Annotated in this window: 54 protein-coding genes and 4 pseudogenes (2 of these 58 only partly in view); 26 read left to right on the forward strand and 32 right to left on the reverse strand. The window is 67.1% G+C overall.

Annotated features, from left to right (window positions below; genetic code table 11):
- The 6 genes from GSQ95_RS00845 to GSQ95_RS00870 all read left to right on the forward strand — a co-directional run.
- Positions 1-268, forward strand: the final stretch of a protein-coding gene (locus tag GSQ95_RS00845; protein ID WP_158893096.1) for an AraC family transcriptional regulator. Its footprint begins 524 nt before the window's first position; the window shows 268 of its 792 coding nt (coding positions 525-792); its start codon lies off the left edge, out of view; it ends in the stop codon at positions 266-268.
- Positions 265-1,185, forward strand: coding sequence for a dihydrodipicolinate synthase family protein (locus GSQ95_RS00850; RefSeq protein ID WP_158893098.1), 921 nt, complete (start codon positions 265-267; stop codon positions 1,183-1,185). The genes GSQ95_RS00845 and GSQ95_RS00850 overlap by 4 nt, the downstream gene beginning before the upstream one ends.
- A 457-nt stretch (positions 1,186-1,642) precedes the next feature.
- Positions 1,643-2,137 (forward strand): 5-(carboxyamino)imidazole ribonucleotide mutase, encoded by a 495-nt coding sequence (purE, locus tag GSQ95_RS00855; RefSeq protein ID WP_158893100.1) that lies wholly within the window; start codon positions 1,643-1,645, stop codon positions 2,135-2,137.
- Positions 2,134-3,216 (forward strand): 5-(carboxyamino)imidazole ribonucleotide synthase, encoded by a 1,083-nt coding sequence (locus tag GSQ95_RS00860; protein ID WP_158893102.1) that lies wholly within the window; start codon positions 2,134-2,136, stop codon positions 3,214-3,216. The genes purE and GSQ95_RS00860 overlap by 4 nt, the downstream gene beginning before the upstream one ends.
- A gap of 125 nt (positions 3,217-3,341) precedes the next feature.
- Positions 3,342-3,590, forward strand: a complete 249-nt coding sequence (locus tag GSQ95_RS00865; RefSeq protein WP_007160058.1) for a GlsB/YeaQ/YmgE family stress response membrane protein — start codon at positions 3,342-3,344, stop codon at positions 3,588-3,590.
- Positions 3,591-3,762: 172 nt separating this feature from the next.
- Complete coding sequence (locus tag GSQ95_RS00870; RefSeq protein ID WP_158893104.1) at positions 3,763-4,311, forward strand: DUF3299 domain-containing protein; 549 nt, start codon at positions 3,763-3,765, stop codon at positions 4,309-4,311.
- A 187-nt stretch (positions 4,312-4,498) separates the two neighbouring features.
- On the opposite strand, the gene GSQ95_RS00875 is transcribed toward GSQ95_RS00870, so the two are convergent.
- The 8 genes from GSQ95_RS00875 to GSQ95_RS00910 form a co-directional block, all read right to left on the reverse strand.
- On the reverse strand, positions 4,499-5,611 hold the full coding sequence (locus GSQ95_RS00875) for a response regulator (RefSeq protein ID WP_158893106.1): 1,113 nt from the start codon (positions 5,609-5,611) through the stop codon (positions 4,499-4,501).
- Positions 5,604-7,361, reverse strand: a complete 1,758-nt coding sequence (locus GSQ95_RS00880) for an ATP-binding protein (RefSeq protein ID WP_158893108.1) — start codon at positions 7,359-7,361, stop codon at positions 5,604-5,606. Before GSQ95_RS00880 ends, GSQ95_RS00875 begins: the two co-directional genes overlap by 8 nt.
- Entirely contained in the window at positions 7,354-8,334 is a 981-nt protein-coding gene (locus GSQ95_RS00885; RefSeq protein WP_158893110.1) for a SpoIIE family protein phosphatase, read from the reverse strand. The genes GSQ95_RS00880 and GSQ95_RS00885 overlap by 8 nt, the downstream gene beginning before the upstream one ends.
- A complete protein-coding gene (locus tag GSQ95_RS00890) occupies positions 8,331-8,684 on the reverse strand; it encodes an ATP-binding protein (RefSeq protein ID WP_133860267.1) in 354 nt (117 codons plus the stop codon). Before GSQ95_RS00890 ends, GSQ95_RS00885 begins: the two co-directional genes overlap by 4 nt.
- A 4-nt stretch (positions 8,685-8,688) precedes the next feature.
- Positions 8,689-9,114, reverse strand: coding sequence for an STAS domain-containing protein (locus GSQ95_RS00895; protein ID WP_158893112.1), 426 nt, complete (start codon positions 9,112-9,114; stop codon positions 8,689-8,691).
- Positions 9,115-9,124: 10 nt separating this feature from the next.
- Positions 9,125-9,964 (reverse strand): STAS domain-containing protein, encoded by an 840-nt coding sequence (locus GSQ95_RS00900; protein WP_158893114.1) that lies wholly within the window; start codon positions 9,962-9,964, stop codon positions 9,125-9,127.
- Between the two features lie 111 nt (positions 9,965-10,075).
- Positions 10,076-10,339 (reverse strand): PepSY domain-containing protein, encoded by a 264-nt coding sequence (locus GSQ95_RS00905; RefSeq protein ID WP_059313049.1) that lies wholly within the window; start codon positions 10,337-10,339, stop codon positions 10,076-10,078.
- 75 nt (positions 10,340-10,414) lie between these two features.
- On the reverse strand, positions 10,415-11,380 hold the full coding sequence (locus GSQ95_RS00910; RefSeq protein ID WP_158893116.1) for a CHAD domain-containing protein: 966 nt from the start codon (positions 11,378-11,380) through the stop codon (positions 10,415-10,417).
- Between the two features lie 196 nt (positions 11,381-11,576).
- On the opposite strand from GSQ95_RS00910, the gene pap reads away from it, so the two are divergent.
- Positions 11,577-13,061 carry a polyphosphate:AMP phosphotransferase gene (gene pap / locus GSQ95_RS00915; RefSeq protein ID WP_158893118.1) on the forward strand — a complete coding sequence of 495 codons (1,485 nt, stop codon included), beginning with the start codon at positions 11,577-11,579 and terminating at the stop codon, positions 13,059-13,061.
- 413 nt (positions 13,062-13,474) lie between these two features.
- Here pap and GSQ95_RS00920 read toward each other — a convergent pair whose 3' ends face one another.
- A complete protein-coding gene (locus GSQ95_RS00920) occupies positions 13,475-13,684 on the reverse strand; it encodes a cold-shock protein (RefSeq protein WP_007160189.1) in 210 nt (69 codons plus the stop codon).
- Between the two features lie 268 nt (positions 13,685-13,952).
- Between GSQ95_RS00920 and GSQ95_RS00925 the strand changes: the two genes are divergently transcribed.
- Both GSQ95_RS00925 and GSQ95_RS00930 read left to right on the forward strand, forming a co-directional pair.
- The gene (locus GSQ95_RS00925; RefSeq protein ID WP_158893120.1) at positions 13,953-17,423 is read left to right on the forward strand and encodes an acyl-[ACP]--phospholipid O-acyltransferase; all 3,471 of its coding nucleotides are present in this window, start codon (positions 13,953-13,955) and stop codon (positions 17,421-17,423) included.
- Positions 17,424-17,517: 94 nt separating this feature from the next.
- Positions 17,518-19,149 (forward strand): methyl-accepting chemotaxis protein, encoded by a 1,632-nt coding sequence (locus GSQ95_RS00930; protein WP_178118423.1) that lies wholly within the window; start codon positions 17,518-17,520, stop codon positions 19,147-19,149.
- Positions 19,150-19,161: 12 nt separating this feature from the next.
- Here the strand turns inward: GSQ95_RS00930 and GSQ95_RS00935 are convergent, their stop codons facing one another.
- The 6 genes and pseudogenes from GSQ95_RS00935 to GSQ95_RS00960 form a co-directional block, all read right to left on the reverse strand.
- Entirely contained in the window at positions 19,162-20,571 is a 1,410-nt protein-coding gene (locus GSQ95_RS00935; protein ID WP_158973727.1) for an MFS transporter, read from the reverse strand.
- Positions 20,572-20,717: 146 nt separating this feature from the next.
- The gene (locus GSQ95_RS00940; RefSeq protein WP_158890055.1) at positions 20,718-21,668 is read right to left on the reverse strand and encodes a sugar-binding transcriptional regulator; all 951 of its coding nucleotides are present in this window, start codon (positions 21,666-21,668) and stop codon (positions 20,718-20,720) included.
- Between the two features lie 321 nt (positions 21,669-21,989).
- Positions 21,990-22,790: an SDR family oxidoreductase gene (locus tag GSQ95_RS00945; RefSeq protein ID WP_158890053.1), complete on the reverse strand. Its 801-nt coding sequence runs from the start codon at positions 22,788-22,790 to the stop codon at positions 21,990-21,992.
- 185 nt (positions 22,791-22,975) lie between these two features.
- Positions 22,976-23,739 (reverse strand): annotated as a pseudogene (locus GSQ95_RS00950) (SDR family oxidoreductase).
- 14 nt (positions 23,740-23,753) lie between these two features.
- Positions 23,754-25,259 (reverse strand): sugar ABC transporter ATP-binding protein, encoded by a 1,506-nt coding sequence (locus GSQ95_RS00955; protein WP_158890051.1) that lies wholly within the window; start codon positions 25,257-25,259, stop codon positions 23,754-23,756.
- A 100-nt stretch (positions 25,260-25,359) separates the two neighbouring features.
- Positions 25,360-26,322 carry a sugar ABC transporter substrate-binding protein gene (locus GSQ95_RS00960; protein ID WP_256664446.1) on the reverse strand — a complete coding sequence of 321 codons (963 nt, stop codon included), beginning with the start codon at positions 26,320-26,322 and terminating at the stop codon, positions 25,360-25,362.
- On the opposite strand from GSQ95_RS00960, the pseudogene GSQ95_RS00965 reads away from it, so the two are divergent.
- The 3 genes and pseudogenes from GSQ95_RS00965 to GSQ95_RS00975 form a co-directional block, all read left to right on the forward strand.
- Positions 26,242-26,862, forward strand: a pseudogene (locus tag GSQ95_RS00965) (transketolase); the annotation flags it as partial. The gene GSQ95_RS00960 and the pseudogene GSQ95_RS00965 overlap by 81 nt on opposite strands.
- Complete coding sequence (locus GSQ95_RS00970; RefSeq protein ID WP_158890049.1) at positions 26,852-27,808, forward strand: transketolase family protein; 957 nt, start codon at positions 26,852-26,854, stop codon at positions 27,806-27,808. The pseudogene GSQ95_RS00965 and the gene GSQ95_RS00970, both read left to right, overlap by 11 nt.
- A 40-nt stretch (positions 27,809-27,848) precedes the next feature.
- Entirely contained in the window at positions 27,849-29,321 is a 1,473-nt protein-coding gene (locus tag GSQ95_RS00975) for an FGGY family carbohydrate kinase (RefSeq protein ID WP_158890047.1), read from the forward strand.
- A 307-nt stretch (positions 29,322-29,628) separates the two neighbouring features.
- Here the strand turns inward: GSQ95_RS00975 and GSQ95_RS00980 are convergent, their stop codons facing one another.
- Together GSQ95_RS00980 and algB are read right to left on the reverse strand one after the other, a co-directional pair.
- Positions 29,629-31,419, reverse strand: a complete 1,791-nt coding sequence (locus GSQ95_RS00980; RefSeq protein WP_158890045.1) for an ATP-binding protein — start codon at positions 31,417-31,419, stop codon at positions 29,629-29,631.
- On the reverse strand, positions 31,416-32,765 hold the full coding sequence (algB, locus tag GSQ95_RS00985; RefSeq protein WP_133860284.1) for a sigma-54-dependent response regulator transcription factor AlgB: 1,350 nt from the start codon (positions 32,763-32,765) through the stop codon (positions 31,416-31,418). Before algB ends, GSQ95_RS00980 begins: the two co-directional genes overlap by 4 nt.
- A 441-nt stretch (positions 32,766-33,206) precedes the next feature.
- Between algB and GSQ95_RS00990 the strand changes: the two genes are divergently transcribed.
- From GSQ95_RS00990 to GSQ95_RS00995, 3 genes are all read left to right on the forward strand, one after another.
- Complete coding sequence (locus GSQ95_RS00990) at positions 33,207-33,461, forward strand: hypothetical protein (RefSeq protein WP_007160204.1); 255 nt, start codon at positions 33,207-33,209, stop codon at positions 33,459-33,461.
- A gap of 10 nt (positions 33,462-33,471) precedes the next feature.
- The gene (locus tag GSQ95_RS26075; RefSeq protein WP_178118362.1) at positions 33,472-33,642 is read left to right on the forward strand and encodes a hypothetical protein; all 171 of its coding nucleotides are present in this window, start codon (positions 33,472-33,474) and stop codon (positions 33,640-33,642) included.
- 80 nt (positions 33,643-33,722) lie between these two features.
- A complete protein-coding gene (locus GSQ95_RS00995) occupies positions 33,723-33,884 on the forward strand; it encodes a DUF1328 domain-containing protein (protein ID WP_007160206.1) in 162 nt (53 codons plus the stop codon).
- Between the two features lie 316 nt (positions 33,885-34,200).
- Here the strand turns inward: GSQ95_RS00995 and GSQ95_RS01000 are convergent, their stop codons facing one another.
- The 4 genes from GSQ95_RS01000 to GSQ95_RS01015 are packed head-to-tail and all read right to left on the reverse strand — an operon-like array spanning position 34,201 to position 38,956.
- Entirely contained in the window at positions 34,201-35,100 is a 900-nt protein-coding gene (locus GSQ95_RS01000) for an HlyD family secretion protein (protein WP_158890043.1), read from the reverse strand.
- A gap of 10 nt (positions 35,101-35,110) precedes the next feature.
- Complete coding sequence (locus GSQ95_RS01005; protein ID WP_007160208.1) at positions 35,111-35,311, reverse strand: DUF1656 domain-containing protein; 201 nt, start codon at positions 35,309-35,311, stop codon at positions 35,111-35,113.
- Complete coding sequence (locus GSQ95_RS01010) at positions 35,301-37,457, reverse strand: FUSC family protein (RefSeq protein ID WP_158890041.1); 2,157 nt, start codon at positions 37,455-37,457, stop codon at positions 35,301-35,303. Before GSQ95_RS01010 ends, GSQ95_RS01005 begins: the two co-directional genes overlap by 11 nt.
- On the reverse strand, positions 37,454-38,956 hold the full coding sequence (locus GSQ95_RS01015; RefSeq protein WP_256664441.1) for an efflux transporter outer membrane subunit: 1,503 nt from the start codon (positions 38,954-38,956) through the stop codon (positions 37,454-37,456). Before GSQ95_RS01015 ends, GSQ95_RS01010 begins: the two co-directional genes overlap by 4 nt.
- A gap of 256 nt (positions 38,957-39,212) precedes the next feature.
- Between GSQ95_RS01015 and GSQ95_RS01020 the strand changes: the two genes are divergently transcribed.
- Positions 39,213-40,166 (forward strand): LysR family transcriptional regulator, encoded by a 954-nt coding sequence (locus GSQ95_RS01020; RefSeq protein ID WP_158890039.1) that lies wholly within the window; start codon positions 39,213-39,215, stop codon positions 40,164-40,166.
- A 243-nt stretch (positions 40,167-40,409) separates the two neighbouring features.
- Positions 40,410-41,399 carry a DMT family transporter gene (locus GSQ95_RS01025; RefSeq protein WP_158890037.1) on the forward strand — a complete coding sequence of 330 codons (990 nt, stop codon included), beginning with the start codon at positions 40,410-40,412 and terminating at the stop codon, positions 41,397-41,399.
- Here GSQ95_RS01025 and ubiA read toward each other — a convergent pair.
- The 3 genes and pseudogenes from ubiA to GSQ95_RS01040 form a co-directional block, all read right to left on the reverse strand.
- On the reverse strand, positions 41,384-42,331 hold the full coding sequence (gene ubiA / locus GSQ95_RS01030) for a 4-hydroxybenzoate octaprenyltransferase (RefSeq protein ID WP_256664442.1): 948 nt from the start codon (positions 42,329-42,331) through the stop codon (positions 41,384-41,386). The two genes, GSQ95_RS01025 and ubiA, sit on opposite strands and share 16 nt — an antisense overlap.
- A gap of 30 nt (positions 42,332-42,361) precedes the next feature.
- A complete protein-coding gene (locus GSQ95_RS01035; RefSeq protein WP_158890035.1) occupies positions 42,362-42,964 on the reverse strand; it encodes a chorismate lyase in 603 nt (200 codons plus the stop codon).
- A pseudogene (locus GSQ95_RS01040) lies at positions 42,948-43,516 on the reverse strand (DUF2780 domain-containing protein). The gene GSQ95_RS01035 and the pseudogene GSQ95_RS01040 overlap by 17 nt, the downstream one beginning before the upstream one ends.
- Before the next feature lie 127 nt (positions 43,517-43,643).
- On the opposite strand from GSQ95_RS01040, the gene GSQ95_RS01045 reads away from it, so the two are divergent.
- Complete coding sequence (locus tag GSQ95_RS01045; protein ID WP_158890033.1) at positions 43,644-44,873, forward strand: nucleoside recognition domain-containing protein; 1,230 nt, start codon at positions 43,644-43,646, stop codon at positions 44,871-44,873.
- On the opposite strand, the gene GSQ95_RS01050 is transcribed toward GSQ95_RS01045, so the two are convergent.
- Complete coding sequence (locus GSQ95_RS01050) at positions 44,855-45,523, reverse strand: hypothetical protein (protein ID WP_158890031.1); 669 nt, start codon at positions 45,521-45,523, stop codon at positions 44,855-44,857. The two genes, GSQ95_RS01045 and GSQ95_RS01050, sit on opposite strands and share 19 nt — an antisense overlap.
- A 146-nt stretch (positions 45,524-45,669) precedes the next feature.
- Between GSQ95_RS01050 and GSQ95_RS01055 the strand changes: the two genes are divergently transcribed.
- Together GSQ95_RS01055 and GSQ95_RS26080 are read left to right on the forward strand one after the other, a co-directional pair.
- Positions 45,670-45,900 (forward strand): DUF1161 domain-containing protein, encoded by a 231-nt coding sequence (locus GSQ95_RS01055; protein WP_158890029.1) that lies wholly within the window; start codon positions 45,670-45,672, stop codon positions 45,898-45,900.
- A 103-nt stretch (positions 45,901-46,003) separates the two neighbouring features.
- Positions 46,004-46,180 (forward strand): hypothetical protein, encoded by a 177-nt coding sequence (locus tag GSQ95_RS26080; RefSeq protein WP_166655878.1) that lies wholly within the window; start codon positions 46,004-46,006, stop codon positions 46,178-46,180.
- 43 nt (positions 46,181-46,223) lie between these two features.
- Here GSQ95_RS26080 and GSQ95_RS01060 read toward each other — a convergent pair whose 3' ends face one another.
- The gene (locus GSQ95_RS01060) at positions 46,224-46,658 is read right to left on the reverse strand and encodes a hypothetical protein (RefSeq protein ID WP_158890027.1); all 435 of its coding nucleotides are present in this window, start codon (positions 46,656-46,658) and stop codon (positions 46,224-46,226) included.
- A 34-nt stretch (positions 46,659-46,692) separates the two neighbouring features.
- Positions 46,693-47,115 (reverse strand): hypothetical protein, encoded by a 423-nt coding sequence (locus tag GSQ95_RS01065; protein ID WP_133860296.1) that lies wholly within the window; start codon positions 47,113-47,115, stop codon positions 46,693-46,695.
- Between GSQ95_RS01065 and GSQ95_RS01070 the strand changes: the two genes are divergently transcribed.
- The gene (locus GSQ95_RS01070) at positions 47,114-48,235 is read left to right on the forward strand and encodes an aminopeptidase (protein ID WP_158890025.1); all 1,122 of its coding nucleotides are present in this window, start codon (positions 47,114-47,116) and stop codon (positions 48,233-48,235) included. The two genes, GSQ95_RS01065 and GSQ95_RS01070, sit on opposite strands and share 2 nt — an antisense overlap.
- On the opposite strand, the gene GSQ95_RS01075 is transcribed toward GSQ95_RS01070, so the two are convergent.
- Both GSQ95_RS01075 and GSQ95_RS01080 read right to left on the reverse strand, forming a co-directional pair.
- Complete coding sequence (locus GSQ95_RS01075; RefSeq protein WP_158890023.1) at positions 48,232-49,578, reverse strand: MFS transporter; 1,347 nt, start codon at positions 49,576-49,578, stop codon at positions 48,232-48,234. The genes GSQ95_RS01070 and GSQ95_RS01075 overlap by 4 nt on opposite strands.
- Positions 49,575-50,369, reverse strand: a complete 795-nt coding sequence (locus GSQ95_RS01080; protein WP_158890021.1) for a siderophore-interacting protein — start codon at positions 50,367-50,369, stop codon at positions 49,575-49,577. The genes GSQ95_RS01075 and GSQ95_RS01080 overlap by 4 nt, the downstream gene beginning before the upstream one ends.
- 54 nt (positions 50,370-50,423) lie before the next feature.
- Here GSQ95_RS01080 and GSQ95_RS01085 point away from each other — a divergent pair, with 54 nt between their 5' ends.
- The 3 genes from GSQ95_RS01085 to GSQ95_RS01095 all read left to right on the forward strand — a co-directional run bounded on the left by GSQ95_RS01085 (position 50,424) and on the right by GSQ95_RS01095 (position 51,571).
- Positions 50,424-50,840 (forward strand): MarR family winged helix-turn-helix transcriptional regulator, encoded by a 417-nt coding sequence (locus GSQ95_RS01085; protein WP_158890020.1) that lies wholly within the window; start codon positions 50,424-50,426, stop codon positions 50,838-50,840.
- Positions 50,841-50,905: 65 nt separating this feature from the next.
- The gene (locus tag GSQ95_RS01090; protein ID WP_158890018.1) at positions 50,906-51,139 is read left to right on the forward strand and encodes a hypothetical protein; all 234 of its coding nucleotides are present in this window, start codon (positions 50,906-50,908) and stop codon (positions 51,137-51,139) included.
- 159 nt (positions 51,140-51,298) lie between these two features.
- Positions 51,299-51,571 carry a cupin domain-containing protein gene (locus tag GSQ95_RS01095; RefSeq protein WP_158890016.1) on the forward strand — a complete coding sequence of 91 codons (273 nt, stop codon included), beginning with the start codon at positions 51,299-51,301 and terminating at the stop codon, positions 51,569-51,571.
- Here GSQ95_RS01095 and GSQ95_RS26370 read toward each other — a convergent pair.
- Positions 51,568-51,696 carry a hypothetical protein gene (locus tag GSQ95_RS26370; RefSeq protein WP_256664443.1) on the reverse strand — a complete coding sequence of 43 codons (129 nt, stop codon included), beginning with the start codon at positions 51,694-51,696 and terminating at the stop codon, positions 51,568-51,570. The genes GSQ95_RS01095 and GSQ95_RS26370 overlap by 4 nt on opposite strands.
- 116 nt (positions 51,697-51,812) lie before the next feature.
- Positions 51,813-52,241: an OsmC family protein gene (locus tag GSQ95_RS01100; protein ID WP_158890014.1), complete on the reverse strand. Its 429-nt coding sequence runs from the start codon at positions 52,239-52,241 to the stop codon at positions 51,813-51,815.
- A 119-nt stretch (positions 52,242-52,360) separates the two neighbouring features.
- Between GSQ95_RS01100 and GSQ95_RS01105 the strand changes: the two genes are divergently transcribed.
- Complete coding sequence (locus tag GSQ95_RS01105; protein WP_158890012.1) at positions 52,361-53,341, forward strand: aldo/keto reductase; 981 nt, start codon at positions 52,361-52,363, stop codon at positions 53,339-53,341.
- A 66-nt stretch (positions 53,342-53,407) separates the two neighbouring features.
- Here the strand turns inward: GSQ95_RS01105 and GSQ95_RS01110 are convergent.
- Positions 53,408-54,015: pseudogene (locus tag GSQ95_RS01110) on the reverse strand (NAD(P)H-dependent oxidoreductase).
- A 110-nt stretch (positions 54,016-54,125) separates the two neighbouring features.
- Here GSQ95_RS01110 and GSQ95_RS01115 point away from each other — a divergent pair.
- Positions 54,126-54,463 carry the 5' end (the start) of a LysR family transcriptional regulator gene (locus tag GSQ95_RS01115; RefSeq protein WP_158890010.1) on the forward strand. Its footprint extends 565 nt past the window's final position, so 338 of the gene's 903 nt are visible here — the first part of the coding sequence; it begins with the start codon at positions 54,126-54,128; the stop codon falls past the right edge of the window.

Here is a 54,463-nt window from a genome sequence, read left to right on the forward strand (position 1 = left end):
GCGGGTGGGCCTGTCGGTCTCCCAGCTCGAACGCCAGTGCAAGCGCATCCTGCGCCTCACGCCCCAGCAATTGCTGCACAAGGCCCGGCTCGATGCCGCCTCGCGCCTGCTGGCCCGCGACCTGCCCGTCACCGAAGTGGCCCTGGCCTGTGGCTACACCGACCACAGCGCCTTCAGCCGTCAGTTCCGCCGTCTCACCGGCCTGTCGCCCCGGCAATACCGCGACTCTCTCAAGCCCCGTTCCCGTCTGGAGGAAACCCCCGCATGAGCACTCCCCGCGTCAACTGGAGCGGCGTCTTTCCCGCCGTCACCACCCAATTCAACGACGACTTCTCGGTCAACCTGGAGAAGACCCATGGCGTGATCAGCAACCTGGTGCGCGATGGCGTCTCCGGTCTGGTGATGTGCGGCACCGTGGGCGAGAACACCTCCCTGACCCTGGAAGAAAAGATCGCCCTGGTGGAGGTCGCCAAGGACGCCGCCGGCGGTCGCGTACCGGTGATCTGCGGCGTGGCCGAATTCACCAGCCTCAATGCCACCCGCACCGCCCAGGCGGTGGGGCGCGCCGGCGCCGACGGCATCATGCTCATGCCGGCGCTGGTCTACTCGGCCAAGCCCCACGAGACCGCTGCCCACTTCCGCAGCGTGGCCAGCGCCCTCGACCTGCCGCTGATGGTCTACAACAACCCGCCCATCTATAAGAACGATGTCACCCCGGACATCCTCATCTCCCTGGCCGACGTCGACAACATCGTCTGCTTCAAGGATTCCTCCGGCGACACCCGTCGCTTCATCGACGTGCGCAACGAGGTGGGCGACCGCTTCGTGCTCTTCGCCGGTCTCGACGACGTGGTGCTGGAAAGCATCGCCGTGGGCGCCGAGGGCTGGGTCTCGGGCATGTCCAACATCTTCCCCACCGAAGGCGAAACCATCTTCCGCCTGGCCAAGGCCGGTCGCTTCGCCGACGCCATGCCACTCTACGAGTGGTTCATGCCGCTGCTGCACCTGGACGCCCGTCCGGACCTGGTGCAGTGCATCAAGCTCTGCGAAGAACTCGCCGGCCGCGGTAGCGCCCTGACCCGCCCGCCGCGCCTGGCCCTGCCCGACGCGGACCGCGCCTTCGTCGAACGGCTGATGGCCAAGGCCCTGGAAACCCGGCCGCAACTGCCGGATGTGGGGATCTGAGGCTGGGCTTATCGCGGCCATGGTGGTTCGCCGCTGCGACCGCTCTGCCTTGATCGCGGCCATGCCGGTGCGCCGTAGCGACCGCTCCTACAGTCGCGTCTGAACCTGTAGGAGCGGCCCATGGCCGCGATAAACACAAGGCTTCAGCGTGACTTGTCGCCGCAGGGAACCGGAACACCCGAGCTCTCAAGCTACGCCGATCCGCCCCCTCTCCCGCTTGCGGGAGAGGGCTGGGGTGAGGGCGCTCTCCAGGGCGATCCCACCCGAATCACCCAGCCCTCTGGCCCGTACCTTTCACCTCACACCAGCCCCCATCCCAAGGGCGCCATGGCCTGTCCTGCAAGCGACAGGCGATAGCCGGCGCAGGAGCACGCTCCGCCCCGCTTTCGTCTATACTGTCCCGCTCATTTCCCAAGCCACGTCCACCGCGTGGCTTCTTCATTTCAGAGGCACGACGATGAGCGCACTCGTAGGCGTGATCATGGGCTCCAAGTCCGACTGGTCCACCCTGAGCCACACCGCCGACATGCTGGACAAGCTGGGCATTCCCCACGAAGCGAAGGTGGTCTCCGCCCACCGTACCCCCGACCTGCTGTTCCAGTACGCCGAAGAGGCTGCCGGGCGCGGTATCGAGGTGATCATCGCCGGCGCTGGTGGCGCCGCCCACCTGCCGGGCATGTGCGCCGCCAAGACCCACCTGCCGGTGCTCGGCGTGCCGGTGCAGTCCTCCATGCTCTCGGGCGTCGACTCCCTGCTGTCCATCGTGCAGATGCCCGCCGGTGTGCCGGTCGCCACCCTGGCCATCGGCAAGGCCGGCGCCATCAACGCCGCGCTGCTGTCCGCCAGCATCCTCGGCGGCAAGCATCCCGAGTACCACGAGCGGCTCAACGCCTTCCGCGACGAGCAGACCCGCACCGTGCTGGACAATCCCGATCCGAGGGAGCAGGCATGAAGATCGGCGTCATCGGTGGCGGCCAGCTGGGCCGCATGCTCGCCCTGGCCGGCACGCCGCTGGGCATGAAGTTCGCCTTTCTCGATCCGGCGCCGGATGCCTGCGCCGCCGCCCTGGGCGAACACCTGCGCGCCGACTACGGCGACCCGGACCACCTGCGCCAGCTGGCCGACGAGGTCGATCTGGTGACCTTCGAATTCGAGAGCGTCCCGGCCGAGACCGTGGCCTTCCTCGCGCAATTCGTGCCGGTCTATCCGTCCGCCGAAGCCCTGCGCATCGCTCGGGATCGCCTGTTCGAGAAGTCGATGTTCCGCGACCTGGGCATCCCCACGCCGGCGTTCGCCGACATCCTCTCCCAGGCCGACCTGGATGCCGCCGTGGCCCGTATCGGCCTGCCGGCGGTACTCAAGACCCGCACCCTGGGGTACGACGGCAAGGGCCAGAAGGTCCTGCGCCAGCCGGAAGACGTCACCGGCGCCTTCGCTGAACTGGGCAGCGTCCCCCTGCTGCTGGAAGGCTTCGTGCCCTTCACCGGCGAGGTCTCCCTGGTGACCGTGCGCGGGCGTGATGGCGAGGTGGCCTGCTATCCGCTGGTGCACAACACCCACGAGAGCGGCATCCTGCGGCTGTCGGTGGCCAGTTCCGACCATCCGCTGCAGGCCCTGGCCGAAGACTATGCCCGCCGCGTGCTGGAACAGCTCGATTACGTCGGCGTGCTGGCCTTCGAATTCTTCGAGGTCGAGGGTGGCCTCAAGGCCAACGAGATCGCCCCGCGCGTGCACAACTCTGGGCACTGGACCATCGAAGGCGCCGAGTGCAGCCAGTTCGAGAACCACCTGCGTGCCGTGGCCGGCCTGCCGCTGGGCTCCACCGCCAAGGTCGGCGAGAGCGCCATGGTCAACTTCATCGGCTCGGTACCGCCGGTGGCCGCCGTCACCGCCCTGGAAGACTGCCACCTGCACCACTACGGCAAGGCCTTCAAGGCCGGGCGCAAGGTCGGTCACGCCACCCTGCGCAGCGCCGATGCCGCAACCCTGCAGACCCGCATCGCTGCCTTGGAAGCCCTGATCCAGGACTGATGCCCAACGGCTTCCGCACAGGGAAGCCGTTTTTCCCTGAACCTCGAAGGATCACCGGTGGTCGGAGAGTACAACGACGCCTGCTGACCGGCGTCTTACCAGCACTTAAACAGGGGATTCTTCACATGGGCATCATCGCAACCATCATCATCGGTCTCATCGTCGGCCTGGTTGCCCGCTTTCTCAAGCCGGGCGACGACAGCATGGGCTGGATCATGACCATCATCCTGGGCATCGTCGGCTCCGTGGTCGCCACCTACCTGGGCCAGGCACTGGGCATCTACCGTGCCGGTGAAGGCGCAGGCTTCATTGGTGCCGTGGTCGGCGCCATCATCGTGCTGTTCATCTACGGCATGGTGACCAAGCGTCGCTAAGACGCCGTCAGGCTTCGCCACGGCGAGACCTGTCAGCTTAGCTTTTCCGCCCCCGGAGTCGAGCATCGACCCGGGGGCTTTTTTATGGGACAGGCTTCTGGGACACATCCGGAGACTGGACCCCGCGGCTTCGTCACCGCACACTCGGACTTTTGCGTCCGACCCGCCGACCATGCCCAGACTGCTCATCACCCTGCTGCTCGCCAGCCTGCCGTTGCTGACCCACGCCGCCAAGGGCGAACCGCCGGAAACCAACTGGCTCGACCTGCTCACCGCAGAGGATCGTCACGCCCTGGAAACCATGCCCGAGATCAGCCACAACAGCCCCGAGGCCCCTGGTGGCTTCGGCTCCCCCGGCGGACTCAAGCAGAAGGACAGTCGCCTGCCCGAGGTGATGCACTCCACCCGCACCGTGGCCGCCCTGAACGGTAGGAACGTGCGCCTGGGAGGGTTTCCGGTGCCGCTGGAGACCGACGCCAAGGGCAATTTCCGCGAATTCTTCCTGGTGCCCTATCCGGGCGCCTGCATCCACGTCCCGCCGCCGCCGCCCAACCAGATCGTGCTGGTGCGCTACCCCAAGGGCGTGCCGCTTCCCGACATCTACGAGCCCTACTGGGTCATCGGCATCCTGCACACCGAGGCGGTCGACAACGCCCTGGCCGAGGCGTCCTACACCCTGGACGCCAGCAAGGTCCGCAAGGTCGAAGAAAGCGATCTCTAACGATCGTAGGTTGGGCTAAGACAGCTCCACCGTCGCAGCCCAACAGCCAGAGGTGGCACCGTAGCGTGGACAACGGCGCAGCCTTGTCCACGTCTCCGAGGCCCTCGTCTTACCCCAGTGGAAAACGCTGCGCGGTTTTCCACGCTACCGGCGCCAGGATTATCACGGCGCGCTACCCTGAAAGTCGCTAAGCCAGCCGCAGCGGCAGGTGCAGGGTGATGACCACCTCGCCCGCGCCGTTGGCGAAGCGCACCTCGCCGCCGAAGCTTTCGCTGAGCGCCTTGACGATGGGCAGGCCCAGGCCCCAGCCGCGCTTGTCGCTGCGGGTGGAGATGAAATAGGGCGTGGCCAGATTGGCCAGGACTTCGTCGGGAAACTGCCCAAGGTTGCGCAGCTCCAGCATGACCTGATCATCCGCCAGCCACTGGCGGACCCAGATCGGCGTCCCCGCCTCGCCGTGCTTGGCGGCGTTGAGCACCAGGTTGTCGAAGATGCGCAGAAAGGCGTATCTGTCCCACAGCACCTCCAGCTCCGGCGTCTCCAGCTGCAGATCGAGGTGGTTGCTGAATTGCAGCTGCAGATTGGCCGCGGCCTCGTTCAGCAGCGGACCTAGCACCAGCGGATCACCGCTGAGGCGGACACCGCCACCCAGGCTCATGTGACTGATATCCAGCACGTCGGTGATCATCTGGTTCATGCGCTGCAAATTGTCGTGCAGGGTTTGCAGCAGATCGTCGGTACGCCGCGCCGGACTGCGCTGCATCAGGTTGACCACCATAGTGGCGGCGGTGAGCGGCGAGCGTAGGTCGTGGTTGAGCGATCTCATGAAGCGTTCGAGCATGACCTTTTCCGCCTGCAGGTTCTCGCTGCGGGCGATAGCCGAATTGCGCTGCTGCTCCATGTGCCCGACCCGGGAGCTGGCCTTGAGCAGGGCGCCGACAGTGGCCAGCACTTCTTCCGGATTGATCGGGTGGGTCAGGTAGGCCTGAGCCCCAGTATTAAAGCCCTGGGCCTTGTCCTTGCCAGAGACGAAGGTGGCCGAGATGTTGATGATGGCTGGTAACCGGCCCCAGCCGCACTTGCGCTCGATGGCCTGGATCAGCTCGAAGCCGGTGGTGTCCGGCAGATTGACGTCGATGATCACCAGTTCGACGGATTCGTCAATCAGCGCCAGGCCACTAGCGCCGCTGGCTGCTTCCAGGACCTCATAGTGACTCTGGCTGACGAGGATCTTGCGCAGCACATAGCGATTGGCTTCGGTGTCGTCGATGATGACGATGCGGCGCAGGGCGCTAGTCATCGGACAGGCTCCGCGCCAGGGCGCAGACCTCGGCCAGCAGCCGCTCGGCGTGATCGGGGGCATGCTTGAACAGGATGGCGTGGCAATAGTCCTGCAGCCGCTGGCAACCCGCCTCGTCCAGCGGCTGGGCAGTATTGATCAGCACCCGCCGGTGCATGCTCCAGTCCATGCTGGCGAGCAGGTCCTCGCCGTTGATGTCGGGCAGGTCGAGGTCGAGGATGATGATGTCCGGGCGCACGGCATTGAGGCGATCCAGGCTGCTGCGAGCGCTGTCGGCCTCCAGCAGGACCGGATTGAGGCGTTCGAGGGTGCGGCGGACCAGATAGCGATCTCCTTCGTTGTCCTCGATCACCAGCACGGTGAGGCCGCTGAGATCGGGTTCCGGCGCGGCATCCCGGTGGCTGGCGTAGTGGCGGGGCAGACGCAGGGTGAAGCGACTGCCGCGACCGACCGCGCTGTCGAGGGACAGCTCGCCACCGAGCAGCACGGCCAGGCGTTGGGCGAGGGGCAGGCCCAGGCCGGTGCCCTCGATGTGGGTCAGATGCGGCGAGCGGATACGCTCGAATTCCTCGAAGATCTTCTGCTGATCCGTGGCGGCGATGCCGATGCCGCTGTCCTCCACCAGGAATTCCAGGCTGGCGTCGTCCGGCTGGAATACCTGGATGCGCACCTGGCCCCGGGGGGTGTACTTGAAGGCGTTGGAGATCAGGTTGCGCAGCACCTGGAACAGCCGGCTCTCGTCGGTATCCAGCAGCACTCCGGCCGGCGGCGGGGCGACGCTGAAACTGACCTGGGGATAGCGTGGCGCCAGGGCCGCGGCGAACTGTTCGAGGCGCTCGATGAAGGGCGCCAGGGCAAAGGGCTGGGGCACGACGGTCAGGCGTCCGGACTGCACCTCCGCCAGGGCCAGCAGCTCGCTGACCAGGTTGGCCAGTTCCAGCGCCGCGTCGCTGATGAAGCGTACCTGGCGCTGCTGTTCGGCATTGAGCGCCCCGTCCGCGCCGCTGGCGAGCAGCTTGGCGACATTCTCGATGATGTTGATCGGGGTGCGGAATTCATGGGTCATGTTGGAGAAGAAGCGCGTCTTTGCCTCGCTGGCCTCCTTGAGTTCCTGGGTGGCCTTTTCCAGCTCGGAATAGAGCGCCACCACGCCCTGGTTGGTGTTTTCCAATTCCCTGTTGGTGACCTCCAGTTCCGACTGGCGCAGTTGCAGTTCGTTGTTGGTTAGCAGCAGCTCTTCGCTCTGCAGGCGGATCTGCTGATAGGGATCCGCTGGCGGACTGCCCTGCAGGTCGGCCGTCAGCGCCTGCAACAGCGCCGCCTCGGGAAAGGCGCGTGGCGCCTGGTACTTGCGGGCAGTGATGCGCGTGCCGGCAGCGGAGGTCTGGATGTCGAAGTCGTCGAACAGTCGCTGGGCGCCGCGCAGACCGATGCCCATGCCGGTGCTGGAACGATAGCTGCCCGCGCGGATGGCCTCCATCTCGGCGATGCCCGGACCCTGGTCGACCGCCCGCACCTCCAGGCCGCGCAGGCGCCGGTCTTCGTCCCGCAGCAGGGCGAAGTCGAACTGACCGCTGCCGGCGTACTGATGGATGTTGCGCGCCAGTTCGGAGACGGCGGTGGCCAGGCGGATCTGCTCCAGCACCGGCCAGTCCAGGGCCGCGGCCAGGCGCTTGGCGGCCTGGCGGCAATGCACGATGTCCTGCTCGCTGCGCAGGGCGAGGGTCAGCAGGGGCAAGACGTCAGACATGCTTGAGTACCAAGACGGTGGCATCGTCGGCGGAACGCCGGAAATCGCGGTGGAGGAGGGCGGCGATCAGCGCCGGATGGCGCGCCCCGAGTCCGGAGTGCTCGCCCAGTCCCACCTTGGACGTCAGGCCATCGGAGTTCAGCACCAGCAGGGTGCCGGGCGTCCAGGGGTAGGTGTAGGTCTGGATCCGCCCGATCCGGTAGCCCAGGGTACCGTTGTTGGACACCAGGCTGCGCGAGGTGTTGCCCAGCAGGCGCCCGGCGATGTTGCCGATGCCGCAAAAGCTCACCTGACCCTGGTCAGGGTCCAGCTCGGCCAGCGCCAGGGCGGCGCCGCGGGTGTCCATCAGCGCCTGGTGCAGATTCTCCATCAGCCGCTGCAGCGGCAGGTGCGCGCCATGGTGCAGGAACACCTCCCGCGCCCGGCGACTGGCCGTGGCGGCCTGCTGGCCATGCCCCAGACCGTCGCACACCAGCAGGCGTCGTCCGCTGACCGCCCAGGTGTCACCGCAGACCTGTTCCTCGGGGTGCGGCGTGCACAGGGCGCCATGCTGCAACCGGGTACCGGGCGCTCCGGCCAGGTGGAAGCGCGCCAGCACCACCGTGCCCTGGCCTGGTCGCGAATGGATGTCGAAGACATCGGACTGCCGGCGGATCGCCCCCAGACCGGCACCCAGGGTGGCCGCCGTGCTGTAGTGATCGCTCAGGCAGCGGGCGACGTCGTGCATGCCCGGGCCGCGATCCACCGCCAGGACATCCAGCACCCCTTCGCCGCTTAAGGTAGCGAGGAGCTCACCATGCCCGGCATGGCGAACCAGGTTGTAGCCCAACTCCTGGGCGACGATGGTCAGGCGCCCGAGCAGGGTTTCGTCGGTGGTGACGCTGGCGGCCAGCCGGACCAGGGCACGCCGGGCGGCATCGACATGGACCGTGGTGGTCACCGGCAGCACCAGGCTGCACGGCTGGTCGTTCATCGCCACTTCCAGAGTTCGACGGTGGTGCCCTGGCCAGGCTGGCTGTCGATGTGGAAGTCGTCCACCAGCCGTCGCGAGCCGGACAGGCCGAGGCCCAGGCCCTTGCCCGAGGTGTAGCCGTCGACCATGGCGCGGTCGAGATCGGCGATGCCCGGACCCTGGTCGCGGATCACCAGGCGGATCGCCGGCTTGCCGGCGCGCTGCGTCTCCTCGATCAGGCATTCGCCGCCCAGCCCGTAGACCAGGCCGTTGCGCGCGATCTCGCTGGCCGCGGTGACGATTTTGGTCTGGGAGATCAGCCCCAGGCGGATGGCTTCGGCGACCTTGCGCACCTGCTGACGGATCAGCACGATGTCAGTCTCCTGGCGGAGTGGAAGCGTCTGTATCTTCGCCACCCTCTGACTCCTCCAGCGATTCGTCCGCGGCCACCATGGCTTCCAGCCGGCGCATGCCCTTTTCCATGTTCAGCGCCGTGGCGATGCCGTCCAGCGACAGCCCCAGCTCCACCAGGGTGATGGCCACCGCCGGCTGCATGCCGACCACGATCACCTTGGCATCGAGGATGCGCGAGACCTGGGCGATATGGGACAGCATCCGGCCAATGAAGGAGTCGACGATTTCCAGCGCCGAGATGTCGATGAGCACGCCCTCGGCCTTGTGCCGCACGATCTGCTCGGTCAGGTCTTCCTGCAGGTCCAGCGCCAGCTGGTCGTGCATGTCCACCTGGATGCTCAGCAGCAGGAAGGGGCCCAGCTTGAGAATGGGTATCCGCTCGATCATGGCGCGTTCCTCAGGCCTTGGCCGGGGCGGCCAGGCGCACGCCCCGCTGGCGCAGGGCCAGGCGGAAGGCATCGGCCAGGGACGCCTTGGTGATCACATCGCCCAGGTCCACGCCCAGGTGGACGATGGTGGCGGCGATCTGCGGGCGGATGCCGCTGATGATGCACTGGGCACCCATCAGGCGGGCGGCGGTCACCGTCTTGAGCAGGTGCTGGGCGACCATGGTGTCCACCGTGGGCACGCCGGTGATATCGATGATGGCGATGTCCGATTCGGTCTGGACGATCTTTTCCAGCAGCGACTCCATCACCACCTGGGTGCGGTTGCTGTCCAGCGCGCCGATCAGCGGGATGGCGAGGATGCCGTCCCACAGTTCCACCACCGGGGTGGACAGTTCCAGCATGCTTTCCTGCTGCTCGCGGATCACCGTCTCGCGGCCGCTCATGTAGCTTTCCATGCTGTACAGGCCGAGATCGTCGATCAGCCGGGTGGCGGCCCAGATCTCGGCGAGCGGGTCGTCGCACTCGTTCTGGATCAGCTTGAACAGCGGTTCCTTGAGCGAGAAGACGAAGGTCGCCGTCTGCGCGGGCGTCAGGCCCGCACGGCTCTGGTCGAAGGAGAAGCGCTCCAGCAGCGCCCGTACCGGCTGCCAGTGCGGCTCGCGCAGATTGCCCAGGCCCTGGGCGGCGGCCACGGTGATCCGCCGCAGCAACTCGGCGGAATTGGCCAGGATGGTGGTTTCGTCGAGCAGGTCGATGCGCATGCCGGCCGCGCGCTGGGCGCCGATCCAGGCATCGAGCAGCGGCCGCTCATGGGTGCGCAGCAGCTCGACCAAAGCGGTACTGTACATGAAGGTTCCTAGGTGGCGAGAAGACGGCTCAGGACGGGCCGACCGGGCGGAAAGCGTGGGAAGAGGCAGGTGCAGAGAGGGATCCGACCGCGCGATCGGATCCCCCGGGGATCACATGTCCATCTTTTCCTTGGTGATCTTGCCGGTCTTGGCGTCGGCATGGAAGTCGTACTTCATACCATCTTTCTTCATGCCTTCGCCTTCCCACTGACCGTCATCGGCTTCGATCTTGCTGATCGAGGTGTAGCCCTGCTCCATGAGCTTGGACTTGACGTCGTTCATGGGCATCCAGTCGGCACCGGGCTGGTCGGCCAGGGCCGCGGTGCTGGCCAGGACGGAACAGGCAAACAGGGAAGCGAGCAGCTTGGATTTCATCGCGAGACCTCGTCGTGGTGGTATGCCCGGGATTGGACCACCACCAGACGCGACAGATCCCTTCTGGCCCAGGCGTTAGACTGACGATTCTTCGACCAGGTACGGCAACAGCCCGACCGGTGCCGACTTGGGCCTACCCTTGACCTTACGCGGCGTAGAGGGGCGACTGGCCAGGTGCCAGAGATCGCGCCAGCGCTCGGCGAGGGCGGTGGGCTTGTCCAGGTAGAGGCGCAGGCCCAGGGAAAAGGCCTTCGCCTGCAGCCGCTCGCGCTGCTGGGCCAGGCTTTCGCCGATGGCCAGGCGGGTGTTGCTGGCGCCGAACAGGGTCGGCTCGTCCACCAACAGCTGCTGCATCACCGCCAGGTCGTGATCGTCGCCCAGGTATTCCGAAAGACGCTTGAGGCTCTTCTGCCGCGTCTTGAACTCCGCCGGCCAGGCGGCAGCCAGCAACTGGGTGTGATACCAGTGATCCTTCACCCGCTTGCGCCAGTCGTGCAGGGTATCGTCGGTGGGCTTGTCGCGTGCGGTCTTGAGCGCCTGGCGCCCGGCCTTGTAGTTGTCTTCCAGGCCGCGGGCGAAGAGGGCGAAGCCCTTGCCGGCGAGTTTCCAGCCGGCCACCTCCTCACGCAGGGCGGTCAGCGCCTCGAGCAACGCGGGATGGCCGCTGGCTGCGGCGATCTGCTGGTCGGCGCGCTCCTGCAGGCGCTGGCGCACGCGCTTCATGGCCGGCGAGGCGAATCTCTTGCGATCGGACTCGCCCAGCTTGTCCCAGCTTTCCACCAGGGCGGCGCTGTCACGCAGCGAGGACAGCTCGCGCCCGAGGTCGCGCAGGCGCCGATTGCGACTGGCGAAGGCGCGCTTGCCCAGGGCGCCGTGCAGCAGCCGCAGGAGGGCGCGCAGTTCCTTGAGGCGCTTGCGCGTCTCGTGGACGCCCTTGGGGGTACCGCTGGACAGGGACGCCTCAGCCTGTACCAGACGATCCGTCACCACGCGGCGGACTTCCTCGTCAGCCGGTTGCCGCGCATCGAAACGAAAGGCCATCGAACTCTCCTTATGGGTGGACTGCAGACCCGCTCTGCGCGGGAGCCTAACGGTGGGAAGACCGCTACAACAGCGGGAGATGCCAAATTTCATTTAATCGTCATATTTCGGTCATGGATGTCGGCCCGGGCACCGCCTGCCGCCGGGTCGGTCAGAAGGGCTATAGTTGCCCGACCACCCCCGCAAGGAGATCCGGATGTTCGAAGCCGCCGAAAACGAACACCTGCTCGACGAGGCCACCTACGACGCCAAGCTGCCCAAGCTGCGCGAGGCGCTGCTGGCCGCCCAGTACGAACTCAAGACCCAAGGCCGCTTCCCGGTGATCCTGCTGATCGATGGCATCGAGGGGGCGGGCAAGGGCGAGACGGTCAAGCTGCTCAACGAGTGGATGGATCCGCGCCTGATCCGCGTCGAGACCTTTCTGCAGCCCAGCCACGAGGAACGCCAGCATCCGCCGGCGTGGCGCTACTGGCAGCGCCTGCCGGGCAAGGGGCGGATCGGCGTGTTCTTTGGCAATTGGTACAGCCAGATGCTGCACGGCCGGGTCAACAAGGAACTCAGCCGTGTCGAGCTGGATGCCGCCATCGGCCAGGCGGAACGTTTCGAGCGCATGCTCGCCGACGAAGGCGCGCTGATCCTCAAGTTCTGGTTCCACCTCTCCAAGCCCCAGCTCAAGCAGCGCCTGAAGCACCTCAAGAACGATCCCCGCCTGGGCTGGAAGCTCAGTCCGCTGGACTGGCGCCAGGCCAAGGTTTACGACCGCTTCGTCAAGGAAGGCGAGCGCGTGGTGCGGCGAACCCATCAGGACTATGCCCCCTGGCACGTGGTGCCCGGTTTCGACGAGCGCTTTCGCAGCCTGACCGTCGGCACCGTGCTGCTCAAGGCGCTGCAGCGCGCCTTGGCCAACAAGCCGCGCAAGCAGCGCAAGGCCGCCGCGGTACTGCCGCCGCCGGTTGATGGCCGCGGCGTGCTGGAGGCCATGGACCTGAGTCAGCGCCTGGACAAGGCCGATTACGAGGACCAGCTGCTCGCTGAGCAGGCCCGGCTGGCGCGGCGGCTGCGCGACAAGAAGTATCGTCGCCACGCCCTGGTGGCGGCCTTTGAGGGCAACGATGCTGCTGGCAAGGGCAGCGCCATCCGCCGTGTCACGGGTGCTCTGGATCCCCGGCAGTACCGCATCGTCCCGGTTGCCGCGCCCAGCGACGAAGAGCTGGCCCAGCCCTATCTCTGGCGCTTCTGGCGGCATATCCCGCGGCAGGGCAATTTCACCATCTTCGATCGTTCCTGGTACGGCCGGGTGCTGGTGGAGCGGGTCGAGGGGCTGACACCCGCCGCCGACTGGCAGCGTGCCTACGGCGAGATCAACGACTTCGAGGAACAGCTCCACGACGCCGGCCTCGTGCTGGCCAAGTTCTGGCTGGCCATCGACCAGGACACCCAGCTGGAGCGCTTCCGCGCCCGCGAGGAAACGCCCTTCAAGCGATTCAAGATCACCGAGGACGACTGGCGCAACCGGGACAAGTGGGATCTCTACAGCCAGGCGGTCAACGACATGGTGGTGCAGACCAGCACGGCCATCGCGCCCTGGACGCTGGTGGAGGCCAACGACAAGCGATTCGCGCGGGTGAAGGTGTTGCGGACGCTCAACGAGGCGTTGGAGCGGGCGTATGACAAGGGTTGAGTGAAGCCTGGCTTTCGGTAGAAGCGGTTGCTTAGCTCGTTATCGTGCCCTGGGGACACTTCTGTTTCGCCCCGCCGGGCGACTCACTTTTTTCAATCGCTAAAAAAATAAACAAAAACGCTTGCCCATCCATTCGGCCCCGGCTTTGCCGGGGTACGCTCCCTCCATCGCCGCTCCAGGGGCCCGCCGCGAAGGGCCGTCCCCGGCCCTCGCGACTCTCGCGGCATCTATGCCGCTTGACCCCTTGCGCAACGATTGCGTTCGCCTTGCTGGAAGGGGCATTGGGGGCGCCGGTACCTTGGGTTGCCCAAAAGAAGGGACGACGTGAAGCGTGGCAACGTTGGCTAAAACATTAAATCCCAGAAACGAAAAGGCCCCACCGAAGTGGGGCCTTTCTGCAACCGGATCAGTCGTTAGACGACTTGAACCTGGTCAGCTTGCATACCCTTCTGGCCTTTGACAGCCACGAAAGTGACCTTCTGGCCTTCGCTCAGGCTCTTGAAGCCGGCGCTTTCGATGGAGCGGTAGTGCACGAACAGGTCGGCGCCGCTTTCCGGGGTGATGAAGCCGTAGCCTTTTTCATCGTTGAACCACTTGACGGTGCCATTTTCACGATTGGACATGAGTATCTCCAGGGTGTAGGGGGAACAACCACGTTAGCGAGACATTCGCTAGCGGGACTGTAATGCGAGAGTGAGACGAGCCAGGAGATGAAAATGAAGCAACATCAAGCAGGTATCGAGTAACTATTGCAGTAGCAGTGCCCACACCATACTCGCTTTCGCGAGCTTGTATAGCCCTGATTCGCATATTTGTTGACCAATGGCGCTGCTTGCGCTGCCAGAGCGTCTCACTCAGGCTACGGATTCCCCTGCTCGAAAGAGACTCCGCATGGACAAGCTGCACCGGATCAAGGGGGCCTGGCCCTACCTGATCGCCGTCTTTCTCAACGCCTTCGTCGATCTTGGCCACAAGATCGTCATCCAGAACACCGTGTTCAAGGTCTATGACGGTTCCACTCAGGTGGTGCTGACCGCCCTGGTCAACGGCATGATGCTGTTGCCCTTCATCCTGCTGTTCAGTCCTTCCGGCCATGTGGCCGATCGCTTCGCCAAGGTCCGGGTGCTGCGCCTTGGCGGCTGGGCGGCGGTGGCCATCACCCTGGGCATCACCCTGGCCTACTATGCCGGGCTGTTCGAACTGGCCTTTGCCATGACGCTCCTGCTGGCCATCCAGGCGACCTTCTATTCGCCGGCCAAGTACGGCTACATCAAGGCGCTGTTCGGCAAGCAGCGGCTGGCCGAGGGCAATGGCCTGGTGCAGGCTAATTCCATCATCGCCATCCTGGCCGGCACGGTGGTCTTCACCGCCTTCTTCCAGCTGCACCTGGGCGCGGGCCAGGCCACGCCCCATGCGATCCTGCAGGACATCGCGCCGCTGGGCTGGCTGCTGGTGCTCTGCAGCCTGGCCGAGGTGGCGCTGCTCTATCGCCTGCCGCTGCTGGAAGAACCCAGGCCACGCGAGCCCTTCGACTGGCATGCCTATCTGCGGCTGCAGACCGCCCGACGCAACCTGGCGGTGATCGGCGAGAATCCGGTGATCCGCCTGTCGATCATCGGCCTGGCGGTGTTCTGGTCGGTGGGCCAGGTGCTGCTGGCGAGCTTTCCGGCCTATGCCAAGGATCATCTGGGCATCGACAACGTGCTGCTGTTGCAGGGCATCCTGGCCTGCGCCGGCATCGGCATCGCCATCGGCTCGGCGCTGGCCAGTCGGGCCTCCCGCGGGCGCATCGAGACCGGGCTGATCCCGGTGGGCGCCCTGGGCATCGCCCTCGGCCTGTGGTGGCTGCCGGCGCCCAGTTCGGCCTGGGTGCATGCGCTCAACTTCATCTTCATCGGCCTGATGGGCGGGCTGTTCATCGTCCCGCTCAACGCCCTGATCCAGTTCCATGCCCGCGAGGACCAGCTCGGTACGGTGCTGGCGGCCAACAACTGGGTGCAGAACGTCGCCATGCTGAGCTTTCTGGTGCTCACCGCGGTGATCGCCCTGCTCGGTCTGGACAGTCGCTGGCTGTTGCTGCTGATCGCCGCCGTGGCGCTGATCGGCGGCGCCTACACGGTGTGGAAGCTGCCCCAGAGTCTGGTGCGTTTCCTGCTCGGTCTGATGGTCACCCGGCACTACCGCATCCAGGTGCAGGGCCTGCAGAACCTGCCGGCCCAGGGCGGGGTGCTGCTGCTGGGCAATCACATCAGCTGGGTCGACTGGGCCATGGTGCAGATCGCCAGTCCGCGACCGGTACGCTTCGTGATGCTGCGCGCCATCTACGAGCGCTGGTACCTGAAGCCCTTCCTCAAGGCCATGGGTTGCCTGCCCATCGCCCAGGGTACCGGCGCCGGCGCGGCGCTGGAGCAGGTGGCCGGGCTGCTGAGCGCCGGCGAGGTGGTCTGCCTGTTCCCGGAAGGGGCGATCAGCCGCACCGGTCAGCTCGGCGAATTCCGCCGCGGCTATGAAAGGGCCTGCGAGCGGGTCGGTCCCGAGGTGCAGATCGTACCCTTCTACCTGCGCGGCCTCTGGGGCAGCCAGTTCTCGCGCTCTTCCAGCAAGCTCAAGGAGCTGCGGGACAGCCCGCTGCACCGCGAGGTGGTGGTGGCCTTCGGCAAGGCGTTACCCAAGGACACTCCGGCCGATGTGCTCAAGCGGCGGATCTTCGAGTTGTCGATCCGCTCCTGGGAGCGCTACATGCAGGGCCTGCCGTCGCTGGCCGATGCCTGGGTCGCCAGCGTCAAGCGCCGGCCCAATGGCCTGGCGCTGATCGACGACCTGGGCGCTCCGCTCAAGGCCGCCCAGGCGCTCACCGGCGCCGCCTGCCTGGCGCGGCGGATGCGCAAGCGGCCCGAGGCCAATCTCGGCCTGCTGCTGCCCACCAGCAGCGGCGGCATGCTGGCCAACATGGCGGTGCTGCTGGCTGGCAAGACCCTGGTCAATCTCAACTACACGGCCACGCCCGAGGCGCTGGCATCCGGCCTGGACCAGGCCGGTATCCGTACCGTCTACACCTCGACGCGCTTCCTCGACCGCCTGCGCAAGCGCGGTCTGCCGGTGGACGAATTGCTGGCCGGACGCGAGGTGGTGGATCTGGAGGAGTTGCGCGCCGGCATCGGCAAGGCCGAGCTACTGGCCAACTGGCTGGCAGTCTGGCTGTTGCCCACCGCCATGCTGCAGGTGCTGGTGAGTCGCGCCCACGATCCCGAGGCCACCGCCGCGATCCTCTTCTCCAGTGGCAGCGAGGGTACGCCCAAGGGGGTGATGCTCAGCCACAGCAACCTCATGGCCAATCTCAAGCAGACCTCGGACGTGCTCAATACCCAGGACGACGACGTCTTCATGGCCTCGCTGCCGCTGTTCCACGCCTTCGGCCTCACCGTGACCCAGTTCCTGCCGCTGATCGAGGGGGTGCCGGTGGTCTGCCAGGCCGATCCCACCGACGTGGCCGGCATCGCCAAGGCGGTGGCGACCCATCGCGCCACGGTGCTCTGCGGCACCTCGACCTTCCTGCGGCTGTTCGTGCGCAACACCAAGGTGCATCCGCTGATGCTGGAGAGTCTGCGCATCGTGGTGGCCGGCGCCGAGCGCCTGGATCCGGCGGTGCGCGAGGCCTTCAAGCTCAAGTTCAACCAGGACATCTACGAGGGCTACGGCGCCACCGAGACCGCGCCGGTGGCCTCGGTCAACCTGCCCGATGCCCTGGACATGAGCTACCTGCAGGTGCAGCGCGGCGGCAAGCTCGGCACCGTGGGCATGCCGCTGCCAGGGACCGGCTTCAAGATCGTCGACCCCCAGACCCTTGCCGAATTGCCCACCGGCGAAGCCGGCATGGTGCTGATCGGCGGGCCGCAACTGATGCAGGGCTACCTGAACGATCCCGAGCGCACCGCCAAGGCCATCCGCGAGATCGACGGCGAGCGCTGGTACGTGACCGGCGACCAGGGTCGGCTGGACGAGGACGGCTTTCTCACCCTCGTCGACCGCTATTCACGCTTCGCCAAGATCGGCGGCGAGATGGTCAGCCTGGGCGCCGTGGAGCAGGCCCTGGCCAAGGCGGTGGCCGATCCGGAGATCGAGCTGCAGGCGGTCAATCTGCCGGATGCCAGGAAGGGCGAGCGCATCGTGGTGCTGCATACTGGCACCCTGGACGGCGCGGCGGTGGAAAAGACCCTGCTGGCCCAGGGGGTGAGCGGACTGCTGCTGCCTTCGGCCTGGCTTGCGGTGGACAGCCTGCCGAAACTGGGGACCGGCAAGGCCGACGTGGCCGGCGCGAAACGGCTGGCGCAGACGCGCTTGAGCGAGGCGGGGGAGGCCTAGGCGATAAAACATTCATCCGGCGCCAGCGAACCCTAAAGCCTGGCGCCGTTTGGCCGATCATGAGGGGGCTAATCATTTTTTCGAGGTCTTCCCGGTGAAGCTACGCTCCCTCAACATCGCCCCGCGGGCCCTGGTGGCCTTTGGTTTCTTCGCCCTGCTGGTGATCGGCCTCGGGCTGTTTTCCCTGGGCCAGAATCGCGTCATCAAGGAGGGCGAGGAGCAGATCGTCGGCAATGTCATCCCCAGCGTCCAGACCATTGGCGAGATCCGCGCCGATCTGCTGAGTCTGCGCATGCACAACCAGGGGCTGATGCTGGCCAGCTCCAATGCCGAGACCCAGGCGGTGCACAAGGCCATCGAGGCGGCCAAGGCCAGCCTGGAACAGCATGTGCGCCAGTTCGACGCCCTGTTGCTCACCGACACCGGGCGGGAGGTCTACACCCGGATGACCGGCCAGCTGGCCACCTACCTGAACAACCAGAATCGCTATCTCAAGGCGCTGGACGACCAGAACGACGCCGAGCTGCTCAAGCTGGCCGGGCAGGACGGCGAGATGGCCCACAGTGGCAATGCCCTGAGCGCTACCGTCAACGAACTCGCCGGGGTGGTCGACGGCAAGGTCACGCGGCTGGCCGCTGCTTCCATGGCCAGCTACCACAACGCCATCGCCATCACCGTGGCGGTGATGGTGGCAGCCCTGGCCGGTACCCTGCTGCTGGCCTGGCGCTTTACCCGCAGCCTCACCGGGCCGCTGGAAAAGGCCCTGGCGGTGGCCGAGCGCATCGCCGCCAACGACCTCAGCCGGACCGTCGAGCCGGACGGGCGCGACGAACCCGGCCGGTTGCTGGCGGCCATGGCGCGGATGCAGGACAACCTGCGCGGCACCCTGGAGCGGCTGACCCTGTCGTCCACCACCCTGGCATCCACCTCCGAAGAGCTGTCGACGGTCACCGATACCGGGCTGCGCGGCATTCAGCGGCAGAACGACGAACTGGCCCAGGCGGCCACCGCCGTCAACCAAATGACCGCCGCGGTGGAGGAGGTCGCGCGCAACGCCGCCGCCGCCAGCGCCGCCGCCCAGGATTCGCGCACCTCGGCCGACCTCGGTCAGCGCCGGGTCGAGGAGACCCTCACCACCATCCACGCCCTGCATGGCGCCGTGACCTCCAGCAGTGGCGAGATCGATGGCCTGGCCGCCCAGGTGCAACGTATTAGCGGGGTGCTCGACGTCATCCGCGGTATCGCAGAGCAGACTAATCTGCTGGCGCTCAACGCCGCCATCGAAGCCGCGCGTGCCGGTGAGGCGGGTCGCGGCTTTGCCGTGGTGGCCGACGAGGTGCGCGCCCTGGCGGCCCGTACCCAGCAGTCCACCGGCGAGATCGAAGACATGATCGGCGCCATCCAGGGCGGCGCCGGCAAGGCGGTGGACGCCATGGCCACCAGCAATCAGCAGGCTGGTGTCTGCCTGGAGGTGGCCGCGGCCGCCGGCGAGGCCCTGGCCGAGATCGGTCGCCACATCGGGCAGATCACCGAGCGCAACCTGAGCATCTCCGCCGCCACCGAGGAGCAGGCCCAGGTGGCCCGCGAGGTGGATCGCAACCTCACCAGCATTCGCGACCTGTCCACCCAGAACGCCGCCGGGGCCGGGCAGACCGCGGCCGCCAGCACCGACCTGGCGCGCCTGGCCGGTGACCTGAGCGGTGCGGTGCGGCAGTTCCGGCTCTGAACGCGGAATCCTTCAGCGGGCGATGTCCTCCAGTGCCCGGTTGCGGGTGCGCGGGCCGAACAGGCCGATGGTCAGCACCACGATCAGCATGCTGGCGACGATGAAGGCGAGCACGCCCGGGGTGCCCAGGCGCTCCAGCAGGGTGCCGATCAGCAGGCTGCTGAACACCGTGGACAGCCGGCTGAAGGAATAGCAGAAGCCCACCGCCCGGGCGCGGATGGCGGTGGGAAACAGCTCGGCCTGGTAGGAGTGGAAGGCGAAGGTCAGCCAGGCGTTGCAGAAGGTGATGCCGATGCCACAGAGGATCAGACCGAGGGCGCCCTGCTGCAGGGCGAACAGGCTGCCGAAGCCCACCGTCCCCAGGGCGGAGCCGACGATCTGCCACTTGTTCTCGAAGCGATTGGCGATGCGCACGAACAGCAGCGGCCCTAGCGGATAGGCGAGGGTGATGACGAAGGCATAGCCCAGGCTGTGGGTCAGGCTCACGCCCTGGCCGGAGAGCAGCGCCGGCAGCCAGTTGCCGAAGCCGAAGAAGCCGATGGCCTGGAACAGGTTGAAGACGATCAGCATGATCACCCGGCGCCGATAGGGTGGTTGCCACAGCGCCGCGAAGCGCGCGCTTACCGCAGGTTCTTCCACCACTGCCGCTGGCGGCGGCAGCGGCTGGCCGCAGTCGGCCTGGCAGGCGGCTTCCAGGCGCTCCACGCCCTGTTCGGCTTCGTCCAGCCGGCCCTGCTGGGCCAGCCAGCGCGGTGATTCGGGCAGGCGCTGGCGCAGCCACCAGATGAACAGGGCGAAGACGGCACTGGACAGCACCACCCAGCGCCAGCCGGAGATCCCCAGCGGCGCCTGGGGCACCAGCCACCAAGACAGCAACGCCACCGCCGGCACCGAGAGGAACTGGAGGGCGAAGGCGAAGGCGAACGCCGAAGTGCGCATGGCCTTGGGCACCAGTTCCGACAGATAGGCGTCGATGGTCACCAGCTCCAGGCCCAGGCCGATGCCCACCACGAAGCGCAGGACGATCAGCCCCAGGGCGGTGGTCTGCAGGCCCATGGCCAGGGTCGCCAGGGTGTAGCCGACCAGCGCCCAGGTAAAGATCGCCCGGCGGCCGAAGCGGTCGGCGATGGGGCTGAGCAGGCTGGCGCCGACGAACAGGCCGAGAAAGGTGGCCGCGGCGAAGGCGGCCTGGTCGGAGACGCCGAACACCCCGGCCGCGCCGGTCTGGAAGACGCCATCGCGCAACAGACCGGGGCTGATGTAGGCGGTCTGGAACAGGTCGTAGAGTTCGAAGAAGCCGCCGATGGACAGCAGCGCCACCAGGCGCCACAGGCTGCGGGTGGCTGGCAGGCGATCGAGACGCGCCGACAGGGCGGCGGCGCTGGGAGGGGGGCAGGGCAGTGGCCGAAGCCGAAGACGCAGAGGTCATGGGACGCTATCCAGAGAACAGTCGTCCTACAGCTTACGGATCAGCCCGTGCCGAATGTTGCCAAAGATTTCCAAGTGCAACGTACGGTTTGGCAGGAAATCGCGTTTTCGAGCCGGTTTCTGGCAGCGCCTTGCGTCGATCAGGGAACCAGCGCTAGAGCGGTGCGCAGATCGACCACCAGGACATCCAGATAACCACCCTGTAGCGCGCCGCGAATGGCGTTGACCTTGCGCAGGCCGCCGGCCAGACCCACCACGCGGTCGATCTTCAGCAGTTGCGGCAGATCCACCGCGACCACCGTCTCTTCGCTGTCGTCCAGCACCGGCCGGCCCTGGGCATCGAAGTACCTCAGGCAGATGTCGCCCACCGCGCCGCGGGCTGCGAGCACCTCCAGCATGGCCTCGCCATGGTAGTTGCCGCTGTTGCGCAGCAGCTGCGACGGCTCCAGTTCGCCGATGCCGACCAGCGCCACGGTGAGCCGGGCGAAGCGTTCGGTCACCTCGCGCACCTCGTCCAGCTGCAGGATGCGCTGGCGACTTTCCGGTGACTGCTCGATGCTCTGGGACGGCAGCAGATAGGCCGGGCAACCCAGCAGGTTGGCCAGTTGCTGGGTCAGCAGGGTGGCCTCGAAGGCGCCCTTGTTGCCGACCCCGCCGAGCAGCTGCACCACCTCGGTCGCGCCCTGGCGACTGCTGCCCCGGTGCATGTGGCCGACCATGGCGCGGATGGTGGAGCTCCAGGAGGAGATGCCGATGTGGTCCTTCTCGGTGACGCTGGTTTCCAGGTAGTGGGCGGCCGCCGAGCCGATGGCCTGCTTGATGGCCTCTTCGTCGTCGCCGGTGGGCTCCACCACGATGGCCTGGCGGATGTCGTAGCGCTGCTGCAGCTGACGCTCCAGTTCCAGATGGAAGTTGCGCGGGCGCTGCACCGAGATGCGCACGATGCCTTCCTTGAGCGCTCGGCTCAGGGCGCGGCTGACGAAGGATTGCGACAGGTCGAGCTGTTCGGAGATCTGCGACTGCTTAAGTCCCTCTTCGTAGTAGAGGGAGGCGATCTTGGTCAGCAGGCGTTGTTCTTCGAGGTTACTCATCCAGATTCCCGGTACCAGCGGATACGCCGCGCTCGCGGCCGCCAGCCCGGACCGGGAAGTCCCCTGGCCGCGACGAACCACCGAAAAGCAGGCACGTACCTGTTAGAAAGGCGCATTTTCCAGCTATTTTCCCTCAGCCTCCCGCCGGACGCCAAGGCTTTTGCGGCCGGGCGTCCTTGCCCGAGGCTGCTCGTCAGCGCGCGAGCTAGCGTCAGGCAAGGCGAAAAGCCCTGAGGAAGCGGAGTTTACGAGTGGTAAATGAACATTCCGAAGGGCTTTCAACGCCGTTTGGCCGACGGGTAGCCGCCTATGAGCAGCTTCTCAGGACATGATCAGGCCACCGTCCACATTGATCGCCTGGCCGGTGATGTAGCCGGCGTCCGCCGAGGCGAGGAAGGCCACCAGGCCGGCCACGTCGGCGGGGGTGCCGGCGCGCTTCATGGGAATGTTGCCGACCCACTCGGTCATCAGTTCGCCCTGGCCATAGCGCTTTTCCGGGGTGGAAAGGATCTCACCCCAGACCCGGTCGTTGTAGTCCCACATCTCGCTTTCGATGATGCCCGGGCAGAAGGCATTGACCGTGATGCCATGGCGCGCCAGTTCATGGGCCAGACTCTGGGTGATGCCGATGACGCCCATCTTGCTCGCCGCATAGTGCGGCGTGTAGATGAAGCCCTGGCGACCCTGGCCGGAGCTGGTGTTGATCAGGCGTCCGCCACGCCCGGCGGCGACCATGCGCTTGGCCGCCTCGCGGCAGCACAGCCAGACGCCGGTGGTGTTGACCTGCAGGATGCGATCGAAGTCCTCGCGCGGCATGCGGTCGAAGGCGTCGATGGTGATGATCCCGGCGTTCTGCACCGAAACGTCGATGCGACCGAAGCGGGCCTCGGCCTGGGCATAGAGGTCGGCCACCGCCGCCTCGTCGGTGATGTCCACCACCAGCGGCAGCACCTCGGCACCGGTCTCGGCGGCCAGCCGCGCGGCGGTGTCGTCCACCCGCTCGGCGTTGGAGACCAGCACCAGGTTGGCGCCCTCACGACCGAAGCGCTCGGCGATACCCTCACCCATGCCGCGGCAACCGCCGGTGATGACCACGGTCTGACCTGCGAAGCGACGTTCCACGTGAAACCTCCTAGAGCTATAGGCCACGATCCCGCGAGCTAGAGCCAAACAAGGCGAAGACAGCTGAGGACGCGGACCGGGCTTGCGCTCAAGTTTACGAGTGGTAAATGAGCAGTCCGACCGGGCTGGCGATCCAGGCTGTATTCAACGCAGGTTGGCCGAAGCGCAGCAGATCGTGAAAGGCGTTACCAGCAGACGAAACCACCATCGACGATCAGATCGACGCCGGTGCAAAAGGACGCCGCCGGGCTGCAGAGGAAGATCGCCGGACCGACCATTTCCTCCACCTCGGCCATGCGGCCCAGCGGGGTGGTCTGCTCGAAGATCTTGACCTGGTCGGCCACCTCGGGACGGGTGTTCATCGGCGTGGCGGTATAGCCGGGGCTGATGCAGTTGACCCGGATGCCGCGCTCGGCCCACTCCATCGCCAGGCTCTTGGTCAGGTGGATGACCCCGGCCTTGGAGGTGTTGTAGTGGGCCTGCAAGAGGCCGCGGTTGACGATGCTGCCGGACATGGAGGCGATGTTGACGATGGCCCCCTTGCCGCGCGGCAGCATGACCCGCGCCTGCGCCTGGCAGCTGTGCATCACCCCGGTGAGGTTGATGTCGAGCATGCGCTGCCAGCGCTCTAGTTCCAGCTCCTCGGCCGGCTGGGCGTTGGCGATGCCGGCGCTGTTGACCGCGAGATTCAGGGGGCCGAGTTCGGCCTCGGTACGGGCCACGGCGGCTTCCAGGTCGGCGGCGCTGGTCACCGAGCCTCCAGGGCCAGGGCACGGCGGCCGTGGGCCTGGATCCGCTCGACGGTACCGGCCAGGTCGCGACTGCCGGGCAGGTCGAAGCAGGCCACCTGGGCCCCGGCCTCGGCGAGACCGATGGCGATGGCCTGGCCGATGCCGCTGCCGGCACCGGTGACGAAGGCGGTCTGGCCGCCGAGATCGAAGAGACGCATGGGAGAACTCCTAGTCAGGCGGTAGCCAATTCCATCACGGCCACCGGGGTGGCCTGTTCACGTTCGAGAATGCCCATCTGCTGGCCACGGCTCATCACCATGACCCGGTGCGACAGGCCGAGAACCTCGTCGAGATCCGAGCTGACCACGATCACCGCCATGCCGGTGGCCGCCAGTTCGGCTATCACCTGGTAGATGGCGGCGCGGGCGCCGACGTCGATGCCGCGGGTGGGCTCGTCGAGGATGAAGACCTTGGGATTGCGCGCCAGCCACTTGGCGATGATCACCTTCTGCTGGTTGCCACCCGAGAGGGCGGCGATGGCCTGCTCCGGCTGACCCTTCACGCCGAGCCGCGCCACCGCCTTGCGGGCGAAGGCGCGCAGCTTGCCGGGCGACACCCAGCCGCCGGCGGCGAGCAGATCAGTGTTGCCATAGATGAGGTTTTCCTCGATGGCGTGGTCGACCACCACGCCCTGCTGCTTGCGATCCTCGGGCACCAGCACGATGCCGGCCTGGATGGCTTCGCACGGGCTGGCGAAGCGGCAGGTCCGGCCTTCCAGCACCAGGGTGCCGGTGACCTGTTCGGCCGCGCCGGCGATGGCGCGGACCAGTTCGGTACGGCCGGCGCCGACCACCCCGGCGACGCCGAACACCTCGCCGGCGCGCACCGCGAAATCGATGTGCTTGAGCGGCATCTCGCGGCAGCTGAGATCCTTGACCCGCAGCACCTCCTGCGTACCGGGCGCGGCCATGGTCGGGAAGATGCGTTCCACGCTGCGCCCGACCATCTCTTCCACCAGTTGCCGCACCGGCACCTGGGCGGTGGCGTGCAAGGCGATCTGGCGGCCGTCGCGCAAGACCAGCACCCGGTCGGCGATGCGCGCGATCTCTTCCAGGCGATGGCTGATATAGATGAAGGACACGCCCTCGGCCTTGAGCCGCTCGACCTGGGCGAACAGCAACTCGGTTTCTTCGCCACCCAGGGCCGCGGTGGGCTCGTCGAGGATCAGCAGGCGTGCCTTGAGGGGCAGAGCCTTGGCGATCTCCACCAGTTGCTGGGCAGCCACGCTGAGGCCGGCCACGGTGCGTGTGGCGGGTACCTTCAGGCCCAGTCGATCCAGCTGGCGCTGGGCCTCGGTTGCCATGAAGGCGCGATCGATCCGCCCGCCGCGCATGGGCAGGCGGCCGACGAACATGTTTTCAGCGATGGTCAGTTCCGGTAGCAGGCGGATCTCCTGGTGGATCAGGCCGATGCCGGCGGCCAGCGCGGCGCCGGGGGAATCCGGGACGTAGTCGCGACCCAGCCAGGTCATGCGCCCACCGGCCTCGGGGGGTACCAGGCCGGCGATGATCGACGACAGCGTGGACTTGCCGGCGCCGTTCTCGCCGAGCAGGGCCAGGACCTCACCCGGCTGGATGTCGACGTCCACCCCGGCCAGCACCTCGATGCCGGCGTATTTCTTGCCGATGTTTCTCAGGCTGAGAGCGGCGGGCTGTTCCAGGGGCATGACGGCGGACATGGGGCCTCCGAAGGGGGAGCAGAAGCTGTGCCTCCCTCGGGAGGCACCTGGATAAGGGCGGGAGGCGGCGGCCGTTACCCGCCGCTGGCCAGACGATCCGTTACGGGTGGTTCTCGATGAAGGGGGCGACATTATCCTTGGTGGTCAGGATCGCCTCCTGCAACTGCTCCTTGGGTACCTGCTTGCCTTCCTTGAGCGCCACCGCCGATTCCAGGGCCATGCGCCCCATCTTGCGGGTCTGCTGGGTCATGGTGGCGGACAGGGTGCCGGCGGCCACGGCCTTGAGGCCGGCCACGTCGCCGTCGAAGCCGACGATGGTCACCGGATGGTCGAGGTTGGCGACCTTGACCGCCTGGGCGGCACCCAAGGCCATGGCGTCGGCCCGGCCGAAGAAGACGCTGATGTTGGGATCGCGCTGGAGCATGTCCTGGGCCACGGCGAAGCCCTTGTCCTGGGCCCACTCGGCGGGCTGCTGGGCGACCACCTTCAGCTCGGGAAACTTGGCCAGGCCTTCGGCAAAGCCCTTGGCGCGATCGTTTTCCGGCGTGGTGCCGATCTGGCCCTGGAGGATGGCGACGCGGCCCTTGCCGTTGGTGACCTTGCCGACGTATTCGGCCAGGGTGCGGGCGGCGGCGACGCTGTCGCTGGCGATGAAGGTGTCACCCGGGGCGTCGGGGGCGTTGCGGTCCACCGCCACTACCGGGATGCCGGCGGCCTTGGCCGCCTTGACCGGGACACCGGCGGCGGTGGCGCCGGCCGGGATGTAGATCAGGGCATCGACCTGGCGGGTGATCAGGTCCTGGATCTGGTTGACCTGGGTCGCCGAGTTGCCCTGGGCGTCCACGGTGATCACCTTGATGCCCTTGGCCTTGCCTTCGGCCTCGACGGCCTGCTTGATCTGGTTGAAGAAGTCGGCCTGCAGGTTGGCCACGGCCAGGCCCACGGTGAGTTCCTTGGCCTGGGCATTGAGGGCGCCGGTGCAGGTGATGGCGTCGGCGGCCTCTACTGCTGCCTGGCCGAGGCCGGCTACTTCCCGCCGGAATGGCTCGACACCTACCAGCATTTCGACTCCCACCTGCCGGGTCATCCGGTGCGGCAGAAGACCCCTGGCATCGAGCTCAACACCGGCGCCCTCGGCCACGGCCTCCCGGTCGCCACGGGGATCGCCCTGGCCGCGCAACGCGATGGCAGTCCGCGCCGCGTCTATGTACTGACCGGTGATGGCGAACTGGGCGAGGGCTCCAACTGGAAGTCGGCGCTGACCGCCGCCAAGTACCGGCTGGACAACCTCACGGTGATCGTCGACCACAACCGCCTGCAACTGGCCGGTCCCACCGCCGAGATCCTGCCGCTGGAACCCCTGGCCGAGAAGTGGCGCGCCTTCGGCTTCCATGTGGTCGAGTGCGATGGCAACGACGTGGCCCAGTTGGTGGAGACCCTGGAAGCGCTGCGCGAACACCGCGGCCAGCCCCAGGTGCTGATCGCCAATACCGTCAAAGGCAAGGGGGTTTCCTTCATCGAAGGCAAACCCGAATGGCACCACCGGGTGCCCAAGGGCGACGAGATCGCCGCTGCACTGGAGGAGCTCGACCATGGCCACTGATACCCAGACCCCGGGCGAAGCCCATCTCGCCAGCGTCATGGTCGAGGCCTTCATCGCCGCGGTGGACGCCGGCGTCGACCTGGTGCCGGTGGTCAGCGACTCCACCTCCACGGCCAAGATCGGCCCCTTCGTCAAACGCTTCCCGGAGCGCCTGGTCAACGTCGGCATCGCCGAACAGACCCTGGTCGGGGTGGCCGCCGGCCTGGGCCTCGCCGGCAAGGTGGCGGTGACCTGCAACGCCGCGCCCTTCCTGATCTCCCGCGCCAACGAACAGGTCAAGGTGGACGTCTGCTACAACAGGTCCAACGTCAAGATGTTCGGCCTCAACGCCGGGGCCAGCTATGGTCCCCTGGCCAGTACCCACCACAGCCTCGACGACATCGCCGTGATGCGCGGCTTCGGCAACGTGGAGATCTATGCGCCGGCCGATGGCCGCGAGTGCCGGCAGATCGTCGAGCACGCTCTGGCCCATGACGGTCCGGTCTATATCCGCCTGGACGGCAAGGCGCTGCCCGATCTGCATGGGCCAGACTACCGTTTCGTCCCCGGTCAGGTCGACGTGCTGCGCCAGGGTCACGACGTCAGCCTGGTGGCCCTGGGTTCGGTGGTCCACGAGGCGGTGGACGCCGCGCGGTCGCTGGCCGAGCAGGGCATCAGCGCCCAGGTGATCAACCTGTCGTCGATCCGTCCGCTGCAGCGCGAGGCCTTGCTGGAAGCCCTCTGCGCCGCCCGCGGCGGGGTGGTCACGGTGGAAGAGCACAACGTCAATGGCGGGGTGGGCAGCCTGGTCGCCGAGGTCATGGCCGAAGCCGCGCTGGGCGTGCCGCTGATCCGCCTGGGCATCGCCGATGGCGAGTATGCCGCCGCCGGTGGCCGCGGCCCGACCCGTGCCAAGCATGGTATCGATGCCGCCGGTATCGTTGCCGCGGTGCAGCGCCTGCGCTGAGGCCCGGGCGTCTGCCACGACAAGTACAACAGGAGCTGCCATGGCCGCCGAACCGCTGATCCTCGCCCTCGACGAGGGCACCACCAATGCCAAGGCGATCCTGGTGGATCGCGCCGGTCGGGTCGTGGCCCGCGGTTCTCGGCCGCTCACCGTCCAGCATCCGCAGGCGGGCTATGCCGAGCAGGATCCCCTGGCCATCTGGCAGGCCCTGCAGGGCGCCATCGGCGATTGCCTGGCCCAGACGGATGCCCCCCTGGCAGCCATCGCCATCAGCAACCAGCGTGAATCCGCCCTGGCCTGGGAGCGTAGCAGCGGCCAGTTGCTCGGCCCGCTGGTGAGCTGGCAGTGCAAGAGATCCCAGCCGCAGTGCGAAGCCTTGCACGCCGCCGGTCATGGCGAGTTGATCCTGCAGCGCAGTGGCCTGGCGCTGGACCCGATGTTTTCCGCCGGCAAATGGCGCTGGCTGCTCGACCAGATTCCCGACGGCACGGCCCGCGCCGCCGCTGGCGAGATCTGCCTGGGCACTGTGGACAGCTGGCTGCTCTGGCAACTCAGCGGTGGCGCGAGCTTTCTCATCGACGCGGCCAATGCGGCCCGTACCCAGTTGCTCGACCTGCGCGGTGGTGACTGGGATCCGCAGCTGCTGGGTCTGTTCGGCATTCCCCGGGCGGCGCTGCCGGAGATCCGCGCCAGTGCCGGCTGCTTTGGCGAGACCCGTGCCCAGGGCCCGCTGCCGGCCGGTCTGCCGATCCTGGCGATGATCGGCGATTCCCATGCGGCGCTGTTCTGCCAGGGTGGTTTCGTCCCGGGCAAGGTCAAGGCCACCCTGGGCACCGGCTCCTCGCTGATGACACCCATCGCCGAACCTGTGGTCTCCGCCCATGGCCTGGCCACCACCCTGGCCTGGCGCCTGGGCAAGACCCCGACCTTTGCCCTGGAAGGCAACATCGTCCACACCGGTGCCGCCGTGGGCTGGACGGCGCGGCTGCTGGGCGGCGCCGGAGAACTGGAGACCCTGGCCGCCGAAGCCGCGGCGCTGCCGGACAACGGTGGCGTCTACTTCGTCCCGGCGTTGGGTGGCCTCGGTGCGCCGCACTGGCGGGCCGAGGCGCGTGGACTGTTCTGCGGCCTGGCCGAGAACTGCGGGCGGGCGCACCTGATGCGCGCGGCCCTGGAAGCCATCGCCTACCAGATCCGCGACGTCTTCGACGCCATGCAGCAGGACAGTCCGACGCCCCTGGAAGAACTCTGGGTGGATGGCGGCGCCACGCGCAACGAATGGCTGCTGCAATTCCAGGCCGATCTCCTGCAGCGCCCGGTGATCTGCAGCCTATCGCCGGAGGTCTCGGCGCTGGGCGCCGCCCACCTGGCCGGCCATGCTTTAGGCTGGTGGCAGGACGCCGCGGCCCTGGCCGATCTCGAACGACCCCGCCGCCGTTACGAACCCCGCGCCAATGCCGTGCCCGAACTCTATGCCGGCTGGCGCCAGGCGCTGGAGCAGACGCTGCTGTAGCGCCCCTAGGTTGGGTTGAGACGGCTCCATCGCCGCAGACCAACAACGCGGATTCGATCTGGGCACTGTTGGGCTGCGCTGCGCTCAGCCCAACCTTCGGCGGCTCTCCCGAAAGGAGAGGGGCCAGCCCGGTAGCGTGGAAAACGGCGCAGCCTTTTCCACTGTGACGTCGTGATGGGCTGTTGCCCTCACCCCAACCCTCTCCCCGAGGGAGAGGGGGCTGTCCGAGCGGGCGTTCGTTTTCATCCGTCCTGGCAGGATCGGGCCGACTGGCGCGACCCTGCTCGCGGGCGGAGGCCGACCTGGCTCAGGTCGGCAGGGTCATGAATATCTGAGTGCCCTGACCGGGGCGGGAGACCACGCCGATGCGGCCCCCGTGCTGGCGGATGATTTCCTTGCACAGGGCCAGGCCCAGGCCGGCGCCGCCCTTCTGGCTGCCGATCTGCACGAAGGGCTCGAACACCCGGCCCTGCTGGGCGTAGGCGATGCCCTCGCCATTGTCCTGCACCGCCATCAGCAGCTGCTCGTTCTGGCGCATGGCCTGGATGACGATACGGCCGCCCGCCGGGGTATGGCGCAGGGCATTGCTCAGCAGGTTGTCGAACACCCGGCCCAGTTGCTTGGGATCCAGGCTGACCCGTGGCAACGGCGTATGCAGCAACTCGACGGCCAGCTCGACATCGCGCTCGCGGGCCTCGTCGGCGTGGCGGGCACGGGCCGCTTCCAGCAGATCGCCGATCTCGCTCGGCAATTTTTCCGGACGCTGCAGACCGCTCTGGTGACGGGAATAGTCCAGCAGGTCGTTAATCAGCTGCACCAGGCGACGGGTTTCCTCGTCCACCGTCTGCAGCAGAAAGGCCTCGCGGGAGTCCGGCGCCACCTTGAGGCGTTCGCGCAACAGACCGAAGGCCATGTGCATGCCGGTGACCGGGGTGCGCAATTCGTGGGAGGCGCGCAGGACGAATTCGTTGCGCACCCGATCGAAGGCGCGCTGCTCGGTGACATCGCGCAGCACCATCAGCGCGCCCACGCTGCGGCCGTCGGCGTGGTTGACCGGGGTCAGACTCCAGGCCAGCAGCCGCACCTCGTCGTCGACGCGGATCTCCAGGTCTTCGGGCGCCGCATCCAGGGCGCCGCCGGCCAGCACCCGCTGCACGCTGGCCTCGATTTCCGGACGCTCCAGGGCCGCGATCAGGGATTCGCCCAGGTGATTCTCGTTCCAGTCCAGCTGGCGGCAGGCCACCGGATTGGCGTGTTCGATGTTGCCCTGAGGATCGAGGATCACCAGGCCGTAGTCGATGCTGTCGAGCACCGCCTGCAGGCGCCGCTGCCCGGCCACCAGCGCCTCGACATTGGTCTGGCTGAGGCGGTGCAGGGCCTGGGCCATGTTGCCGAAGCGGCGGCTGAGCAGGGTGAATTCGGCGATCTGTGAGGTCGGCAGCTGGACGTCGAAGTTGCCCTGGCTGATGCGCTCGGCGGCCTTGGCCAGGCCATCGATGGGTCCGGTGAAGCGCCGGGCGATGCCGTTGGCGGTCACCACCCCGGTGACCAGGATGGCCACGCCGATCAGCGCCAGCAGCAGGGCGATGATCACCGCGCGGTCATGGGCCTCGTCCTGCATGCGCTCCAGGGTCACCACGTAGCTGCGCTGCAGGTCGTAGATGCGCGTGCGCAGCGCATTGAGGGTTTGCTGGAAGCCGCGATCGGCGAGCAACTCGCCATAGCCCGCCGGCGGTGCGCGCAGGTAGTCGGCGAAACGCTGGTAGCGCTGCTTGACGTCTTCCAGGATGGCCAGCTGCTCGGGATTGCGCATCTGGCCCTCGACCCGTTGCAGGTACTCCTGGAAACGCTGCTGGGCCGCCACCAGTGACTGTGGATCAGGTGCCCCGTCGAGCATCTGGAACAGGCTGTTGCTCAGCTCCTGGCGCATGTTCAGCGTCAGGTTGATGAAGTCCAGGTTGCTGCGGGTCTGGACGCTCTGCTCGCGGGCCAGGTGCAGCACGCTGACCAGGCCGACCAGCAGCCCGATGAGGGCTACGGCGATCAGGGCGGAGATGCTGAGAAAGAGGCGGGTGTGCAACTTGATCGGCAGCTTCATAGCCCGTACTGCTTGCGTTTTCGATAGAGCGTGGAGGCGTCGATGCCCAGGGTCTTGGCGGCCTGGTCGAGGGTCTCGCTGGTGGCCATCACCGCGGCGATGTGGGCGCGCTCCAGGGCTTCCAGGCTCAGCGCCTCGCCAACCCGCGGTGCGCTGGCGGCGCCGCTGGTGGCCGGGCTGTCACCCAGGCCCAGGTGATTGACGTCCACCAGATCCTGGCCGCAGATGATGCTCGCGCGTTCGATGACGTTGCGCAGCTCGCGGACGTTGCCTGGCCAGCCGTAGTTGCGCAGGGCGTCCAGGGCCGCCTCGCTGAAGCCGTGGGCGGGTCTGTTGTAGTCCTTGACGAAGCGGGCGAGGAAACGCTCGGCGAGATCGACGATGTCTTCCTTGCGCTCGCGCAGCGGCGGCAGGTTGAGCACGATGACGTTGAGGCGATAGAGCAGGTCTTCGCGGAATTCGTTTTCCGCCACCATCTGTTCCAGGTTGCGGTTGGTGGCGGCGAGGATGCGCACGTCGGCGCGGCGGGTCACCGGATCGCCGACGCGCTCGTATTCCTTGTCCTGGATGAAGCGCAGCAGCTTGGGCTGCAGGGCCAGGGGGAAGTCGCCGATCTCGTCGAGGAAGAGGGTGCCGCCATCGGCCTGGCTGACGCGGCCGAGGGTGCTCTCGCTGGCGCCGGTAAAGGCGCCGCGGGTATGGCCGAACATCTCGCTTTCCATCAGGTCGGCGGACAGCGAGGGGCAGTTGATGGTGACGAAGGTCTTTTTCGCGCGGCGACTCCAGGCGTGGATGGCGCGGGCCAGTTCGCCCTTGCCGGACCCGGACTCGCCGAGGATCAGCACGTTGGCATCGGTGGTGGCGACCTGTCGGGCGGTCTCCAGGATGCTCATCATCGTCGGACTGCGCGAATCGAGGCCGGCGCTGGATTTGCGTACCTCGCCTTCGAGCGCCTCCAGGCGCGCCGAGAGCTGGCGGAATTCCAGCTGCTTGGCCGCGGCCATGCGCAACTGGTCGGGACTGCAGGGTTTGACCAGGTAGTCGGCGGCGCCGGCCTGCATGGCGTCCACCGCGGTGTCGATGGCCGAGTGGGCGGTAACGATCACCACCCGCATCCAGGGCGCCTGGATACGCATCTGCTGGAGGACGTCCAGACCGTTGTCCGCGCCCAGGCGCAGATCGAGAAAGCAGAGGTCGTAGACCTGACGTAGCAGCAGGGCCTCGGCCTGGGCCGCGCTGTTGGCCGTGGCGACGCTGTAGCCGGCGTCTTCCAGACAGAAGCGGAAGGTACGCAGGATGGCGGCTTCGTCGTCCACGAGCAGGATGCGACCGCTGGTTTGTTCCATGACGGCAAAACTCCAGGCCGAAGGGCCGAAACGCGCTAAAGGACAGGGCTGGCAGTTAGTCCATGATACATCGTGCAAGTTGCAATCCGCAGGACCATCGGGCTATCCACCGTCCCTTTGCGAGCATCGTGCAGATCGCAACCCGGAGGGTCGAAAACCGTGAAAAGCCGATTTTCCTGGCGCCGGGGAAGGCTTTTATCCAGTCTTTTGCCGGTGCGCTTGGCAGCCAACCGGACCAGGGAGGTCCGATCAGCCCCTGGCCATCATGCAAAACGCAATGCTTCAGGCGTTGCACCTTGCAAGGTGCATGTGTGGCGGCTACCAGTGAAAACTATAAGTTACTGATTTATAAGGTAAAAAAGGTTTTAGAAAAGCTGGCACGCAGTCTGCACTCTTCTTGGCAAGCCGGCCTTAGGGCCAACGGACTGCAGGAGAGACCCGATGATCAGCCAGACCCTTCGCAAGCACTTGGTAGGTACTGCGCTCTTCGCTTGCTTCGCCAGCGCCGCCGTCGCTGCCCCCCAGGGCCAGGACGTCAGCCGCGAACAGGCACTCATCGCCTCCACCCGCATCGCTGCCCAGGCCATGGTGCCCGCAGCCAAGCCGCTGGCAAGTCAAGGTCGTGGGGAACTCAAAGCCATCCCGGCACAGTCAAACGGTGACCGCCTGGTAAAGCAGACCCGCTGGGTATTTTGAGGTCATGACCATGATGTGGATGCTGCTGGTGATTGTGTTGTTCGCGGCAGCGGCGGTTGTGATCGGTATGGTGCTCAGCGCTTTGATAATGGGTCGTGCGCTCAATCAGACGCACAACCTCAACGGTCTGGATCTCGATCTGACCGCTGTGGAACCACGGATGGCGAGTCTGGATACCTAGGATTTCGCTAATAAAACCACTGCTCGCTGGACAGGTGCTGTCGTCCGCTGAGTGCACTTGTAATACATAGGAGAAACACCATGCTGAGCTGGGCTATCACTTTCCTGATCATCGCGATCATCGCAGGCGTCCTGGGTTTCGGTGGCATCGCCGGTACCGCCACCAGTATTGCCAAGATACTGTTCGTGCTGTTCCTGGTGCTGTTCGTGGTGTCGTTCTTCATGGGCCGTCGTCGTCCCTGACGCCAGCCGCATGAGAGACAGGCTGCCGGTCGTGACGACCGGCAGCCGAGGCGCTGTCATTGAATTGCAGCTTTAAGCCGATTCAATGGACAACCTCGAAGTCGTCTCCTGATCCGAGACGCAAGGGCCACAAGGTCGGGACGCTCTGCAGTAAGGGAGGGTTCCAAGGGTACAGGGAGTACTTTCGCACTCGCGGCGGACTGGGCTGGATACGACCACACCCCTGAATTCGACCGGTTTCGTCTCAAGCGAAACCTGCCGGTGTCAGGGGTGTTGTCGTTTTGGCGCAGTGAAAAGGCGGGCGTCCGGGGCGGGCTCAGCCCTGCCAGAAGGCGTCCCACCAGGAGCGTTCGCCGCGAACGTCTTCCAGTACCACGGTGCAGGTGGTACCGGCCGCCAGCAGCAGGCCCTCGGGCAGTGGATCCAGGGCGATGCGCACCGGTACCCGTTGAGCCAGACGGACCCAGTTGAAGGTGGGATTCACGTCGGCGGTGAGTTCACGACTCTGGGGATTGTCACGGTCGTAGATGCCGCGGGCGATGCTTTCCACATGCCCGCGCAGCGTCTGGCCACTCATCAGGCGCATCTCGGCGGCCGCTCCCACCTGCACATGGGGCAGCTTGGTTTCTTCGAAGTAGCCATAAACCCAGAACGAATGGGCGTCGATGACGGCCAGCTTGGGCGCGCCCGCGGCGGCATAGTCACCCTTGAACACCGAGAGGTTGGTGACGTAGCCGTCGACTGGGGCCAGCACCCGGGTGCGCTTGAGATTGAGGCGCGCCGATTCCAGCTGGGCCTGGGCCTGGCGCAGATCGGCCTCGGCGGCCAGGGCGGCGCTGCTGGCGTCTTCGCGGTTCTCGCGGGAAACCACCAGGCTGTCGATGTCGGCACGGCGGCGGGCATTCTGCTGGCGCATGGCGAGGGTGGCCTTGCGCGCGGCGACCGTGGCCTCGGCCTGATGCACGGCGATCTCGTAGTGCTCCGGATCGATCTGCAGCAGCAGGTCGCCCTGGTTGACCCACTGGTTGTCGCGCACGGCGATCTCGGTCACCAGCCCCGCCACGTCGGGCGCGATGGTGATGACCTCGGCGCGCACCCGGCCATCGCGGGTCCACGGATCGTTCATGTAGTGCACCCAGAGCAGCCGCCCGAGGATCAGCGCCAGGCAGACCACCAGCAGGGTAAAGAGCACGCCAAAGAGTTTCTTGAGGATCATGGCAGGAGTCCTAGCGATAGACGCACAGCGCCAGGGCGCAGTAGAGGCAGATGAACAGGGCCAGGCGCAGCAGCGCCGGATGCCAGACGACGTGGTAGAGGCCGACCGCGGCGAGCACCCGGTCCAGCGCCCAGGCGAGCAGGGCGGCGACCAGGAACAGCACCGTCACGGTGGGCAGGTAGAGGCCGTGGAAGGCGATTTCACGGGGCATGGGGAATCTCGTGATAGCGGGCCAGGGGCCCCTGGGGATCGAGCAGGGCACTGCGGATGAAATGCAGGTCGCTCTGCACCTGACGCAGGGGCGACTCGTCATAGGGCAGTTGCGGCGGTTCGGTCACGGTCGCCACGGCAAGCAGGGCCGCGTCCACTGCCACCAGCGCCCGCCGCAGATGTTCCGCGCCGGGCTTGAGGAAGAGGCGCACCAGGGCGCGCCCGAGCACGCGGATGGCCTGGCGCCAGGCGCTGCTCTCGGCATAGCGCGGGGCCGCGGGCAGGCGGGCCTGCAACTGGCGCAGTTCGATCACCGCATGACCGATCTCCAGCACCACGAAGGCCCAGCCGATCAGGCGCCGCTGCGCTTCACCGCGTCCGGCGCTGACGCCATAGGCCTGGTTGAGAAGGTCGCGGGTCTGGCCTTCGAAGGTCGGCGCCAGGTGCGGCAACGGCGCGCTCACCGCCCGCACCAGCTGCTGGCGCAGGTCACGCTCCAGGCGGCGCCACAGCCAGGGGCTGTTGGGGGGCAGCAGCACCGCCGAGACCGCCGCGGTGATCACCATCGACAGGACTACGGCGATGCCGTTGTTGATGAAGGCGTAGGCGTCGTAGACCGGCGGATTGTCGGGAATCGAGGTGAAGCAGAAGAACACCAGGCAACCCAGGCCATAGCCCATCCAGCCCGGGCGCAGGGAAATCCAGGTGCCCAGCATGAACACCGGCGCCAGGGTCAGCAGCAGCAGCGGCAGGCCGCTGATCCAGGGAAAGACGAAGAAGGTCAGGAAGAAGCCCAGCACCACGCCGCCACTGGCGCCGACCGCCATCTGCAAGGCGGTGCGCTTGGGATCGGGCGAGGCCGAGGCCAGCGCCGAGACGGCCGCGGCATTGAGCGCCAGCATGCCGCCGCTGGGATAGGCGCTGGCGATCCAGAAGGCGCCCAGCACCAGCACCAGAAAGGCGCTGCGGATGCCGGTGACCGCCGCGCCCAGGGCATTGGCCTTGGCCACGAAGCGCGGCTTCCACTGTTCGCGACTGTGGCGTGGCGCCGCCAGGGAGGCGTGGGTCTGCAGATAGCCGTGCCATTCGCCGGTGAAGCGAAAGAGCAGCTCCACGGCGGTCTCGAAGTCCCGCCGGTCGGTTTCGCTCAGGGGTGGCAACTCGGCACGCAGGGCGCGAATGCGCGGCCGCAGGCCCTGGTGCAGCTGTTCCAGACGCGCCGCGGCAGCAGCCGCCGCACGTTCGGTAAGGGTCTGGCCACGCCATTCCTCGAACACCTCCAGCAACGGCGCCCAGAGGCGTTCGAGGACAGCCAGCGGCAACTGGGCGTCGCGCTCGCGCAGGCGCATCAGCAGGCGGCTGAGGGCATGCAGGCGGGTGGTCAGGCCCATGAATTCGGCGTTCAGCCGGGCCAGGCGCCCGCTGCGCATGCGCATGTGCGGGTCTTCGAAGGCCGAGGCGCTGCGCAGGCTTTCCAGCCCCACCGCCTCGGCGGCCAGGCGTACTCCGGCAGCCTCCAGGGAGGCACGATCGAGACGACCGCGCAGGACGTCGGCGGCCAGTCCGGCGAAGCCGCCCATGCGTCGGTAGAGGGTCGCGCGCATGGCCGTGGCGCTGGTCTGCGGAAAGACCGCCGCGCTCACCGCGCCGCTGCAGAGCACGCCCAGGGTGATGGCCAGTACCCGCATCACCGCCGACATGAAGGCGGTGTCGGCATTGAGCGCGGCGGGAATGCCGATCAGCGCGGCGGTATAGCCGGCCAGCATGCAGGCATAGCTGCGAAAGTCGCGGTAGCGAGCCGAACCGGCCACGCAGAGGCCGATCCACAGCGCCAGGAAGATCAGGAAGGGCACCCGTTCCTGGGCGAACAGGGCGATCAGCACCAGCATCACCGCCAGCCCCAGCAGGGTGCCCATCACCCGATAGAAGCTCTTGGCCAGCACCTGGCCGCTCTGTGGCTGCATGACGATGAACACGGTGATCACCGCCGAGCTGGGGTGCGGCAGTTGCAGACGCATGGCCAGCCACAGGGTCAGGCTGGCGGCGAGCAGCACCTTGGCCTGGTACAGCCAGAGGCTGCCATCGCTGCGGGCCCAGGCGCCGAGGGCCTGGCGCAGCGGTGCGCCAGTGGCGGTGCCGGCAGTCATCGGGGGGCTCGCTCGACGGCGACGCGGGCCGGCACCAGGTCGTGGTCGCCTGGGCCGCGTTCGAGGTCCGCGCCGCCGCCGAGGGCGACCAGGGCCGCGGCCTGGGCGGCCAGGCGCAGGGCGTGCACCTGAGCGGTGACGCGTTGCTGGGCGAACAGCCGGGTCTGGGCGTCGAGCACGTGCAGGTAGTCGGTCAGGCCGCGGCGAAAGGCCTCGCGGGCGATGTCGTAGGTGCGCTGGGCCGCCTGGCTGGCCTGGTCGGCGAGGGTGGCCTGCCGGGCCGCCGAATCGGCCTTGATCAGGGCGTCGGAGATGTCCTTGAGGGCGTCGACGAGGGTCTGGTTGTAGGCGCTGACGGCCATGTCGTAGGCCGCCGACTCCGCGCCGAGGCGACCGCGCAGGGCGCCACCGTCATAGATCGGCAAGGAAAAGGCGGGACCTATGAAGGAGCCGGTCTTGGCGTGGGTCAGCATCTCGCTGAGGCGACCCAGGGTCAGGAACTGGCCGACGTTGGCCACCAGGTCGATGTTGGGATAGAAGCTGGCGCGGGCGCCGTCCACGCCCTTGGCCGCCGCGGCGATCTGCCAGCGACGCGCCACCACGTCGGGGCGCTTGCCGACCAGTTCCAGCGGCAGGGCGCTGGGCAGGCGCGGTGCCGCGCCCAGGGTCAGGCGCGGGCGCTGCAGGCGGGCGCCGGCACCCGGGCCCTTGCCGGCCAGGGCGGCGAGCTGGTTGCGATCCAGCGCCAGGGTCTCGTCCAGGGCTTCCAGCTGGCGTTCGGTCTCGGGCAGCAGGGTGCGCGCCTGGCTGACCTCGAACTGGGTGCCGAGGCCACCGTCCAGCTGGCGCTGGGCGAGGTCGGCCAGGTGCCGCTGCTGCTCCAGGGTGGCGGCGAGGATGTCGCGCTGGTCGTGATGCAGGGCGAAGCCGATATAGCTGCGGACGATGTTGCCGGTCAGCTCCAGCTCGGCCGCGCGCACCTCGGCGGCGGCCTGGTGGGCCTGGTCCAGGGCCTGGGCGCTGGCATCGCGTTCGCGGCCCCAGAAGTCCAGGGCATAGCTCAGACCCAGTTCGGCATTGTTGTTCCAGGTGGTGCGATCGGCCAGCTCGCCCGGGCCATAGAAGTCGTCGGTGGGCCAGCTGTAGCGCTTGAAGGCGCCCTTGCCCTCGACCTGCAGGGATTCACGGGATTCGGCCAGGCCGGCCAGGGACTCGGCGCGGCGCACCCGGGCGGTAGCCGTGGCCAGGCGCGGGTTGTCCGCCAGGGCGCCGCTGATCCAGGCGTCCAGCTGGGGATCGCCATAGGCGCGCCACCACTGGCGCTGAGGCCAGGCGGCCTGGCTGGCGGCGGCCTGGATGGCACCGTCGGTGGCCAGCGCCTGGTCGTCGAGGCGCTGCGCCTGGGGCGCGTTGTGACCGGTACCGATACAGCCGGCCAGCAGGGTCGCGAGGGCGACCACCGAGAGCGCAGGCCAGACTCTGCTAGAGGAAGGCGACACGTGGAGGTCCGTTGGCAACAGGGCCAAACCTGCGTCTGGCATGAGGCAGCGCAGCGAGGTTGGCGAGATGAGCTGGAACTGAAGAGGACGCCTGTAGAGGACGGACGTAAACCGCGAGGTCAGCGGACGTTACCATTAGGCTGCTAACGATTCTATAAAATTCCGGGGTGGTCGATTAGCGCGTCAACCGGCGAATCTTTGTTTCACATACTGAAATAATATGGAGAATGACGCTTTTCCCGATTGTCGAGGCGGCATGGACACCCTGCACAACATGCGCGTTTTCGTCGCCGTGGTGGAAAGCGGCAGCTTTACCGGCGCGGCCCAGACGCTGCAGACCACCACGGCCCACGTCTCCCGGGCGGTGGCCCATCTGGAAACCCATCTGCGCACCCGCCTGCTGCACCGCACGACGAGGCGCATCGCCCTGACCGAAGCCGGTCAGCGCTACCTGGCGCGCTGCGAGCAGATCCTCGCCTATGTCGAGGAGGCCGAAGCCGAGGCCGGGCACGCCCAGGCGCGGCCCGAAGGGCGGCTGCGGGTGCACAGCATGACCGGCATCGGTCAGCATTACGTGATCCGCGCCATCGCCGGCTATCGCGCCCTGCACCCCGAGGTGCGCTTCGACCTGACCATGGCCAACCGCATCCCCGATCTGCTGGAGGAGGGCTTTGACCTCGCCATCGTGGTAGCCGTGGAACTGCCCGACTCCGGCTTCGTCTCCCAGCAGATCGGCCACACCTACAGCATCCTCTGCGCCTCGCCGGCCTATCTGCAGGAACACGGCCAGCCGCAGACGCCGGCGGAACTGGCCGATCACGCCTGCCTGAGATTCATCAGCCCGGTGGTGTCCTTCGACCGCTGGCACTTCGACGGCCCCAATGGCCCGGAAACCTATCGCATCGGCGAGACCCCCTTCCAGGTCAACGTCGGCGACGCCATGACCGAGGCCCTGCGCCAGGGGCTGGGGATTGGCGTGCTGCCGCTCTATTCGGCGGTGGACGGCCTGCGCGACGGCAGCCTGGTGCGAGTGCTGCCGGCCTATCGCCTGCAGCGCCTCAACGTCTATGCCCTCTATGCCTCGCGGCAGTACCTGGATGCCAAGATCCGCACCTGGGTGGCCTACCTGCGCGAGCAGATCCCCGGGGCGCTGGAGGCGGACGAGGCCTTCGTGCGGGCCGTCAGCGAAGTCGTCGGCCAAGCGCATTGAGATCGGCGGGGCGCTTGGACTAAGCTCGGGGGAGACCGGGCTGCACGCCGGGTCATAGTTAGTAAGCTATTGAAATATCGCCCGGTATCGCGGTCCTGAGGGCGACAGGATGGGTGCTCGACGGCACGCTCCGGTGACGTCGAGGTCCATGTCCCGAGTCGGTGGTCACGCCGACGGACCGCCGTGCAGGACGGCCGGATCATGCAGGCGGTCAGGGACCGCCGTCAGTACCACGGGAGTCCAATGAGCGCTACCGCAGGACCCACTCTGAGATTCGCCGACCAGCCGCTCAAGGGCATCGCCCTGATCTGCCTCGCGGTCTGGCTGTTCGCTTCCCACGATGCCCTCTCCAAGTACCTGTCCGGCTTCTATCCGGTGGTCATGGTGGTCTGGGCCCGCTACCTCTCCCACACCCTGCTGATGATGGGCATCTTCATCCCGCGCTCGGGGCTAGCGGTGATCCGCACCAAGCGGCCGGGGTTGCAGGTGCTCAGGGCGCTGTGCCTGATCGGCTGCAGCCTGTTCTTCACCACCGGGCTGCGCTATCTGCCGATGGCCGAGGCCACCGCGGTCAACTTTCTCGCCCCGCTGATGGTGACGGCACTGTCAGTGCCGCTGCTCAAGGAGAGCGTGACCCGCAGCCAGTGGGCGGCGGTGCTGGCCGGCTTCATCGGGGTGCTGATCATCGTGCGACCGGGCGGCCAGCTGTTCACCCCGGCGGTGCTGCTGCCGGTCTGCTCGGCGGTGTGCTTCGGCCTCTACCAGCTGCTGACGCGCCTGCTCAGCGGCATCGACAGCCCCACCACCAGCAACTTCCTGACCGGCATCATCAATACCCTGGTGCTGAGCAGCGTGGTGCCTTTCTTCTGGGAGATCCCGACCCTGACCCACGGCTTCATGCTGGCGCTGCTCGGCCTCTTCGGCATGTCCGGCCACCTGCTGCTGACCCAGGCCTTCCGTTATGCGCCGCCGGCGCTGCTGGCGCCCTTCAGCTACGGCCAGATCGTCACCGCCGGCATCATCGGCTACCTCGTCTTCGGCCATGTGCCGGACAGCGGCGCGCTGATCGGCATCCTCATCATCTGCGCCAGTGGCCTGGCGGTGGCCTGGCAGCAGAGCCGCAAGGCGTCCAGGGCCAAGAAGGCCCGGGCGGTGCCGGCGGCGCAACCCGAGGCGCTGCCGGAGGTGGTGGCCGATGCCGCCGCGGGCGCTCCGGCTCAGCGCAGTCCGTAATCGGCGATGATCCCGATGAGGATCGCCAGACCCGCCCAGTGGTTGTGCAGGAAGGCCTTGAAGCACACCAGCGGGTCGCGGTCGCGGGTGACGTGGAATTCCCAGGCGAAGCAGCCGGCTGCCACCAGCAGGCCCAGGTAGAAGGGCAGGCCCAGGCCGAAGCGGCCACCGGCCAGCGCCAGGCAGAACAGCGTCAGGCCCTGCAGGGTGGCGATGATCACCCGGTCGGCATCGCCGAACAGGATGGCGGTGGATTTCACCCCGATCTTGAGATCGTCTTCGCGGTCAGCCATGGCGTAGTAGGTGTCGTAGCCCACCGTCCAGATCACGTTGGCGACGAACAGCAGCCAGGCCGCCGCCGGCAACTCGCCGGTCTCGGCGGTGAAGGCCATGGGCATGCCCCAGGAAAAGGCCGCACCCAGTACCGCCTGAGGGTAGTAGGTATATCTCTTCATGAAGGGATAGAGCGCTGCCACGCCAAGGGCGCCAAAGGACAGCCAGACGGTGGTGGCATTGGTGCAGAGCACCAGGCCGAAGCTGAGCAGCACCAGCACGGCAAAGAACAGCAGGGCTTCCTTGGGCGAGATGCGCCCGGTGGCCAGGGGACGATTCTTGGTGCGGGCGACGTGGCCGTCGAAGTTGCGGTCGGCGAAGTCGTTGATCACGCAGCCGGCCGAGCGCATCAGCACCACGCCGAGCACGAAGATCAGCAGATTCTTCAGACTCGGCACGCCCTCGGCGGCGATCCACAGCGCCCAGAGGGTGGGCCAGAGCAGCAGATAGATACCGATGGGTCGGTCCAGCCGGGTCAGCTGGACGAAGTCGCGGATGCGCTCGCGGCGGGGACGCGTGGCGATCACCCGGGCGCTGGGCTCGGGGCCGCGGGGCGCGGCAGGACGGCGATCACGGGGACGGGAGGCGTTCTTTTTCATCGGACGGCTGCATGGTGAAGGGCCTGGCGATTATAGGGGCCCTGGGGCGTCGCCGCTGCCGTCGTGATGCTCCGCCTGACCCTCGCGCCCGGCGTGAGGCCAAAAGGCCGGCAGAAAGACCTCGCCCACCAGGATCGCCAGGGGACCGCGCCGGAACACCGAGCGCCGGGCCCAGCAGGGCGCGCTTGCCGCCCCTGCGGGCAGCCAGGCCAGTGGATAGCGGCAGGCTTGGAGCGGCCCGCGGACAAAGGCCGGTGCCTGGAACAGCCAGTGCCCGAGCGGCCGCTCGCCCAGCGCCGCCAGGTCGAAATCCGCCGCTTCCAGGGCCGCGCGCGCCGCCACGCTGCGGGCGAAGACCCAGGCTTCGCCGTTGCCGCGCAGCCAGACCTCGCGCACCCAGCCGGGGCTGGCCGGCGGCACCTCCAGCGCCTGGCACTCGTCCGGGCGCAGCGGTTGCCAGCCCTGGGCGATCACCTCGACGGCGAAGCGTCCGCCGCTGAGGGCGGTCAGCCGTTCGGTGAGCGAGCCGCGGTCCGCATAGAGCCAGCCGAGCGGTGCCTCGACGTAGTCCGGCTCGGCGCCGGCCGCTGCGTGGGTCAGCCAGCGCGGGGCAACGTCACAGGCCCCAGACATTGCCCAGGGTGCTCAGCAGGGAGGGCTGGGTGCCTTGCTTGCCGAGATAGCCGAGGATCACCTGGGCGAACTGGCTGGTCATGCCACTGTTCATGCCCAGGGCGTTGAAGGTCTTGTCGACGTCCTGGCGGCTGTCGACATTGCCCAGCAGGCTGCCCAGCGGACTCTGCTTGGCGTCCTGACCGCCGCCACCGAGCAGACTGCCCAGGCCGCCCAGTTGCGCCAGGCCGCCGGTGGCATTGGCGCCGGCCAGCTGATCCAGGCCTGGCACGGCCTTGGCCAGCTGGCGATAGTCGTTGCCCACCAGCTGATTCTTGGCCAGGCCGAGCAGGGCGCCGGTGCCACCCACCGCCTGCTGCGGGGTGACGTTGAGCTGGCTGGTCAGCGCCTGCAGCAGGCCTGGGCCTGGGGCGTGGCCGCGGCGGCGGCGGTGGCCTTGGCGTTGTTGTTGCCGTTGGCGCCGTTATAGGCGTTGACGGCGTCGTTGAGGTTGAAGGCGAATACCGGGCCGGCGGCGAGCACCAGCGGCAGGGCGAGAACGGACAGACGCATGGGCGGACTCCAGCGGGTTGCGTGAAAGGTCAGAGGATAACCCGACGGCGATGACCACAGACTGAACGGCGTCCCTGCAGGGAGCGGACGCTGCGGTTATCATCGCCGTTTTGCCGGGAGAACCGCGATGCTCAACGGGTTGTGGCTGGGCTTCTTCATCGTTGCCGGGATCAGCGCCTTCGGCCAGTGGCTGGTGGCCGGCAACACCGGGGTGTTCGCCGCCATGGTGGAGAGCCTGTTCGCCATGGCCAAGCTGTCGGTGGAGGTCATGGTGCTGCTGTTCGGCACCCTGACCCTCTGGCTCGGCATCCTGCGCATCGCCGAGAAGGCCGGGCTGGTGGACGCCCTGGCGCGGCTGCTCGGACCGCTGTTCGCCCGGCTGATGCCCGAGGTGCCGCGCGGCCATCCGGCGCTGGGGCTGATCACCCTCAACTTCGCCGCCAACGGCCTGGGCCTGGACAACGCCGCCACGCCCATCGGCCTCAAGGCCATGCGTGCCCTGCAGGAGCTCAATCCCAGCAGCACCACAGCGAGCAATGCGCAGATCCTCTTCCTGGTGCTCAACGCCTCCTCGCTGACGCTGCTGCCGGTGACGGTGTTCATGTACCGCGCCCAGCAGGGCGCCCCCGATCCGACCCTGGTGTTCCTGCCGATCCTGCTGGCCCATACCTGCGCCAATCTGGTGGGGCTGTGCTCGGTGGCCTTCATGCAGCGGCTGAAACTCTGGGATCCGGTGGTGCTGGCCTGGATCGGCGGGGGCGCCCTGGCCTTCGGCGCCTTCGTCGCCTTTCTCTTCACCCTGACCGCCACGGCGCTGGCCGGGTTGTCGTCGCTGCTCGGCAACCTGACCCTGTTCGGCATCATCCTGGCATTCATGATCCTTGGCGCCCTGCGCAAGGTGCCGGTCTACGAAGCCTTCGTCGAAGGCGCCAAGGAAGGCTTCGACGTCGCCAAGTCGCTGTTGCCCTATCTGGTCGCCATGCTCTGCGCGGTGGGCGTGCTGCGCGCCTCCGGCGCCCTGGAAGCCATCCTCGAAGGCGTTCGCCATGCGGTGACCTTCTTTGGCTGGGACACCCGCTTCGTCGAGGCCCTGCCCACTGCCCTGGTCAAGCCCTTCTCCGGCAGCGCCGCCCGCGCGCTGCTGATCGAGACCATGCAGACCCACGGCGTGGACAGCTTTCCGGCGCTGGTGGCGGCGACCATCCAGGGCAGTACCGAGACCACCTTCTATGTGCTGGCGGTGTACTTCGGCGCGGTGGGCATCCAGCGCGCCCGCCATGCGGTGGGCTGCGCCCTGCTGGCGGAATTCACCGGGGTCACGGCGTCGATCCTGATCTGCTACTGGTTCTTTGGCTGAGCCTTGGGTTCCAGGTCGACCATCCAGTCGTCCTGCACCATGCGCCGCTGGCGGCGCGAGGTCAGTTGCTGGGTCTGCCAGTCCTCGGCGATCAGCGCGCAGTAGTGGCCGTCGTGCTGGCCCAGGCGAAAGCGCCGGCGCACTCCGATGGGATCGTGATCCGAGCCATAGAAGGCGACCGCGCGGATCTCCAGGCCCTCGAATACCCAGCCCTCGGGCGGCCGGTGGTTGTCCAGGGTCAGGCCGTTGTGCTCGGCGGCGCGGCGGATCAGACCCTGGAAGGTACCTATGTGGGTGAAGTCGCCGGTGTTGAGCGGACCCTGGTGGGTCGCCTCGCCCAGCACCAGATCAGGGTCGAAGTCATCCTGGCCGCTCTCGCGGATGTCGGTGACATCGGTATAGAGCGTCTCGCGATTGGTCTTGAGGATCACCGTGAGCTGGTTGATGAACACCGGCTCGGCGCTCATGTTGGACAGCAGGCAGAGGGCGCCCACGCCCTTGCCGGCGCCGCGGTTGATGATCAGCCGCGGCTGGCGCTGGCGCTTGTAGTTGTTGAGCAGGAGCTGCGCATAGAGCACCCAGACGCCCAGGGTGCAGCACTGGGCAAAGAGCGTGAGGACTTGGGAATTGTCTTTCAACCACTGGAACATGGGGCACTTCGCTGGAAGGAGTGACCATCGGAAATACCTTTCGGGCTCCAGGTTCCACCGCTTCGCTGACCAAAGGGCAGCGCTGAGAACATCGCCACAGCTCCGGCGTCCAAGCCTGAGCGGTCATCACGCCAAGGAAAATCATCATGCTGCGTCTATCGCTAGTCTGCTGCACTGCCCTGCTGAGCACCGCCGTGCGGGCCGAACCCCTGTCCTGCGAGCAGCTCAAGGCCGACATCGAGGTCAAGATCCAGTCGGCCGGGGTGACCGCCTATACCCTCGAAGCGGTCCCCAATGCCGAGGTGCGCGATCCCAACATGGTGGTGGGCAGCTGCGCCAACGGGACCTACAAGATCCTCTATCAGCGCAACGACTGATCCCCGACCCGGGGGACAGACCGTTCATCCGCTGGATACTTGTACAGTTTCGCCTGGCTTAGTACTGTTTGCGCATACAGTATTTAGCCAAGAGGGTAATGCCATGTCGCCGTTCGCCCGGATTCGCCAAGCTCTATCCCTTGCCCAGCCCGCACCGCGCTGGATGGAACGCGAGGATTTTCTGCGCATGAGTCGCCAGCTGCGCGAGCAGAAAAGTCGTCCGCCCGTGGTCCGCACCCAGGACCGCAGCCAGGACGACTGGCTCAGCGTGCCCGCCTAGCGTTTTGTTGCCTGACCGTGCTGGCCGCCTGGCCAGTCGCGGGTCAGAAGGGCGAGCAGATGCCTCGCTCGGAACTCACCAGTTCGCGCGGGCCGTCGTAGAGGGTGATTTCGCCCTGGCCAAAGGTGTTTTCGGCTTCCAGGCGATAGCGCCGGCCGGCCTGGAAGTCCGCGTAGTCCAGTTCCAGATAGCACTGGATCTGCAGCGGTTCCCGCCAGCCGAAGCGCGAACCGAAGCCACCGCCGCCATAGAGTTCGTAGCGATAGCTCACCTTGAGGCTATGGCTGCCAGGGGTGAGCTGGAAGTAGCGGCCATCGTCGAGACGCCTGCCGTCCTGGGACTCGGCCAGCAGCGAAGCCCCTACCGCGGGTTCGCGCAGCACCAGATCGACCCATGCCTGATGGGGATCCACAGGGGGCAGCGGCGTGGTGCAGCCGCCCAGCAGTAGCAGCAGAGGGACCAGCAGGCGCAGACGCATGGACGGCGACTCGCGGCAGGGAGATCAGCCGAGTCTACACGTCGCCGCAACGACTGGCAGTGCTGCGCGCCACTTCCTGGTTGCGCTCGTCATAGAGGCGCGCCCAGGGCCGCCAGCCGGTCTGGCCGGCTTCCAGGCGATAGCGCTCGCCCGCGGCGAAGGCCTTGTAGTTGAGGGTCACCAGGCAGGTGCGTGCCAGCGGATCGGCCACCTGGGCGCCGATGTTGGTGGGCTGCACCTCGAACTGGTAGCGTACCTGCAGATCATGGCTCCCCGGCCAGACCTGGAAGTAGCGTTTGTCTTCGAGATCCTTGCGATCGGCGCGCAGGGCTTCCAGCTTGGCCTTGCCATCGCTGTCCAGATCGATCCAGGCCTGTGCCGGATCGGGCTTGGGCAAGGGCCACAGGGAACAGCCACCTAGGAACAGCACAGGCAACAGCAGGCACAGTCTACGCATGACGGCTACAACTCCGGGCAGGGAAGGGCGCGCCACCCAGCCAGGCACCCTGCCTGCGCAACGCACGAGCCGCTGGCTGGCGCTGCTGTCCCTCGTGATCGGACTGAGCGGTTGTACCTCGGTCGGGTACTACGGCCAGATGGTACAGGGCCAGTGGGCGCTGATCCGTGACCGCGAGCCCATTGCGACGGTCGTCGCAGATCCGGCACGCCCCGCCGTCCTGCGCGAACGCCTCGCCGCCGCGGCAGCGGCCCGCCGCTTCGCCAGTGCCGAACTGGCCCTGCCGGACAACGCCAGCTATCGCAGTTTCGTCGAACTCAAGCGGCCCTTCGTGCTGTGGAATGTCTTCGCCACCGCCGAATTTTCCACCCGGCCCACCACCCACTGCTTTCCCATTGCCGGTTGCGTGGCCTATCGCGGCTACTATCAGGAAGCCAAGGCCCGCGCCGAGGCGCAGCGGCTGCAGGCGCAGGGCCAGGACACCTATGTCGGTGGCGTGCCGGCCTATTCGACGCTGGGCTGGTTCAGCGATCCGCTGCTCAGCAGCATGCTGCGCTGGGACGACGACCAGGTGGCGGCCACGATCTTCCACGAGCTGGCGCACCAGCGTTTCTATCTGCCCGGCGATACCGCCTTCAACGAGTCCTATGCCACCTTCGTCGAGGGCGAAGGCCTGCGGCAATGGCGCGCCAGTCGCGGCCTGCCGCCCCCCGATACGGGGCGCGAAGTCCGCTATCAGCAATTCCGCGCGCTGCTGCTGACCACTCGCGCAGACCTGGCCAGGCTCTATGCCCAGCCATTGACGACCGCGGCCAGGCGCGCGGCCAAGGCCCGGCGCTTCGCGCAGCTGCGCAGCGATTACCAGCGGCTGCGCGCGACCCCGGCCTGGCGTGACGATCGTCGCTTCGATGGCTGGATGAGCCAGCCGCTCAACAACGCGCGGCTGGTGCCCTATGGTCTGTACGAACAGTGGGTACCGGCCTTTGCCGCCCTCTATAGACAGCACCCGGGCAACTGGCCGGCGTTCTTCCAGCAGGTACGCCTATTGTGCGAGCGCCCGGCGGTCGAGCGCGAGCAGGCGCTCAAGGCGCTGCTCGACCAGGCGACCCCGCAGCCCTAGCGCGGTGCCCGCCAGTTGGACCAGGCGGCGACCAGACCCAGCGTTGCCGCCAGGGCCAGTCCCAGCCGCGGGGCCAGGCTGTTGTCCAGATGCAGCAGCAGCGCTAGGGCCGCGGCGCCCAGGGCCATGCCGGTCTGCCGGGCGGTGGCCTGGACGCCGCCGGTGGCGCCGTTGCGACCGGCCGGGGCGGCGGTCAGCATGATCCTGTTGTTGGGTACCTGGAAGAAACCGAAGCCGATGCCGCCGAGGATCAGGCAGGGGATCAGCAGGGCGGTCGAGCGCTCCAGTGGCATCACCGCTGCCGCCGCCAGCCCCAGGGCGATGCCCAGGCCACCGAGCATGCACAGCCGCTGCGGCGGATGGCGGTCGGCCAGGCGCCCGGCCACCTGTGCCGACACGGCCACGGTGAGCGGCCAGGCCAGCATCAGCAGGGCCACCTGCAGCGGCACCAGCCCGAGCTGGTGTTGCAGATAGAAGGGCAGGGCGAGAAAGCAGAGCATCTGCGCGGCAAAGGAACAGACCGAAGCCAGCACCGAGTGACGCATGGCCGGCAGTCCCAGCAGGTCCACCGGCAGCAGGGGCGCCGGCAGACCGCGCTCGCGGCGTACCAGCAACAGCAGACTGGCCGCGGCCAGCAGCAGCAGGCCCACGCCCTGCAACGGCGCGGCGCCGAGACGTTCCAGACCGCCGATGCCGGCGCAGAACAGCAGGGCGTTGAGCAGCACGCTGAACGGATCGAGGCGGCGCTGCGCACGGGGACTGTCGGGCAGGTTGTGCACCAGCAGTGCGATCAGCATCGCCACGGGCACATTGACGGCGAACAGCCAGGGCCAGCCACCCAGCGCCAGGATGGCCGCCCCCAGGCTGGGCGCGGCGGCGGAGCCCAGGGCCACGCAGAGGGCATTGATGGCGATGCCACGACCCAGCCGGTCGCGCGGATAGGAGAGTCGGACGATACCGGCGCTGACGCACATGATGGCGGCGGCGCCCACCCCCTGCAGCGCCCGTGCAGCCACCAGGCTGGCGAGATCCGGCGCCAGGGCGCAGCCCAGGGAGGCCAGGCCGAAGATCCCGACCCCGGCCGTGAAGACCGGGCGCAGGCCAAGACGCTCGGCCACTGCGGCCAGGGGAAACAGCAGGGCGACCAGACTCAGCTGATAGGCGCTGACGATCCAGACCGCCGCGGCGGCCGAGACGTCCAGGGCCTCGGCGATGCTGGGCAGCGCCAGGTTGGCGATGCCGCTGTCCAGCACCGTCATGCTGATTGCCAGTAGCAGGGCGGCGACGGCGCGATAGCGGCGTGGCGGGGGCAGGCCGTCGGTGACGGCGGCGGCGGTGCTCAATCCTCGACCTTCACGTGCTGGTCGCTTTCGCCGAGCTTCCAGTAGCCGGCCGCCTTGACCCAGTCCCGCGGCAATCCCTTGGCCAGCAGCGCCTGCCGCGCGGCGCGGGCTTGCGTGGCTTCACCGGCGATCCAGGCATAGCCTTCGCCTGCGGGCAGCTCCAGCTGCTCCAGGGCCTGCACCAGGGCATTGGCCCCAGTTTCGCGATAGACCCAGCGGATCTCGGCGGCGGCGGCCGTCGACAGGGCAATCTCCAGGCCCGGACGCGCCACTTCGGCGACGACCTGGACCCGGACATCGGCGGCCAGCTGCTCCAGGCGACGGGCGATGGCGGGCAGGGCGGTCTCGTCGCCGGCCAGCAGGTACCAGTCGAAGTCCTCGGGCGGCACCAGGGCGCCCTTGGGGCCGCCGATGATCAGCTCGGCACCGGGCTGCGCCTGACGCGCCCAGGTGGTCAGCACCCCGGCTTCATGCAGATAGAAGTCGATGGCCAGTTCGCCACGGGCGGCATCGTAGTGGCGCGGCGTGTAGTGCCGACCCACCAGCTGCTCGGCGCTGGCGGCGCGGATCGGGGTGGTGTCGGCGGGGACGAACAGCTTCACGTGCTCGTCGAAGGCCGCGCTTTGGAAATCCGCCAGGTCGCTGCCACCAAAGGTCAGGCGCAGCAGGACGCCACCCAGGTCTTCGCGGCGGACGACGGTCGCCCAACGTCGCTTGAGGTCGAAGCGCACACGCTGGAAAAGGTGAGGGGCACTGGCATCGCCCTCGCGGCTGTGAAAAGATGTCGCCATTGCGGAGGTACCATTCATTGAGGTTCCTCACTATATTCGAGGTAAGCAGCTTTCATGTCAACCGCCGCCGCCATTGCCGAAGCCCTGATGGATCTGAAACGGCAGATGCGCCAACAACTGGATGAGACCCTCAAGGCCTCCGGACTTTCCTTCGCCCGCTACAAGGTGCTCAAGGTGCTGGAGCGCCTGGGGCCTTGCCGTCCCGGCGAGGTCGCCGAACAGCTGCGCCATGCGCCCCGTACCCTGACCGATGCCTTCGACGCCCTGGAGCGCGACGGCCTGGTCCGTCGCGAACCCCATCCCCAGGACCGCCGGGCGCTGCTGGTCCATCTGACCAAGCAGGGTCGCCAGGCGCTGGACCAGGCCCAGGTGCCGCGTACCCAGGCGCTGGAAGCGGTCTTCGCGCCGCTGGATGCCAGCGAGCAGGCGCAGTTGCTGGCCTATCTGGAGCGGGTTCGCACCTGCAATTGAGTCGCGGGCGAACTCCCTGTCGGTCGTTGCGCTCGAAAGAGACACCCTATTGAGGAGAGCCTGCCATGACTGACCAGCGTTCCGATGCCCACCTGGGCAAGACCCCGCCCAACGAACCCGCTCTCGATGAGGCGGGCCGTCCGGTGGATGTGGTGAAGAAGGACATGGAGCAGCCGGAATCGACGCCGACCGATGCCATCGACAAGGTCATCACGCCGACCGACATCAAGACCAAGGAGCAGGAAACCGAAGCGCTCAAGCGCAAGACCGCCGAGGTCGAGCGCAAGCTGGAGCGCTGATGCTCCACGTGGAACCTCGGATCGCCGAGGTTTCCATCGGCTCGGCAGGCGCGGTCGGCCATAGCGGCAGCCATGCCCTGCCATAGTGATATTGCACTGGCCCCTGTTGGACTGGGTTCCTAATCTGGGCTTTGATCGTCATCAACTCAAGGAGCGCTCTTGGACCAGGCCACCTTCATCGAGCAACTCGCCCGCGAGGGCTTTCAGCCACCGGTGCTGGTCGAGCGCGAAGCCCTGGGCAGCCTGGAAGCCCATGCGCATCCCTTCGAAGCGAAGGCGCTGGTCATCGAAGGCGAACTGCGCATTCGCACGGCAGCGGGCGAGCGTCGTTATGGGGCAGGGGAGGTCTTTCATCTGGCCGCTCATGAGCCTCACTCGGAAGTCTTCGGCGCCCGGGGCGTGCGCTATCTGGCGGGTCGGCGACCGGCCTAGCCTTCGCTTTCGTTCTTCTCGATGTCCTTGCGCTGGCGGTTGAGGATCACGCAGCCGTAGACACCGCCGCCCAGCAGCAACAGGGCGAGGATGGAAAACAGGGTCATGAAGATGGAGTCGTTCATTGTGCTCTCCGAAAGCGGGGTCGGAGCAGTCTAGCGACTCGCCAAGGTCTCGGCGAACGAGCTCTGGAACAGGGTGTTGCCGATGCCTGGGCGGCACCGGCAGGCACCTGTGACCCTTAGCCTTCGAGCGTGGCGTTCAGGTTGATCTTGGCGCCCTTGAGCACCTTGGACACCGGGCAGCCTTCCTTCGCCTGATTGGCGATGGTGGTGAACTGCTCCTGGGTGGCACCAGGAATCTTGGCCTTCATGGTCAGATCGATGGTGGTGATCTCGAAGCCGTCGCCGACCTTGTCCATGGTCACGTCGGCCTTGGTCTCGATCCGCTCGGGGGTCAGACCGTTCTGGCCCAGCAGCATGGAGAAGGCCATGGAGAAGCAGCCGGCATGGGCCGCGCCGATCAATTCTTCGGGGTTGGTGCCTGGCGTGCCTTCGAAACGGGTGTTGAAGCCGTAGGCATTGTCCTTGAGCGCGCCGCTCTCGGTGGAGATATGGCCTTTGCCATCCTTCAGACCGCCTTGCCAGACCGCGGAAGCATATTTCTTCATGGAGCATCTCCGGTTGTTAGGTACGAATCCATCTAGAACAAGCCAGCAGCCGGTAAGTTCGTTGCAGTCGATCCGGGACCGCCATGGTCAACTCTTTTCGACCACCCCTGGAGGCCCCCATGAACTACCGCAATCTAGGCCGTACCGGTCTGAAGATCTCGCCCCTCTGCCTCGGCTGCATGACCTACGGCGTCCCCGAGCGCGGCAATCACCCCTGGACCCTGCCGGAAGACCAGAGCCAGCCGCTGCTGAAAAAGGCGCTGGATCTCGGCATCAACTTCTTCGACACCGCCAACAGCTACTCCGACGGCACCAGCGAAGAGATCGTCGGCCGCTTCCTCAACGCCAACGCCGTGCGCGAGGAAATCGTGCTGGCGACCAAGGTGTACTTCCCGCTGCGCGACAAGCCCAATGTCGGCGGCCTGTCGCGCAAGGCCATCTTCGCCGCCATCGACGCCAGCCTGCAGCGCCTGGGCACCGACTATGTCGATCTCTACCAGATCCATCGCTGGGACTATCACACGCCCATCGAGGAGACCCTGGAAGCCCTGCATGACGTGGTCAAGGCCGGCAAGGCGCTGCACATCGGGGCCAGCAGCATGTACGCCTGGCAATTCGCCAAGGCGCTGCACACCGCCGCGCGCCATGGCTGGACGAGATTCGCCACCATGCAGAACCACGTCAATCTGCTCGCTCGCGAAGAGGAGCGGGAGATGCTGCCGCTGTGTCGCGATGCCGGCATCGGCGTGATCCCCTGGAGTCCGCTGGCCCGTGGCCGCCTGACCCGTGACTGGGACGCCAGCACCGCGCGCACTGAAAGCGATGCCTTCGGCAAGACGCTCTATACCGCCAGCGAGGAATCCGATCGGCAGATCGTCGCCGCCGTGGCGCGCATCGCCGAAGCCCGCGGCGTGCCGCGTGCCCAGGTGGCCCTGGCCTGGCTGCTGCAGAAGCCGGGCATCGACGCGCCCATCGTCGGCGCATCCAAGCCGCAGCATCTGGAGGATGCAGTGGCGGCGCTGGAACTGCAGCTGAGCGAGGAAGAGATCAGTGCCCTGGAAGCGCCCTATGTGCCGCATCCGGTGGTGGGATTCAGCTAAGGCGGGGCCTGCCTTCACCCCGGCCCTCTCCCGGAAGGAGAGGGGCCGGGGTGAAGGCGTCCGGACTCAGGCGTACTGGTCGGCGATCTGGCGTTCGGCGCTGGCCAGGGCCGCGCTCTTTGCTTCGTCGCCATAGGCCAGGCCTTCGGCGCGGACGATCTGGACATCGGTGATGCCGAGGAAGCCCAGCAGCAGCTTCAGATAGTCTTCGTGGGCGATACCGGTGGGCTTGCCGGCATGGATGCCGCCCGCGGTGGCGACGATGATCGCCTTCTTGTCGCCACACAGGCCTTCCGGACCGGCTTCACCATAGCGGAAGGTGGTGCCGGCCACGGTGATGCGGTCGATCCAGGCCTTGAGCTGGGTCGGGATGGTGAAGTTGTACATGGGCGCACCCAGTACCAGTACGTCGGCGGCAAGGAATTCCTGCAGGGCACGGGCATTGCGCTCGGCTTCGTCACGTTGCTCGGCGCTGCGCTGCCCTGTTCGGCCGGGGTCGCACCGGCAGCCAGACTGGCGGCGGAGAAGTGACCCAGGGAATCGTGGGCGAGGTCATGGTAGCTGACCTCGAGGCCTGGCGTAGCGGCCTTGAGGGCACCGACGACCTTGGCAGTCAGGGCCCGGGAGGCGGAATGATCACCCAGGATGCTGGAATCGATGTGCAAGAGTTTCATGGCGGTAGTCCTGTAGGGTTCGACGCGATGAGCCCAGACTACCGATAAGACGATCGGCTGATTAGTCGCCTAGAATGCGATGCTTCGTCCCATGGATAGGACAATCGCCCATGCAAGACCTCAATGATCTCGCCTACTTCGCCAAGGTGGTGGAAGCCGGAGGTTTCGCCGCCGCCGGGCGCCTGCTGGGCATTCCCAAGTCGCGACTGTCCCGGCGCATCGCCGAGCTGGAGACCCGCCTGGGGGCGCGGCTGCTGCAGCGCACCACCCGTACCCTGACCACTCTCGGCGAGCGCTACCTGGTGCACTGCCAGGCGCTGCTGCGCGAGGCGGAGAATGCTGCCGAAACGGCGGCCAGTCTGTCCAGCGAACCCCGTGGACCGCTGCGGGTGTCCTGCACGGTGGCCCTGGCCCAGGACTACCTGCCCGACGTCGTCACCCGCTTCCT

It is taken from the genome of Pseudomonas sp. BAV 4579 (assembly GCF_009765395.1).
Taxonomy (GTDB): Bacteria; Pseudomonadota; Gammaproteobacteria; order Pseudomonadales; family Pseudomonadaceae; genus Chryseomonas; species Chryseomonas aestiva.

What these genes read in the sequence shown, in the direction of transcription:
- GSQ95_RS00850 (WP_158893098.1), top strand. Translation starts at nt 265, where the DNA reads ATGAGCACTCCCCGCGTCAACTGGAGCGGCGTCTTTCCCGCCGTCACC.
- purE (WP_158893100.1), top strand. Translation starts at nt 1,643, where the DNA reads ATGAGCGCACTCGTAGGCGTGATCATGGGCTCCAAGTCCGACTGGTCC.
- GSQ95_RS00860 (WP_158893102.1), top strand. Translation starts at nt 2,134, where the DNA reads ATGAAGATCGGCGTCATCGGTGGCGGCCAGCTGGGCCGCATGCTCGCC.
- GSQ95_RS00865 (WP_007160058.1), top strand. Translation starts at nt 3,342, where the DNA reads ATGGGCATCATCGCAACCATCATCATCGGTCTCATCGTCGGCCTGGTT.
- GSQ95_RS00870 (WP_158893104.1), top strand. Translation starts at nt 3,763, where the DNA reads ATGCCCAGACTGCTCATCACCCTGCTGCTCGCCAGCCTGCCGTTGCTG.
- GSQ95_RS00875 (WP_158893106.1), bottom strand. Translation starts at nt 5,611, where the DNA reads ATGACTAGCGCCCTGCGCCGCATCGTCATCATCGACGACACCGAAGCC.
- GSQ95_RS00880 (WP_158893108.1), bottom strand. Translation starts at nt 7,361, where the DNA reads ATGTCTGACGTCTTGCCCCTGCTGACCCTCGCCCTGCGCAGCGAGCAG.
- GSQ95_RS00885 (WP_158893110.1), bottom strand. Translation starts at nt 8,334, where the DNA reads ATGAACGACCAGCCGTGCAGCCTGGTGCTGCCGGTGACCACCACGGTC.
- GSQ95_RS00895 (WP_158893112.1), bottom strand. Translation starts at nt 9,114, where the DNA reads ATGATCGAGCGGATACCCATTCTCAAGCTGGGCCCCTTCCTGCTGCTG.
- GSQ95_RS00900 (WP_158893114.1), bottom strand. Translation starts at nt 9,964, where the DNA reads ATGTACAGTACCGCTTTGGTCGAGCTGCTGCGCACCCATGAGCGGCCG.
- GSQ95_RS00905 (WP_059313049.1), bottom strand. Translation starts at nt 10,339, where the DNA reads ATGAAATCCAAGCTGCTCGCTTCCCTGTTTGCCTGTTCCGTCCTGGCC.
- GSQ95_RS00910 (WP_158893116.1), bottom strand. Translation starts at nt 11,380, where the DNA reads ATGGCCTTTCGTTTCGATGCGCGGCAACCGGCTGACGAGGAAGTCCGC.
- pap (WP_158893118.1), top strand. Translation starts at nt 11,577, where the DNA reads ATGTTCGAAGCCGCCGAAAACGAACACCTGCTCGACGAGGCCACCTAC.
- GSQ95_RS00920 (WP_007160189.1), bottom strand. Translation starts at nt 13,684, where the DNA reads ATGTCCAATCGTGAAAATGGCACCGTCAAGTGGTTCAACGATGAAAAA.
- GSQ95_RS00925 (WP_158893120.1), top strand. Translation starts at nt 13,953, where the DNA reads ATGGACAAGCTGCACCGGATCAAGGGGGCCTGGCCCTACCTGATCGCC.
- GSQ95_RS00940 (WP_158890055.1), bottom strand. Translation starts at nt 21,668, where the DNA reads ATGAGTAACCTCGAAGAACAACGCCTGCTGACCAAGATCGCCTCCCTC.
- GSQ95_RS00955 (WP_158890051.1), bottom strand. Translation starts at nt 25,259, where the DNA reads ATGTCCGCCGTCATGCCCCTGGAACAGCCCGCCGCTCTCAGCCTGAGA.
- GSQ95_RS00960 (WP_256664446.1), bottom strand. Translation starts at nt 26,322, where the DNA reads ATGCTGGTAGGTGTCGAGCCATTCCGGCGGGAAGTAGCCGGCCTCGGC.
- GSQ95_RS00970 (WP_158890049.1), top strand. Translation starts at nt 26,852, where the DNA reads ATGGCCACTGATACCCAGACCCCGGGCGAAGCCCATCTCGCCAGCGTC.
- GSQ95_RS00975 (WP_158890047.1), top strand. Translation starts at nt 27,849, where the DNA reads ATGGCCGCCGAACCGCTGATCCTCGCCCTCGACGAGGGCACCACCAAT.
- GSQ95_RS00980 (WP_158890045.1), bottom strand. Translation starts at nt 31,419, where the DNA reads ATGAAGCTGCCGATCAAGTTGCACACCCGCCTCTTTCTCAGCATCTCC.
- algB (WP_133860284.1), bottom strand. Translation starts at nt 32,765, where the DNA reads ATGGAACAAACCAGCGGTCGCATCCTGCTCGTGGACGACGAAGCCGCC.
- GSQ95_RS00990 (WP_007160204.1), top strand. Translation starts at nt 33,207, where the DNA reads ATGATCAGCCAGACCCTTCGCAAGCACTTGGTAGGTACTGCGCTCTTC.
- GSQ95_RS26075 (WP_178118362.1), top strand. Translation starts at nt 33,472, where the DNA reads ATGATGTGGATGCTGCTGGTGATTGTGTTGTTCGCGGCAGCGGCGGTT.
- GSQ95_RS00995 (WP_007160206.1), top strand. Translation starts at nt 33,723, where the DNA reads ATGCTGAGCTGGGCTATCACTTTCCTGATCATCGCGATCATCGCAGGC.
- GSQ95_RS01000 (WP_158890043.1), bottom strand. Translation starts at nt 35,100, where the DNA reads ATGATCCTCAAGAAACTCTTTGGCGTGCTCTTTACCCTGCTGGTGGTC.
- GSQ95_RS01005 (WP_007160208.1), bottom strand. Translation starts at nt 35,311, where the DNA reads ATGCCCCGTGAAATCGCCTTCCACGGCCTCTACCTGCCCACCGTGACG.
- GSQ95_RS01010 (WP_158890041.1), bottom strand. Translation starts at nt 37,457, where the DNA reads ATGACTGCCGGCACCGCCACTGGCGCACCGCTGCGCCAGGCCCTCGGC.
- GSQ95_RS01020 (WP_158890039.1), top strand. Translation starts at nt 39,213, where the DNA reads ATGGACACCCTGCACAACATGCGCGTTTTCGTCGCCGTGGTGGAAAGC.
- GSQ95_RS01025 (WP_158890037.1), top strand. Translation starts at nt 40,410, where the DNA reads ATGAGCGCTACCGCAGGACCCACTCTGAGATTCGCCGACCAGCCGCTC.
- ubiA (WP_256664442.1), bottom strand. Translation starts at nt 42,331, where the DNA reads ATGAAAAAGAACGCCTCCCGTCCCCGTGATCGCCGTCCTGCCGCGCCC.
- GSQ95_RS01035 (WP_158890035.1), bottom strand. Translation starts at nt 42,964, where the DNA reads ATGTCTGGGGCCTGTGACGTTGCCCCGCGCTGGCTGACCCACGCAGCG.
- GSQ95_RS01045 (WP_158890033.1), top strand. Translation starts at nt 43,644, where the DNA reads ATGCTCAACGGGTTGTGGCTGGGCTTCTTCATCGTTGCCGGGATCAGC.
- GSQ95_RS01050 (WP_158890031.1), bottom strand. Translation starts at nt 45,523, where the DNA reads ATGTTCCAGTGGTTGAAAGACAATTCCCAAGTCCTCACGCTCTTTGCC.
- GSQ95_RS01055 (WP_158890029.1), top strand. Translation starts at nt 45,670, where the DNA reads ATGCTGCGTCTATCGCTAGTCTGCTGCACTGCCCTGCTGAGCACCGCC.
- GSQ95_RS26080 (WP_166655878.1), top strand. Translation starts at nt 46,004, where the DNA reads ATGTCGCCGTTCGCCCGGATTCGCCAAGCTCTATCCCTTGCCCAGCCC.
- GSQ95_RS01060 (WP_158890027.1), bottom strand. Translation starts at nt 46,658, where the DNA reads ATGCGTCTGCGCCTGCTGGTCCCTCTGCTGCTACTGCTGGGCGGCTGC.
- GSQ95_RS01070 (WP_158890025.1), top strand. Translation starts at nt 47,114, where the DNA reads ATGACGGCTACAACTCCGGGCAGGGAAGGGCGCGCCACCCAGCCAGGC.
- GSQ95_RS01065 (WP_133860296.1), bottom strand. Translation starts at nt 47,115, where the DNA reads ATGCGTAGACTGTGCCTGCTGTTGCCTGTGCTGTTCCTAGGTGGCTGT.
- GSQ95_RS01080 (WP_158890021.1), bottom strand. Translation starts at nt 50,369, where the DNA reads ATGGCGACATCTTTTCACAGCCGCGAGGGCGATGCCAGTGCCCCTCAC.
- GSQ95_RS01085 (WP_158890020.1), top strand. Translation starts at nt 50,424, where the DNA reads ATGTCAACCGCCGCCGCCATTGCCGAAGCCCTGATGGATCTGAAACGG.
- GSQ95_RS01090 (WP_158890018.1), top strand. Translation starts at nt 50,906, where the DNA reads ATGACTGACCAGCGTTCCGATGCCCACCTGGGCAAGACCCCGCCCAAC.
- GSQ95_RS26370 (WP_256664443.1), bottom strand. Translation starts at nt 51,696, where the DNA reads ATGAACGACTCCATCTTCATGACCCTGTTTTCCATCCTCGCCCTGTTG.
- GSQ95_RS01100 (WP_158890014.1), bottom strand. Translation starts at nt 52,241, where the DNA reads ATGAAGAAATATGCTTCCGCGGTCTGGCAAGGCGGTCTGAAGGATGGC.
- GSQ95_RS01105 (WP_158890012.1), top strand. Translation starts at nt 52,361, where the DNA reads ATGAACTACCGCAATCTAGGCCGTACCGGTCTGAAGATCTCGCCCCTC.